Raw genomic sequence first — 57,671 nt, 5'->3', positions numbered from 1 at the left:
ACGGCGGCGACGATGCGCGGGAGCAGGCGGTCGTAGACGGAGGCGTCGGCGATGACCCGCTGCACGGAGATGCAGGACTGGCCGCCCTGGTAGTTCGAGAAGGTGGCGATGCGGGTGGCCGCCCAGTCGAGGTCTGCGTCGGAGGCGTAGTCACCGAGCACCACGGCCGCGCCGTTGCCGCCCAGTTCCAGCGTGCAGTGCTTGCGCGGCACCGAGTCCATGATCGCGTAGCCGACCTTCTCGGAACCGGTGAAGGAGATCACCGGCAGCCGCTCGTCCTGGACGAGGGCGGGCATACGGTCGTTGGAAACCGGGAGGATCGACCAGGAACCGGCGGGCAGCTCCGTCTCGGCGAGCAGGTCGCCGATGACCAGGCCGGAGAGCGGGGTCGCCGGAGCCGGCTTCAGGATGATCGGCGTGCCCGCCGCGATCGCCGGGGCGATCTTGTGGGCGCAGAGGTTCAGCGGGAAGTTGAACGGCGCGATACCGAGTACGACGCCCTTCGGGAAGCGGCGTGTGAGGGCGAGCCGGCCCTGACCGCCGAGGTCGGTGTCGAGGCGCTGCGCCTCACCGCCGTTGAAACGCCGGGCCTCCTCAGCGGCGAACCGGAACACGGACACCGCCCGGCCCACCTCGCCCCGGGCCCACTTGACCGGTTTGCCGTTCTCCGCGGAGATCAGCTGCGCGATGTCCTCCGTGCGCTCCACGAGACGCCGGCTGACGTGGTCCAGCGCGGCGGCGCGTACATGCGCGGGCGTCGCCGCGAACTCGTCCCGCACGGCATACGCAGCCGCCACAGCTTCCTCGACCTGCGCATCCGTCGGCACAGCCACCTTGCCGACCAGGCGCCCGTCCCACGGCGAGGTGACGTCGAACGTAGCCTCACCGGCAGCCTGGCGACCGGCGAGCCAGAAGGCACGGCTGGAAGTCATGTGAAGTCCCGGCCCTTCCACGTAGGGAGATGGTTCTTGGTGCTCGGCCTCCACGGTAGGGGCGGAAAGGGGCGGAGTCGTTTGTCCAGTGCGTAGTGGTCAGGGGGTGCGGCACACCGGATCGGCAGAGCCGCCTTGCCCCCAGCTGCGGGCATGCGTGCCGCCTGGGGCGATGGGGGTCCCCCCGGTCGAGCGAAGCCGAGAGTGGGGGAGGGCGGGCGCAGGCGGCGCCCCGCAAGCGCCGGGCCGCGCGACGCCCTCCGCCCAGCCACCGCGCCGGGCCGCGCGACCCACCCCCGCCCAGCCCCGACGCACGGCAACCGCACCAGCCCCGCCGCACCTACTCCGCCGACGTCGCCTTGAGCGCCAGCCACAGTTCCATCCGCGCATCCGGGTCATCCAGCGACCGCTCGATGATCTCCTCCACCCGCCGCATGCGATACCGCAGGGTATGCCGATGAACCCCCAGGTCGGCCGCCGCGGCGTCCCACTGGCCGTGCCGGGACAGCCAGGCCCGGAGCGAGGCGACCAGATCCCCCCGCCCGGTCGCGTCATGCGCGTACAGCGGCCGCAGCAACCCGTCCGCAAACGCCTTCACCGCATCGTCCGCGAGCAACGGCACCACGGACCCCGCCGCCAGCTGCTCGTGCTCGACGGCCACCCGCCCCCGCCGCCGCGCCACGGACAGCGCCTGCCCGGCCTGCTTGTAGGCGACCGCGGCGGCGATCGGCCCGACGGGCGCCGACAGGCCCACGACCAGTTCGTCCTCGTCGGGCAGCGGCTGCTCCGCCCCCGCGGCCCGCGCCGCCTCCAAGGCCGCCGCGAACTCCCCGCACGCGGCCACCGCGGCCCCGCCGTCCGCGGCCAGCGCCACCAGCCGCTCCCCCTCCGGCACCACCAGTACGGCCTCACCCGCCCGCGCGCCCGCCGACTCCATGACCTCGGCGAGCCCGGCCAGCGCCTCCCCGTGCGCGGCGGCCGGCTCGGCGACGATCACGCGGAAGGGCGCGTCGAGGAGACCGTCGTACAGGTCCCCGGCCACCGCGCGGGCATGGTCGGGCTCCCCCGCGAGCAGCATCCGCAGCACCGCCGCCCCGAGCCGCTGCTCGGCGGCGTGCAGGGCACGGGACCGCTCCGTCGTCAATGTCAGCAACGCGATGGCCGCATGGACGGCGTAGCGTTCGGCCGTCCCCAGCGCCGCCGCCGTCCCCACCGCGAGCGCCGCCCGTGGCCGCCGGCCGGTGCCCAGGGAGTGCAGTTCGACCCGGTCCTCGTGCTCCGGCCCGCCCACGACCGCGGAGGCCGGCGCGGGCCGCTCCCGCAGCCGTTCCACGTCCGCCGTCAGCCGCGCGGCCCGCCGTCCCGCCCACTCCGGCGCGGTGGCGACGACGGCGCCCGAGGCGTCGTAGAGCGCCGCCCATCCGTCGACCTGCGAGGCGAGCGCGCCAAGCAGCCCCTCGGGCCCGTCCGTCAGGGCCTGCCTGGTGAGTTCGCGTTGCGCCGCGAACCCTGCCGTCACCGCCCGGTACTGGTCGGCCGCGATCGCCGCCGAGACGGCCTTGCTGATGGCGAGAAACGGCGTACGGCGCGGCACCTCCAGCAGCGGCAGACCTTCTTCCGCCGCCGCGTCGACGAGAGCCTCGGGGGTCTCCTCGTAGCTGACCCCGACGGCGAAGCCGAGCCCGACGACGCCCGCCCCCACCAGCCGCTTCACATAACGCCGCATCGCCTCCGGGTCCTCCGCGTCCAGTTTCAGCGCGGTGATCAGCAGCAGCTCCCCGCCCTCCATGTACGGCACGGGATCGGCCAGCTCACTGACGTGCGCCCAGCGAACGGGCACGTCCAGCCGGTCCTCGCCCGCGCGCACGGTGAGCTTGAGCGCGGAGTGGTGGACGAGCGAGGCAAGCGTCGGGGGCATGGAGCCTTCAGGTCGGTGATGGTTCCGTGATCACTGTGATCCTTTGGCCGCCGCGTATGAACGGCCTATGCCGATTCTGCCTCACCGTACGGTCGCCGCACGCCCCCGTGTTCGGCTGTCAGCCCCGCAGGTCCACCAGCAGCGGCGGCGCATGCTCCCCCTGCACGGACGTCAGGGACAGCACCGCATGCCCCGGCGGCACCGCATGCGCCAGCTCGGACGCCGACCACCGCTCCCGCTCAACCTGCCGCACGGTCACCGCCCGCGCGGTCGGCGCCTTGCCGGTGATCACGCGCCGCAGCATGTGCAGGGCCTTCCCGGCCGGGGTCTCGGCGATGATCTGCCGGTCGGTCACATCCCGCGCCTCGGTCCACTCCTTGCCCCACACCTCGGCGAAGTCCTGCCCGTCCCACGGCGTCAGCCCGGACAGCGCCATCCGGCAGCCGGCGGCCCCGAGCAGCGGCCCGCGCAGCGGCCTCGGTACGTCGTCGAGGGTGCGCAGGGTCAGGACGACTCCGGCATGAGCGGACCGCAGCCGCTGAATCCCCCGTACGGCTTCCGGGGTGACGACACCCGAGGCGTCGTCCAGGATCAGACAGGCGAACAGCGAACGGTCCTCCCGCACCGCCACACTCGCCGAGAACTGCGCCAGCACCAGCCGCGCCAGCATCCGTGAGGCGTCCGCGTGCCCGCGCTCGGGCAGGTCGATCCGCACCCGCACCGGATGGTCGAGCGCCTTCAGCGAGAACGGCCGCGACTGACCCGACGTGTCGAAGAACCCCGCGAACGCCGGCCGGTCCAGCAACGCCACCCGGTCCGCGAGCACCCCGCCCACATCACCCGGGTGCCCCATCTGCCGTGCCCGCGCGTCCAGTTCACGCAGCATCGACTCCTGACCGGAGCCTGCGAGGCCCTGGCGCAGCGCGTCCAGCGGACCGGCCGCCCCGTCGAGCAGCTGCCGCAGCTCCGGCACGGAGGGGAAGCGCCCGTGGACCGCCCGGAACGGCCCGAGCAGCTGCGCGAGCACGGTCGTGGACCGGCGGCTGTCACTGCCCGGATGCGGATCGGCCAGATCCCCGACGAGCGCCTCGGCGAGCACGGCCGCGGCCTCATCGGGGTCCGTGGTCCCGCCGTACAGGTCCAGGTCGTACACGGATTCCGGATTCCCGATCCGTACGACGACGTCATACGCGTCGGCCGGGCCGAGCCCCGCGCCCGCCCCGCCGACCACGACGACCGCGGCCCGCCCGGCGAGCGCGTGCAGGCACAGCGACTCGGCCAGCGGACGGACGACACTGCCGGTCTTGCCGGAACCCGCCGGTCCGACGGCCAGCAGGGACGTGCCGAGCAGCTCGGGGCCGAGGCCGAGGCCGGTGCCCCGGTAGGCGTACGGGTTGCGCGCGTCGTCGGCCGTCGTACCGAGCCGTACCTGTCCGGTGAGGAGGTCGTGCCGGGCCAGCCGGGCCGGCAGATCGCGCGCCCCGGAAGGGTGCAGACAGGCGGCGGCGCCGTCCTTCAGTACGGCACCGGTGAAGGTCGCGAGGCTGTGCCGACCGCTGCGCACCCCCTGCCAGGCACGGGCGATCCGGGCGTGGTCCACGTCCCGCATCAGCCCGCCCCGAGCCTCGGCGGCGAGCCGCTCGGCGGCGTCGGCGGCACCGGCGGCGCGCACGGCGGGCCAGGCGGCGGGATCTTCTTCGGGGGCGGGCGGGCGTTCGTCCGCCCGGGAGGCCTGGCGCCAGGCGGGCGGGCCGTAGCGGCGCCAGATATCGCCCCAGCGGCCGAGCCGGCCGACGCCGACCATGATGATCAGCGCGATCACCAGGTAGTAGGCGTAGACGACCACGACGGCGGTGAAGCTGTGCGGTTCGACCCAGGACTCGGGGATCATCGCGTAGAGCGGCAGCAGCCACCAGCCGCCGAGATAGCCGTTCCACAGCAACGACCAGATCAGCCAGCCGACCAGGAACGCGATCAACGCCCCGCCGATCAGCTGCCGCCCCGGAATGACCTCCGGCTCCTCGTCCGGCCGCGGCCGATGCCCGAACCGCCACACTCCGGGCGCCGCCTCCGGACGGGGCGCCCGCAGCCACGCCAGGAACGCCGAGCCGTCCGGCCGTGGCGGCACGCCGGGTGCCTCCGTCGGCCGCGGCGGTACCGCGGGCATGGCCGGCGGTCCCGCTGGACGCGGCACAGGGTTCGCATGCGTACCCCGCGCGTCCTGCGTCCCGTCGCTGTCCATCGCGCTTGCCCCCTGAGCAGCCGTTCCGTCCACCATCAGCGAGTCAATCTAACGCCCCGGCAAGGGGAGTTCACCGCTGGCGCCCCGGCAGGCAGCGTTTGCCCGTCAAGGAGCGGCGTCCGGCGCGCGGAGCGGACCAAAGCGCTCCGGATATCGTCGTCCCTTCATATCGCACATGGTGGACGAAACGGGGACGCTCGGTACGTGGCCCGCAGGCGCCCGCCCGCTCGGCGTCGCTATGTCCACCGCGGACAACCGGAATCCCTGACGACGCCCACATGGAGCATGCCCACCCTCCGCCCCCGGTCCTAGCCTGCGAGAAAGAAGAGAACGCCAAGCGTCCGCACCACCCCAGGAGCCCCTCATGACCGCAATCCCGCAGGAGCGCCGCGTCGTCACCGCCATCCCCGGCCCGAAGTCGCAGGAACTGCAGGCCCGCCGTACCGCAGCGGTCGCGCAGGGCGTGGGTTCCGTACTGCCGGTGTTCACCGCGCGGGCGGGCGGCGGGATCATCGAGGACGTCGACGGCAACCGGCTGATCGACTTCGGGTCGGGCATCGCCGTGACGTCCGTCGGCGCGTCCGCCGAGGCCGTCGTACGCCGGGCGTCCGCGCAGCTCGCCGACTTCACCCACACCTGTTTCATGGTCACGCCATACGAGGGGTACGTCGAGGTCGCGGAGGCGCTGGCGGAGCTGACGCCGGGCGAGCACGCCAAGAAGTCGGCGCTGTTCAACTCCGGCGCGGAGGCCGTCGAGAACGCCGTCAAGATCGCCCGTGCGTACACCAAGCGCCAGGCCGTCGTCGTCTTCGACCACGGCTACCACGGCCGTACGAACCTCACGATGGCGCTGACCGCGAAGAACATGCCGTACAAGCACGGCTTCGGGCCGTTCGCACCCGAGGTGTACCGGGTTCCGGTGGCGTACGGCTACCGCTGGCCGACCGGCCCGGACAACGCGGGCCCGGAGGCCGCCGCGCAGGCCATCGACCAGATGTCCAAGCAGGTCGGCGCGGAGAACATCGCCGCGATCATCATCGAGCCGGTGCTCGGCGAGGGCGGTTTCATCGAGCCCGCGAAGGGCTTCCTGCCGGCCGTGCGGAAGTTCGCCGCCGACAACGGGATCGTCTTCGTCGCCGACGAGATCCAGTCCGGCTTCTGCCGTACCGGGCAGTGGTTCGCCTGCGAGGACGAGGGCATCGTTCCGGACCTGATCACGACCGCGAAGGGGATCGCCGGCGGTCTCCCGCTCGCCGCGGTGACCGGCCGCGCCGAGATCATGGACGCCGCGCACGCCGGTGGCCTGGGCGGCACCTACGGCGGCAACCCGGTCGCCTGCGCCGGTGCGCTCGGCTCGATCGAGACCATGAAGGAGCTCGACCTCAACGCCAGGGCGAAGGCGATCGAGGCGACGATGAAGCCCCGGCTGTCGGCGATGGCCGAGAAGTTCGACATCGTCGGCGACGTGCGCGGCCGTGGCGCCATGATCGCCATCGAGCTGGTCAAGGACCGCGCCACCAAGGAGCCGAACCCGGAGGCCACCGCCGCGCTCGCCAAGGCCTGCCACCAGGAAGGCCTGCTGGTCCTGACCTGTGGCACCTACGGCAATGTGCTGCGCTTCCTGCCCCCGCTCGTCATCGGCGAGGATCTGCTGATCGAGGGCCTCGACATCATCGAGCAGGCCTTCGCCCGGGTCTGAGCCCGGCCGTCAGAGCGTGTGAAGAAGGTGTGCGAGGTGGATGACGGGACGCGATTCCGTCTGTCGTACGCCCACCCCCTGCCGTAGGTTCTACCCAGATGAGAGATACACCCCGTCCACAGGGGACTGTGGGCGGCCACAGGCCGGGGCCTCCCCAGCTTCGACCTGGTCGTGCCCTCGCGCACACAACCGGGGCCTCTGGCTCCGGATCTCCTCACCGATCGGACAGTCGCCCGCCCCAAACCCCCCGGGGCGGCCGACCATCCGATCTGATCGGCCGCCCCGGAACCACCCCCCCTGTTCCGGGGCGGCCGGCCTCCTTCCTTCTCGGCCTTCCAGCCCTCCTTCTCCTTCTCGGCCTTCCGGCCCTCCTCTTCGCGCTGATCACCTGGCAGGTCGTCGTCGACGGCCCGTTGCTGCGCCTCGACGCGCGGGTCAGCCGGGCCCTCGTCCACCCGGACCGGTTCTCCGAACTCCTCGCCGACCTGGGCGGTGTCCCGGTCGCGGTGCCGGTGTTCACGGTCGCCGCCGCATACGCCGCCTGGCGTGCCCGCCGCAGTGGTACAGACCGCTGGTGGCTGCCGGCCACCGCGGCGGCCTTCGCGATGGCGCTCGTCCCGGTCCTGGTGGTCCCGCTGAAGGAACTGACGGACCGCCCGGGCACCCCGGCCGTGCCGCCCGCCACCGGCTACTACCCCTCCGGCCACACGGCCACCGCCGCCATCGCCTACGGCTGTGCGACCCTGCTTCTCCTCCCCTGGCTCCGCACGGCCCGGACCCGCCGCACCCTCGTCCTCGGCTGTGCCGCCGTCAACGCCGGCGTCGGCTTCGGCCTGGTCCGCCGCGGCTACCACTGGCCACTGGACGTGGTGGCCAGCTGGTGCCTCGGTACGGTGCTGCTGACGGCGTTCGTGCTGTGCGTGCGTCCGCGTGCCGGCCGAAACAGCGGCCGGACGGCCGCTGGAACCCGGAGTTCGGGTAGCGGTCCCAGTTGAGTTGAGGGGGGTTCCTGCCGTCCCGCGAGGGGCCGGACCCAAAGCCACCGTTGCGTAGTCCGCGTAGGCCGCACGGGCGGCCGACGAGAGAGCGGCGGGGAATCGGAGGATGGAGCGCCGCCAGCTTGGTCGAGACCGGTTCGGCAGCGCCCCGAAAGGGCGCGGGGGCTGTGTCGATGTGCGGCTCCGCCGCGTGGACGCGGCCAGCCACGACGGCGCCGCAGACAACCGGCGACCCATCACGGCCCCGCGGCGGAGCCGCACATCGACCCGGTCAGCGGAGCGCTCAGCGTTCCCCGCCCGCCAGACCCGCCGCGGCCTCGTGCATGGCCAGTTCGAGGAGTGCCGGGTCGGTGAGGGTGCCGGAGCCGTCCGGTGGGACCAGCCAGCGGACTCCGCCGGTGGCGCGTCCCGGGTACGGCACGACGATCCAGGTGCCCGCACCGGCCGTACGGATGCCGGTGCCGAGCCAGCGGGCGGCCGTACCCGGTGGCACGAAGAAGCCCATCCGGGCGTCGCCGAAGTCGGCCAGCACGGGCCCGGGCCGGTCGAGGATGCGGGTCAGTACGTCGAGGGTGGGGTAGCCGAGTCCGCCCGGCAGGATCAGGACGTCCCAGGCTTTGCCGGCCGGGAGCAGCGCGACCCCGAGGGGGTTGCGCTCCCACTCCCAGCGGCAGGCCTCGGGGTCCGGTGCGACGGACGCGAGCCACTCGACCGCCGTCTTCGCCCCTGTCATGACATGACCTCCCTGTCTTTCGTCGACGCGGATCGCGTCACGAGGGAGAGGGAGATCTCCCTGCGGCATTACGCGGGTTCGCTCAACCTGTTGGAGTGAACTGGGTCACATCCAACTGCGCCCGTGTGACCCTCAGCCTGATCCCGGGTCAGCTGTCGAAGCCGAGCCCCAGCCTGTCCATGGTCCTCAGCCACAGATTGCGCCGCCCGCCGTGCGCGTCGGCGCGGGCCAGCGACCACTTCGTGAGCGCGATCCCGGTCCAGGCGAAGGGCTCCGGCGGAAACGGCAGCGGCTTCTCGCGCACCATGTCCAGTTCCGTGCGCTCCGTCCGCTCCCCCGCCAGCAGGTCCAGCATCACCTCGGCACCGAAGCGGGTGGCGCCGACGCCCAGGCCCGTGAACCCGGCCGCGTACGCCACCTTCCCCCGGTGCGCGGTGCCGAAGAACGCCGAGAAGCGCGAGCAGGTGTCGATCGCGCCGCCCCACGCGTGGGTGAAGCGCACGCCCTCCAGCTGCGGGAAGCAGGTGAAGAAGTGCCCGGCGAGCTTGGCGTACGTCTCCGGGCGGTCGTCGTACTCGGCGCGCACCCGGCCGCCGTACGGGTAGACGGCGTCGTAGCCGCCCCAGAGGATGCGGTTGTCGGCGGAGAGCCGGAAGTAGTGGAACTGGTTCGCCGAGTCTGAGAGGCCCTGGCGGTTCTGCCAGCCGATGGAGGCGAGTTGGCCCGTGGTGAGCGGTTCGGTCATCAGCGCGTAGTCGTAGACCGGGACGGTGTACGCCCGTACCCGCTTGACCAGGCTGGGGAAGACGTTGGTGCCGAGCGCGACGCTGCGGGCGCGGATCGACCCGTAGGGGGTGCGTACGGCCATACCGGCGCCGTACGGCTTCAGGCTGAGCGCGGGGGTGTGCTCGTGGACGCGCACGCCGAGTTCGAGGCACGCGCGCTTCAGGCCCCAGGCGAGCTTGGCGGGGTTGAGCATGGCGACGCCTCGACGGTCGTGGAGGCCCGCCCGGAAGGTCGGTGAGTCGACCTGTTCCCGTACCGCTTCGGCGTCCAGGAACTCGACGCCGTCGGCGAGGCCCCGGCGCTCCGTCTCCTCGTACCAGTCGCGCAGTTCCCGCGCCTGGTACGTCTCGGTGGCGACGTCGATCTCGCCGGTGCGCTCGAAGTCGCAGTCGATGGAGTAGCGCGCGACCGCCGCCTCGATCTCGTCGAGGTTGCGGGCGCCCAGTCGCTGAAGCTTGTGGATCTCGTCCGGCCAGCGGGTGAGCCCGTTGGCCAGGCCGTGGGTGATCGAGGCGGCGCAGAAGCCGCCGTTACGGCCCGAGGCGGCCCAGCCCGCCTCGCGGCCCTCCACCAGCACCACATCCCGCTGCGGGTCGCGCTCCTTGGCGATCAGCGCGGTCCACAGTCCGCTGTAGCCACCGCCGACGACCAGCAGATCGCAGGTCTCGGGGCCGGTGAGGGCGGGTTCCGGGCGGGGCCTGCCGGGGTCGTCCAGCCAGTACGAGACCGGCTGGGCTTCAGAGAGTGCCTCTATCCCGTTACTGCCATGTGTTCCGTTACTGCCACGGCTCATGGCGCTTGGGGCCATGAATTTCAACTCCCCACAGAGGTTTTCTGGTTTCTTCTGGTTGTTTCCGGTTATGCCTTGTGCCTGTTGCGGCGATTGCTGACGACCATGGAGGCCAGCACGAGCAGGACGGCGACCAGGAACATGGCCGTACCGATGACATTGATCTGGACGGGTGTTCCGCGCTGTGCCGAGCCCCAGACGAACATGGGGAAGGTGACGGTCGAACCCGCGTTGAAATTGGTGATGATGAAATCGTCGAAGGAGAGCGCGAAGGCGAGCAGGGCGCCCGCGGCGATTCCCGGGGCCGCGATCGGCAGGGTGACCCGGATGAACGTCTGGAACGGTCCGGCGTACAGATCCTGCGCCGCCTGCTCCAGCCTCGGGTCCATCGACATCACGCGCGCCTTGACGGCCGTCACGACGAAGCTGAGGCAGAACATGATGTGCGCGATCAGGATCGTCCAGAATCCCAACTGCGCACCCAGGTTGAGGAACAGGGTGAGCAGCGAGGCCGCCATGACGACCTCGGGCATCGCCATCGGCAGGAAGATCAGCGAGTTGACCGCCCCCCGCGCGCGGAACCGGTAGCGGACCAGCGCGAAGGCGATCATCGTGCCGAGGACGGTGGCACCGAGCGTCGCCCAGAACGCGATCTGCAGGCTGACCGACAGCGAGCCGCACATGTCGGCGACACCGCACGGATCCTTCCAGGCGTCGGTGGAGAACTCCTGCCACTGGTAGTTGAAGCGCCCCTTCGGGTTGTTGAAGGAGAACACCGTGACGACGACGTTCGGCAGCAGCAGATATCCGAGGGTCACCAGTCCCGCGATGACGACGAAATGCCGCCTGAGCCAGTTGACGCTCGTACCGAATATGCGGCTCTGTCGCGTGTCCATTTAAACCAGATCCTCCGTTCCGGACCTGCGGATGTAGAAGGTGACCATGATGAGGATCGCGGCCATCAGGATGAAGGAGAGGGCCGCGGCCGTCGGGTAGTCGAGGATCCGCAGGAACTGGGACTGGATGACGTTGCCGACCATGCGGGTGTCGGTGGAGCCGAGCAGATCGGCGTTGACGTAGTCACCGGACGCCGGGATGAAGGTCAGCAGCGTGCCGGAGACGACGCCCGGCATCGACAGCGGGAAGGTGACCTTCCGGAAGGTCGTGACCGGCTTGGCGTACAGATCGCCCGCCGCCTCGTGCAGCCGTCCGTCGATGCGCTCCAGCGAGCTGTAGAGCGGCAGGATCATGAACGGCAGGAAGTTGTACGTCAGACCGCACACGACCGCCAGCGGAGTCGCCAGCACCCGGTCGCCCGAGGTCCAGCCGAGCCAGCTGGTGACGTCCAGGACGTGCAGCGTGTTGAGGGCGCCGACGACCGGGCCGCTGTCCGCGAGGATCGTCTTCCAGGCGAGCGTACGGATCAGGAAGCTGGTGAAGAACGGCGCGATCACCAGGATCATGATCAGGTTCCGCCAGCGGCCCGCACGGAACGCGATCAGGTAGGCCAGCGGGTAGCCGAGGATCAGACACAGGATCGTCGCGGCGCCGGCGTACAGCACCGAGCGCAGAAACTGCGGGTAGTAGTCGGACAGCGCGTCCCAGTAGGTCGCGAAGTGCCAGGTGACCTTGTAGCCCTCCTCCAGGGAGCCCGTCTGCACGGACGTGGAGGCCTGGTAGATCATCGGCATCGCGAAGAAGACCAGCAGCCAGAGGATGCCGGGCAGGAGCAGCCAGTACGGCGTCCAGCGACCGCGCCTCCGCGGGGGTTTCGCCTCCGGAGCCGGCGCGAGAGGCGGTGGCGCCTCGGTGAGGGCCGCCATCAGAGCGCCGCCTCTTCCTCGACGCCCGCGTCGATGGCCTGGGCGGCGTCGAGCCCGAAGGTGTGCGCCGGGCTCCAGTGCAGGACGACGCCGGCGCCGGGGACGAGCCGGGCGTCCCGGTCGATGTTCTGGGCGTAGACCTCGAACTCGGGGCAGACCGGGCTGTCGATGACGTACTGCGTGGAGACCCCGATGAACGACGTCGCCGCGATCGTGCCGGTGATGCGGTTGCGGGCCGTGGGGATCTCGCCCGCGTCGTCCGCGTGGGTGAGGGTGATCTTCTCGGGGCGCACGCCGACCAGCACCTTGCCGCCGGTCGTCGTGGGCGCGGAGCAGCGCGTCTCGGGCAGGACCAGCTTGCCGCCGGCGGCCCGGACGACGACCTCGCCGCCGGTCTTGTTGTCGACCTCGGCCTCTATCAGGTTGGAGGTGCCGAGGAAGTTGGCGACGAACGTCGTCCTGGGGTTCTCGTAGAGGTCGGTGGGCGAGCCGAGCTGTTCGACGCGGCCCGCGTTCATCACGGCGACGGTGTCGGCCATCGTCATGGCCTCCTCCTGGTCGTGCGTGACATGGATGAAGGTGATGCCGACCTCGGTCTGGATGCGCTTCAGCTCCAGCTGCATCTGGCGGCGCAGCTTGAGGTCGAGGGCGCCGAGGGGCTCGTCGAGCAGCAGCACCTTGGGGGTGTTGATCAGCGCGCGGGCGACCGCGACGCGCTGCTGCTGGCCGCCGGAGAGCTGATGCGGTCTCTTGCGCGCCTGCTCGCCCAGCTGCACCAGGTCGAGCATGTCCTCCACCTGCTTCTTCACCGACCTGATGCCGCGCCGGCGCAGGCCGAAGGCGACGTTCTCGAAGATGTCGAGGTGCGGGAAGAGGGCGTACGACTGGAAGACCGTGTTCACCGGCCGCTTGTACGGCGGCAGTTGCGTGACCTCCTGGTCGCCGAGGTGGACGGTGCCACTCGTCGGCTCCTCAAGCCCCGCGATCATGCGCAGAGTCGTGGTCTTGCCGCAGCCGGAAGCGCCGAGCAGGGCGAAGAAGGAGCCCTGCGGCACGGTCAGGTCGAGCGGGTGTACGGCGGTGAAGGAGCCGTAGGTCTTGCTGATCCCCGAGAGGCGGACGTCGCCGCTGCTGTCGTTCGTCATCGTCGTCACGCCCCTGTCAGCTTCGCGAACTTCTCTTCATAGGCCGTCTCTTCCTTCGAGCTCAGCGAGCGGAAGGCATGGGACTTCGCGGCCATTTCCCGGTCCGGGATGATCAGCGGGTTGTCCGCCGCGCTCTCGTCGATCTTCGCGAGGTAGGGCTTCACACCGTCCACGGGGCAGACGTAGTTGATGTAGGCGGCCAGTTCGGCGGCCGGCTCCGGCTCGTAGTAGTAGTCCATGAGCCGTTCGGCGTTCGTCTTGTGACGCGCCTTGTTGGGGATCAGCATGTTGTCGGTCGACGTCATGTAGCCGCTGTCCGGGATGACGAAGTCGACGTCCGGGCTGTCCGCCTTGAGCTGGACGACGTCGCCCGCCCACGCGATACAGGCCGCGAAGTCGCCGCTGGTGATGTCGGACGTGTAGTCGTTGCCGGTGAAGCGCCGGATCTGGCCCTGGTCCACGGCCTTCTGGAGACGGGCGATCGCCGCGTCGTAGTCGTCGTCCGTGAACTTCGCCGGGTCCTTGCCCATGTCCAGCAGCGTCATCCCGATGCTGTCGCGCATCTCGGTGAGGAAGCCTATGCGGCCCTTGAGCCTGGGGTTGTCGAGCATGTCGGAGACCGACGTGACCTCGATGCCGTCGAGCGCCTTCTTGTTGTACGCGATGACGGTCGAGATGCCCTGCCAGGGGTACGAGTAGGCCCGCCCGGGATCCCAGTCCGGGCTGCGGAACTGGGAGGACAGATTGGCGTACGCGTGCGGCAGGTTGGCCGGGTCCAGTTTCTGGACCCACCCCAGCCGGATGAGGCGCCCGGCCAGCCAGTCGGTGAGGACGATGAGGTCGCGGCCGGTGTCCTGGCCGGCGGCGAGCTGCGGCTGGATCTTGCCGAAGAACTCGTTATTGTCGTTGATGTCCTCGGTGTACTTGACCTTGATACCGGTCCGCTTGGTGAACGCGTCGAGCGTGGGGTGGTGCTTCTCGCTCTCGTCGATGTCGATGTACTCGGTCCAGTTGGAGAAGTTGACCTCCTTCTCGTCCTTGGAGTGGTCCTCGGCGGAGGTGCCGCCCTCCGTCTTGCCGGCCGCGGGGATCCCGCAGGCGCTCAGCGCCCCGAGGCCGCCGGCCGCGAGCGCGCCGCCCGCGGAGGCGCGCAGCAGCGAACGACGGTTGAGGGCGGCCCTGCCGCTGCGGAGGCTGCGCCGCATGGCGGACAGCTGGACCGGAGTCAGCGGTTCGGGCTCGTACTGCTCCATGCGCTTGGTGCCCTTTCGGGATGGGCGGCCGCGGGTCGGGCGGCCTGTCTGCTAGCGGTCCCCGAAGATCGTGCGGTGCCAGTCCTTCCTGGGCACCGCCGTGTTGTCGAACATGACGTGCTTGATCTGGGTGTACTCGTCGAAGGAGTAGGTTGACATGTCCTTACCGAAACCGGAGGCCTTGTAGCCGCCGTGCGGCATCTCGCTGATGATCGGGATGTGGTCGTTGACCCACACGCAGCCGGCCTTGATCTCACGGGTCGCGCGGTTCGCCCGGTAGACGTCCCTGCTCCACGCGGACGCGGCCAGCCCGTACGGGGTGTCGTTGGCCAGCCGGATGCCCTCGTCGTCGCTGTCGAAGGGGAGGACGACGAGGACCGGGCCGAAGATCTCGGACTGGACGATCTCGCTGTCCTGCGCGGCGTCCGCGACCAGGGTGGGGCGATAGTACGCGCCGTTCTTGAGATCGCCCTGTGGTGCCTCACCGCCGGTGACCACGCGCGCGTAGGCACGCGCCCGGTCGACGAAACCGGCGACGCGGTCGCGCTGGACGTGCGAGATGAGGGGCCCGAGGTCGGTACCGGGGGCGAAGGGGTCGCCGAGCCGGACCGTCTCCATCAGGGCGGCGGTGCGCTGGACGAACTCCTCGTAGAGCGGCCGTTGTACGTACGCGCGCGTGGCGGCCGTGCAGTCCTGGCCGGTGTTGATGAGGGCGCCCGCGACAGCGCCGTTGACGGCCGCCTCCAGATCGGCGTCGTCGAAGACGACGAAGGGGGCCTTGCCGCCCAGCTCCAGGTGGATGCGCTTGACGGTGGCCGTGGCGATCTCGGCGACGCGCTTGCCGACCGCGGTGGAGCCGGTGAAGGAGGTCATGGCGACGCCGGGATGGCCGACGAGATGCTCGCCGGCTTCCTTGCCCGTCCCGGTGACGATGTTGATGACACCGTCCGGGACGCCGGCCTCGGTGGCGGCCTCGGCGAAGAGGAGGGAGGTCAGCGGGGTGAGTTCGGCGGGCTTCAGGACGATGGTGTTGCCCGCGGCGATCGCCGGGAGGACCTTCCAGGCGGTCTGGAGGGGGTAGTTCCAGGGCGCGACGGAGCCGACGACGCCGATGGGTTCGCGGCGGACGTACGACGTGTGGTCGCCGGAGTACTCCCCCGCCGACTGCCCCTGGAGATGCCGGGCGGCCCCCGCGAAGAACGCGGTGTTGTCGATGGTTCCCGGCACGTCGAACTCGCGGGTCAGCTTCAGCGGCTTGCCGCACTGGAGGGACTCGGCGCGGGCGATGTCCTCGGCGCGGTCGGCGAGCACGGCGGCGAAGCGGTGCAGTGCGTCGGAACGCTCGCCGGGGGTGGTCGCGGCCCAGCCCGGGAAGGCCTGGCGCGCGGCGGCCACGGCCGCGTCGACGTCCTCGGTGCCGGCCAGCTCGTACCGGTAGACGTCCTCGCCGGTGGCCGGGTCGACGACCGCGTGCGTACGACCTGAGGTGCCCTGCGTCAGACGGCCCGCGATGTACTGCGCACCGGCCGCGAGGCGCTCCTGTGCGGGGAATCGGTCCTGTGCTGCGGATCCGTGCGCGGTGCCCGGGTTGTGCATGTCGTCGCTCTCCTCCGCCGTCGCCACTGGTGATCAGGTGTGGGTGGCGTAGCTTCAGCTCGATTTGAGCGCCGATCCTGACAGAGCTATGGGCATCCAACAAGTGATTTCGTTGTTGCCTTTTGGTTACGCGACGGAATCTGTCGACCAGGTGTCGAGTCGGCCTGAGAAAGGGGGGACGGATTGTCAGTGGTGCCTGCCAGACTCGCATGCATGGGGAAGATCGATTCGCGGGAGGCCCTGGTCAGGGAGGTCCGCGCCGGGGCGAGAGTGAAGTACCTGCACTTCTGGGGACACCGCGCGCGGGCGGACGGCCGCGTCGGTGCGAGCTGTCTGAGCCAATGGTGGCCGTCGCCGTTCGCAGTGGACGGCGTGACCTACCCGACCGCCGAGCACTGGATGATGGCAGGCAAGGCACGGCTGTTCGGGGACGCGGAGGCAGAGCGCCGGGTGCTGGCCGCGAGCCATCCCGCCGAGGCCAAGAAGGCCGGCCGTCTCGTACGCGGCTTCGACGAGGCGACATGGGAGCGCGAGCGGTTCGAGCTCGTGCGTACCGGCAGCGTGCACAAGTTCACCGCCCATCCCGAACTGCGCGACTTCCTGCTGGGCACAGGCCATCGGGTGCTGGTGGAGGCGAGCCCGGTGGACCGGGTGTGGGGGATCGGGCTGGCGGCGGATGACGAGGCCGCGATGGATCCGGAGCGCTGGCGGGGGTTGAATCTGCTGGGGTTCGCGTTGATGGGGGCGCGGGATGAGTTGGGGGTGGGGACGGGGGGTTAGGTGCGGGCCTCTGATGGCGAGGGGCGCGGGAGGAGTTGGAGGTGGGGACGGGGGGTTAGGTGCGGGCCTCTGATGGCGGGGGGTGGGGTGGGGGTGAGGCGACGCGGGGCCGAATGGCCGGGGTAGCGCCCGGAGGCGAGGCGCGGGGGCCGAACGACCGGAATGAGCGACCAGAGGCAAACCGCGAAGGCCGACCGCCGAAGCCACCGCCCAGACGCAAACCGCGAAGGCCGAATGGCCGGGGTGTCGCGCCGGGCGGTGCTGGGGAGCGTTGGGCGGTGGCGGGGGTATCGGGGCCAGGGCTGGGCCATGTCCCCGGGCGGTCAGGTGGGCTGATCCGTCTCGGTCAGAGCGCGATCAGCAGCACGATGATGCCGAAGCCCAGGGCGATGCCGACCGCGCCGCAGATGATGCCGCCGAGGGCCTGGCCCGGGTTGGTGGACTCGCCCCTGCGGGCCCTTGCGCGGCCGAGCGCGCCGAAGATCACTGCGAGGATGCCGAGGACGATGGCCAGTGGCCAGAGACAGAAGAAGACGGCCGCGATGATGCCGAGCACCAGGCTGGCCGTACCCATCCCGTTGGCCGGCGTGGGCTGCATACCCGGCCAGCCGTAGTAGCCCGCGCCGGGCGGAGGCGGGTATCCGGGACCGGTGGGGTGACCGTGACCCGCCGGGTAGCCCGGACCGGCAGGGTGACCGTGACCGGCCTGGTAGCCCGGCCCCGCCGGGTAGCCCGGTCCCACCGGGTAGCCGTACGGGATCTGGCCGGGGCCGTCGGGGGCTATGGGTGGCGGTGGGACGGGCTCGCCGTGAGCGTAGGGGGCGGCTGGTGCGGACGGTGCCGACGGCGCGGGCGGGGCGAAGAGGTTGGCTGAGCCGTCGGCCGGGGGTGTGGGGGCCGGGGGCGCGAAGGGGTTCGCCCACGGCTGGGGCGACTGGGAGGAGTGGAGCGAATGAGGCGAATGGGGCGGCTGACGTTGCGCCTCTCTGGTGCCCGGCGCCACGGGGTTCGCCCACTCCTGGTTGCCGTCCGACGCGGTGGGGGCCGTGTCCGTCGGGGGGACCGATGCGACCGTCTGCTGATCACGGACGGAGGGGCCGGACACCGGAGCCCACGGGTTCGGCTCGGGCCGCGCGTCGGCAGGGCCGTTCACCGGCTCCCCACCGCCACCCGCACTCGCCGCCCCCGCCGGGTCCGCCTTCCCCACGTCGACCGCGGACTCCGCGCCCTCGGCCAGCGGCACCTCCGCCGCGTCGTCCGCTGCCGCGGAGTCGCCCGTTTCGCCGGGCGGCGTCGGCCAGTGTGCTGCGGTGTCACGCGCCTCCGGCGTCTGCGCGTCGTCGGACATGCGCGGGGTCCCCTCTGTCGTGCGTGCCGTCATGCTACGGCCCGTGCCGCGGCCGCGGGGGTCCGGCCTACGATGACCCCCGAGTCATCGATCAGCCGATCACCCGCGTCCCGCCGGACCCCGGCCGGGGACGCCGTTCCCGGGGAGGAACCTTGACCCAGCACATCGCCGCAGGCGCCCCGCGCGACCTGCACGACCTGCATGCCTTCATCGCCGGACTGCCCAAGGCCGAACTGCATGTGCATCACGTCGGCTCCGCCTCCCCCCGGATCGTCGCGGAACTGGCCGCCCGCCACCCCGACTCCAAGGTCCCCACGGATCCCGAAGCCCTGGTCGACTACTTCACGTTCACGGACTTCGCCCACTTCATCCAGGTGTACCTGTCCGTCGTCGACCTGATCCGCACGCCGGAGGACGTACGTCTGCTGACGTACGAGGTGGCCCGTGACATGGCCCGGCAGCAGGTGCGCTACGCGGAGCTGACCATCACGCCGTACTCCTCGGTCCGGCGGGGCATCGACGAGGGCGCCTTCATGGACGCCATCGAGGACGCCCGCAAGGCGGCCGAGGCCGACTTCGGGACCGTACTGCGCTGGTGCTTCGACATCCCCGGCGAGGCGGGCCTGGAAGCGGCCGAGGAGACGACGCGGCTGGCCACCGACGACCGGCTGCGCCCCGAGGGGCTGGTGTCGTTCGGGCTCGGCGGGCCCGAAATCGGCGTGCCGAGGCCGCAGTTCAAGCCGTTCTTCGACCGCGCGCTGGCCGCCGGGCTGCGGTCGGTGCCGCACGCCGGTGAGACGACCGGTCCGGAGACGGTGTGGGACGCCCTGGGCGAGCTGCGTGCCGAGCGCATCGGGCACGGCACCAGTTCCGCGCAGGACCCGAAGCTGCTCGCGCACCTCGCCGAGCACCGCATCGCGCTGGAGGTGTGCCCGACCTCCAACATCGCCACCCGCGCGGTCCGCACCCTCGACGAGCACCCCATAAAGGAGTTCGTGCGGTCGGGGGTCCTGGTCACCGTCAACTCCGACGACCCGCCGATGTTCGGCACCGACCTCAACAACGAGTACGCGGTGGCCGCCCGGCTCCTCGAACTCGACGAGCACGGTCTCGCCGGCCTGGCGAAGAACGCGGTCGAGGCGTCCTTCCTGGACGAGCCCGGCAAGGCCCGTATCAGGGACGAGATCGACGCCTACACCTCGGCCTGGCTCGCCGCCCCCTGACCGCCGTATCGAGAAGCCCGTCACAATGAGTCCCATGCAGAACGTGACCGCCGTGGCCCACCGCGGCGACCCCTACCGGCTCCGCGAGAACACGCTCGGCTCGCTGCGTTCCGCGCTCAGACAGGGCGCGGACGCGGTCGAGATCGACGTACGGCTCACCCGGGACGGCGTGCCCGTGCTGCTGCACGACGCCACGCTCAAACGCCTGTGGGAGCACGACCGGCCGCTGGAATCGCTGTCGGCGGCCGAGGTGCGCGGGCTCACGGACGGCGGGGTGCCGACGCTGGCCGAGGCCCTGTCCGCCGGCGACGGCCACCGCATCATGCTCGACCTGCCGGGCGAGCCGAGTGCGAAGGCGGTCCGCCGGGTCGTCGGCGTCGTACGGGAGTCGGGGGCCGCCGACCGCGTGTACTACTGCGCCGGCGCCGCCGCCATGCTCGCCGTGCGCGCCGCCGACCCGGCCGCCGAGATCGCGCTGACCTGGACGACGCTGGCGCCGGCCCGGCCCGTGCTGCTGGACGCGGTACGGCCGCGGTGGCTCAACTACCGCTTCCCGCTGGTGGACCGCGACCTCGCCGCCCGCCTCCACGCGGACGGCTATCTGGTCTCCGTCTGGACGCCCGACACCCGCCGCTCCATGCGCCGGCTCCTGGACATCGGCGTCGACTCGATCACGACGAACCGCATCGACGCGCTGTGCGCCGTGCGCGGATCCAGGGGCAGCAACGGATCCGGGAGCACCAGTAGATCCAGGAGCGCTACACCCGCGAGCGCTGGGCAACCATCGCCGGGTCGGCCGGGGTCGCCCGCGTGACGTACTGGGGTACGGGGGCGGTGTCCTCGCCGTTGTCGCGGACCAGGCCGTAGCGGATGACGCCCCGGTCGGGGCCGTTCCGGATGTCCTCGGTCACCATGTCCCAGCTGGACGGGGAGATGGTCAGGCCGTAGGAGGCGCCGCGCTCGTTGAGGTTGAGGGTGACGGTTCCGTCGACGTAGAAGAACTCGTTCTGCCACATCTGCTGGGTGCCGTCCGGCAGGACGGTGTAGCCGGTCTCCGGGCTTCCCATGCCCGTGGCCGTGCCGTCGGTGCTGCCGTCCAAGGGGTCGTCCATACGCCGGCCGCCGCCCGACGCCACATGGAAGAGCTTGCCCTCAAGGCCGGTCCAGGTCGGCATGGCCAGCCCGCCGGACCGGTCGTGCGGGGCGATCTGCCAGCGCACCAGCACATAGCCCTGGCCGCTGAGCGTCACGCTCTCCCCGCGGTGCTGCAGCACGGCCTTCGACCCGCCACTGCTGGTGATCCCGGACTCGGGGCGGCGCGGCAGCCCGCCCGGCGGCGTGCTGCGGTCGGGAGCCGTGTCGACGGCGTCGACGACCGTGCCGTACACGTCGGCGTCCTGCGTCTTCGTCGGGGACGGCGACGGCGCGGGCGCGGCGGAAGCGGTGGGGGACGGCGGGCGTGCCGTGCTCGCCGCGGTCGGCGCCGCCGCGCGCGGGGGCGGGCCGTCCGGGGGCTGGGTGACGACGTACGCGCCCCCTGCCACGATGGTCGCGCCGGCCGTCATGGCGACGGCGGGCTTGGCCAGCGCGCCCAGCACCTTCGCGGACCAGCCGACGGAGGTGGCCGCCACGGCCGTCTTGCCGCCGAAGGCCAGCGACAGGGTGAAGCCGACCGGGAGCGGCACGAGCGCGATCCCGACGAGGAGCCGCTCGGCCGGTACGACCGACTCGCGGGCGCCTGAGCAGTAGCCGCAGCCGCGGATGTGCCGGGCCAGCCGCTTGCGCCAGACGGAGTCGGGGCGGCCCTCCCAGCGGGCGGTCAGCTCGCGCAGTCCGGGGCAGGCGCCGTCGAGGGCGCGCACGATGCCGCGCGCTGTCTCCAGGCGTTCCTTCAGCCGCTGGACGCGCACGGCGGCATGCTGGCGGCTGATGCCGACGGCCGAGGCCAGCTCGCGCCGGGTCAGTTCGCCCGCGACCTCCAGCCACCACAGCGACAGCAACTGCCGGTCCTCGTCGTCGAGCCAGCGCACCGCCTCCGCGACCTCGCGCCGCTGGCCCTCCAACTGGAGCCGCAGGACCGTGAGTTCGGCGAAGTCGGCGGACTCGTGCGCGGCGGACTCGTCCAGCGGGTCGGGCTGCCTGCGGCGTGCCCGGTCCCGTATCTGCCGCATGGCGATCGCCACCAGCCAGGACCGGAAGCTGTCCGGATCGCGCAGCGAGCCGAGGTTGCCGACGGCACGCAGCATCGTCTCCTGTACGACGTCGTCGACGTCGGCGTGACCGTTCAGGGCGCGGCCGACGATGTTGTAGACCAGCGGCAGCCAGCCCGCGACCAGCTCGTCCAGCGCCTGCCGGTCACCGGCCTGCGCGGCCGCGATGGTCGATCGCCACTGCCGCCCTTCCACCCTCGTCCTCTCACCTGTCATCGCGTGTCCGTACGCACCTTCTCAGCCCCGACCGTGTGGCTTGCCATGAGGAAGATCACAGATACGGAGACGGGGTGAAGGCGGCGTCGATAACAGTTTTTCGGCGCCGGAGCCGGTCCCGTAGGGGCGATCCCCGACAACTCCACTGCCGGGGAGGAGAGTTGCTCGGGGTCGCACCAGGGTGGGTGCCCACCTCGGTGACGATCCCGGAGACCGTCGTACCGCCGGAGGATCAGCGCAAACACCCCGCCTCCCCAGGAGCAGCCCATGCGCACAGCCGTCCTCGCCGCCTCCCTCGCCGTCGCCCTGACCGCGGGCCCGCTGGCCGCCCCGGTGCCGGCCGCGCCCCCGCCGGCCGCCGCGCGCACCACGACGGGCCCGGACGCGGAGGCGCTGACCGCCGCGCTCGCCGGGATTCCGGACGCGGACACGACGGCCGCCCTGGTCCGGGTCGGCGGCACGGACGGCAGCTGGCGCGGCAGCGCGGGCGTGCATGATCTGGAGAGCGGCCGGGAGGCGGACCCTGACGCCCGCTTCCGGGCCGGTTCGACGACGAAGGTGGTGACGGCGGCCGTCGTCCTGCAGCTCGCGGCGGAGGGCAGGGTCGACCTGAACCGGCCGGTGCAGCACTATCTGCCGACCCTGCTGACCAGTCGCTTCGAGCCCATCACCGTACGGCAGTTACTGAACCACACCAGCGGTATCCAGCCGGGTGAGGGCTTCGCGGACCCGTACGCGCACCGCTTCGACACGCTGCCGCCGCGGCAGGTGGTGGCGTCGGCGGTGGCGAAGGGACCGGAGTTCCGCCCCGGTGAGCGGCAGCATTACCTCAACATCAACTACACGGTGCTCGGCCTGCTGATCGAGAAGGTGACCGGACAGTCGTACGCCTCCGAGGCCACCCGGCGTGTGCTGCGCCCCGCCGGAATGCGGGACACGTACTTCCCCGGCACCGATCCCCGCATCCTCGGCCCGCACAACCGCGGCTACCAGGCGATGGAGCAGCCGGACGGGACGACCCGGCTGGTCGACGTCACCGAGTGGAACCAGGCGGACCGCTGGGCGGCCGGCGACATGATCTCCACGACCGCCGATCTGGAGCGGTTGCTCGACAGGCTCTTCCGGGGCCGGATCGTGCCCCGGCCGCAGCTGCGGGAGATGTTCACGGTGCCGCGCGTCGAGGGCGCGGTGATGAGCGCGGGGCTCCAGCGGTTCCCGTACGAGGGCAGGGTCTACTGGATCAAGAGCGGCGCCCGGTACGGCTACAGCACGGCGATCGCCGCGACACGTGACCTGAGCCGGACCCTCGTCTACTCGGTCAACGACACGAACGCCAAGGACGAGTCGATGAACCCGGCCGCGGAGCGGATCGTACGGGCGGCCCTGAATTGACGTCCTCTGCTCATGGTGAGGCCCGCCACTTGTGCAACTAGTTGCACAATCGAGGGACCGTCCTCTACAACAGTCGAATGAGCCGTTACCCGCACTTGCTGACCCCCCTCGACCTGGGCTTCACCACCCTCCCCAACCGCGTGCTCATGGGCTCCATGCACATCGGACTTGAGGAGGCGGAGCGCGGTTTCGAGCGGATGGCCGCCTTCTACGCCGCCCGCGCCCGGGGCGGGGTCGGGCTGATCGTCACCGGGGGCATCGCGCCCAACGACGAGGGGCGGCCGTACGAGGGCGGCGCGAAGCTGACCAGCGACGCCGAGGCGGAGCGGCACACGGTCGTCACCGGGGCCGTGCACCGCGAGGGCGGGCGGATCGCGATGCAGATCCTGCACTTCGGCCGGTACGCGTACCACCGGGATCTGGTCGCCCCGAGTCCGCTCCAGGCACCCATCAGCCCCTTCCCGCCGCGTGAGCTGAGCGACGAGGACGTGGAGCGGACGATCGACGACTACGCGCGGGCGGCCCGTCTCGCCCGGCAGGCCGGGTACGACGGGGTCGAGATCATGGGCTCCGAGGGCTATCTGATCAATGAGTTCATCGCGGCGCAGACCAACCACCGCACCGACCGCTGGGGCGGCACGTACGAGAACCGCATGCGCTTCCCCGTGGAGATCGTGCGGCGGGTGCGGGAGGCGGTCGGCGCGGACTTCATCGTCGTCTACCGGCTGTCGATGCTGGATCTGGTGCCGGGCGGCTCGACGCTCGACGAGGTGGCCGCGCTCGCCCGGGCGGTCGAGGCGGCCGGAGCGACGATCATCAACACCGGTATCGGCTGGCACGAGGCCCGTATCCCCACCATCGCCACCTCCGTGCCGCGCGGCGCCTACACCTGGGTCACCAAGCGGCTCATGGGCGAGGTCTCGATCCCCCTCGTCACCACCAACCGCATCAACACCCCTGAACTGGCTGAGGAGTTGCTCGCCGACGGCTGCGCCGACATGGTGTCGGTGGCCCGGCCGATGCTCGCCGACCCCGAGTTCGTCGCCAAGGCCGCGGCCGGCCGTCCCGAGGCGATCAACACCTGCATCGGCTGCAACCAGGCCTGCCTCGACCACACCTTCAGCGGGCAGATCACCTCCTGCCTGGTCAACCCGCGCGCCTGCCACGAGACCGAGCTGGTGCTCTCCCCGGCCCGGCTGCGCAAACGGGTCGCCGTCGTCGGCGCGGGCCCGGCCGGACTCGCCTGTGCCGTGAGCGCCGCCGAACGCGGCCACGAGGTGACGCTGTACGACGCCGCGAGCGAGGTCGGCGGCCAGCTCAACGTGGCCCGCAAGGTCCCCGGCAAGCAGGAGTTCGACGAGACGCTGCGCTACTTCCGCCACCAACTCGACGCGCACGGTGTCGACGTACGCCTGGGCACCCGGGTCGCCGCGGACGATCTGTCCGGCTACGACGAGGTCGTCGTCGCCACCGGCGTCACCCCGCGCACCCCGGACATCCCCGGCGTCGACCACCCGAGCGTCGTGGGCTACCTCGACGTCCTGCGCGACGGCGCTCCCGTCGGCGACCGCGTCGCGATCCTCGGCGCCGGCGGCATCGGCTTCGACGTCGCCGAATACCTCACCGACTGCGGCGACAAGGCGAGCGAGGACCCGGCGACGTACTTCCGCCACTGGGGCGTCGACATGACGTACGAACGCCCCGGCGGTCTCACCGCGCCCGAGCGCCCCGCCCCACCCCGCACGGTGCATCTGCTGCAGCGCAAGACGTCCAAGGTCGGCGCGGGCCTCGGCAGGACCACCGGCTGGATCCACCGCGCCGAACTCAAGCACCGCGGCGTCCGCATGGTCCCGGGCGTGCGCTACGACCGGATCGACGACGCCGGACTGCATGTGACCGTCGGCGACAGCAGCACGGTCCTTGAGGTCGACACGATCGTGCTGTGCACCGGGCAGCAGCCGACGCGGGAGCTGTACGACGCCCTGGTCGCCGCCGGGCGCAGCGCGCACCTCATCGGGGGTGCCGACGTGGCCGCCGAGCTGGACGCCAAGCGGGCCATCAAGCAGGGGACGGAGCTGGCGGCGACGCTGTAGACGTCGTACGGCCGTCCCTAGGATGTGGTCATGTCCCTGCCCCACGCGATCCTGACCGCCCTGCTGGAGAAGCCCTCCTCGGGGCTGGAGCTGACCCGGCGGTTCGACCGGTCGATCGGCTACTTCTGGTCGGCGACGCATCAGCAGATCTATCGCGAGCTGGGGAGACTGGAGGCCGAGGGCCACATCCGCGCGCTGGCGCCGGCGCAGCCGGCCCGGGGGCAGAAGAAGAGCTACGAGGTCCTGCCCGCCGGCCGCGCCGAACTCGCCCGCTGGACGGCCGCCGCCCAGGACCCCAAGCCGCACCGCGACGCCCTGCTGCTGCGGCTGCGCGCCGCGGCCGTGGTCGGCACGGCGGGACTCCAGGCCGACCTGGGCCGCCATCTGGAGCTGCACCGGCGGCAGTTGGCCGAGTACGAGGAGATCGAACGACGTGATTTCCCGCCCGGCCGGGACACCGCCGAGGACCGCCTGCGGCACCTGGTGCTGCGTGCCGGGATCGACCTGGAGACCTTCTGGACCCAGTGGCTGACCCAGGCACTCGCAGAGGTGGCGGCGATGCCGTCCGAGTAGCGGCCCGGCGGGGATCAGGGCGAAGTCCTGGCCGCTCCCCTACTTCGGTTTTACAAGAGCCGCGGTAGGCTTAGGAACGAAACAGTTTCGTTCCTATCGGTCGGCGGAACCCGCCCAGCAGGAAGAAGACAGGCATGGTCTCCGTACTCGTGGTCAACGACCAGTCCCTGCAGCGACTCGCCCTGCGGATGCTCCTGGCCGCCCAGCCCGATCTGAAGGTCGTAGGGGAAGCGGCGAGCGGAGCCGAGGCGGTCGGCCTGAGCGCCGCGCTCCGTCCCGACGTCGTCCTGGTGGACAGCCGTCTGTCCCAGGCGGACGGCATCGAGACTGTCCGGCGCATCGCCCGACCGCAACGCCTCCCCCGGCACCTCGAATCGGTGCCCGCGGACCCGCACACCCCTCGCGTCCTGGTGCTCACCCCCGCCGACCGGGACGGATACGCCTACGCCGCCTTGCGCGCCGGCGCCCGCGGATTCCTCCTCGACGACGCCGCCCCCGACGAGCTCGTCTCGGCCGTCCGCATCGTGGCCGCCGGTGACGCCGTCATCACCCCGGGCCTGACCCGCGCGCTCATCGACGCCGTGCGCCAACAGCACACCACCCGCCCCCTCTTCCCCACCTCCGGGCTCGACTCACTCACCGGACGCGAACGCGATGTCCTCGTCGCCGTCGCCTCCGGCTGGTCCAACACCGAGATCGCCGAGTGGCTGTCCATCGCTCCGACCACCGTCAAGACCCACGTCAGCAACATCCTCGCCAAGATCGGCGCTCACGCCCGCACCCAGGCGGTCGCCTTCGCCTACGAGTCCGGCCTGGTACGCCCGGCCGCCTGACGCGTCATCCGCGGCTGCCCGCCTCGACGGGCCGCGGAACCGGAATCCCGGCGGGGGTCTGCGGCTCGTGGAGCCGAGCCAGGAGGATCCGGAAGGTGGCTCCCCGGCCGGGAGCGGAGTCGACCTCGACGCGGCCCGCGTGTGCGCTGACGAGCGAGCGGACGATGGCGAGGCCGAGGCCGGCACCGCCGGTGGTGCGGGCGCGGGAGGTGTCGGCGCGGTAGAAGCGCTCGAAGATACGGCTGCTCTGGTCCGGGGTGAGACCGGGCCCCTGATCGGCGACCTCCAGAACGGCGTGGTCGCCGATCGTGCCCACGCCGATGCGGATGGGCGTGCCGGGTGGGGTGTGGGTCACGGCGTTTCCGACCAGGTTGGTGACGACCTGACGCAGGCGGGCCTCGTCGGCGAGCGCCGGCGCGGAGGCGGGCGGGCCCTCGCCGGCCGGCCCGGTGAGGGTGACGGGCCGGGCCGGATCCAGGGCGCGTACGTCGTGCAGGGCGTCCGCGGCGAGGGTGCGCAGGTCGCTCGGGGCGAGGTCGATGCCGGGCACGGTCAGGTCGCCCGTTGCCTTCAGCGAGTGTTCGTCGAGGCGGGCCAGCAGCAGCATGTCCTCGACGAGCCGGGTGAGGCGTTCGGACTCGCGGGCGATCCGGCTCATCGTGGCGTCGATGTCCTCGCGGTCGGCGAGGGCGCCCATGTGGTGCAGATCGGTCAGGCCCTTGATGCCGGCGAGCGGAGTACGCAGCTCGTGGCTGGCGTCGGCGACGAACCTGCTCATCCGCGCCTCGGACTCGGCGCGGGCGCCGAAGGCGATCTCCAGTTGACCGAGCATGCCGTTCAGTGCGGCAGCCAGGCGGCCCAACTCCGTGTGCGGTCCCGCCAGTTCGGGGACCCGGCGAGACAGGTCACCGCCCGCGATCTCGGCGGCGGTCTGCTCGATACGGGACAGCGGGCGCAGGCCGGACCGGACCGCGAACCAGCCGGCCACGGCGAGGAACGCCAGCAGGCCCAGCCCGGTGCGCTGGTAGTTCCACCACATGCGGCCCACCGTGTCGTCCACCTCCGTCATGGGCGTGGACACGATCACGCTGCCGGAGACCGGCACCGTCGCCGCGCCCTCCAGCAGACGGGCGCGGTCGGTCCTGGGCACGGCCATCACCCGCCAGCGCCCGTCACCCTCGGTGCTGTCGACGGTGAACGGCCGTCCCTCCCGGGCGGCCACCGCGTCCGTGTCCAGCCGGGGAAGGGCCGGGCCCCGCCCGTCGCTCGTCCGGTTCTCCTCGCCGACCGAGTCGATACTGCTCTCGACCGTGCCGTCCTGGGAGACATACGTGATGACGCGGTTGCCCAGGACGTCGGCACCGAAGCCGGTGAGGCCGGCCGCCGGCTGCTGTCCGGCTCCGTTCTCGGCCACCGAGGGCGGCAGCAGGGAGAACACCTGGGCGGTGCTGCGGAGCTGGGCGTCCACCCGGTCTTCCATATAGCTGCGCAGGGAGTTGCCGGTGACCAGGCTGAACACGGTGAACCCGGCCGCCAGCAGGGCGACGGCGAGCAGCAGTACCCGGCTGCGCAGGGACGCCCGCGCCCACACGGCGCGGACACGACGGGGCGGGGTCATGACTTGGGTCCGCGCAGCACGTAGCCGACCCCGTGCACAGTGTGGATGAGCTTCGGGCCGCCGTTGTCGATCTTGCGGCGCAGATAGCTGATGTAGGTGTCGACGATGCCGGTGTCGCCGTTGAAGTCGTAGTCCCACACACGCCGGAGGATCTGCGCCTTCGAGACCGTGCGGCCCGCGTTGGTCATCAGGTACTGCAGCAGCCGGAACTCGGTGGGTGACAGCCGTATCGGCTCGCCCGCCCGGGTCGCCTGGACGCCGTCCGGGTCGAGTTCCAGGTCGGCCACGCGCAACAGCGCGGTCGGGTCACCGCTGGTGCGGCGCAGCACGGCACGGATACGGGCGATCAGTTCCTGGAGATCGAACGGCTTGGTCACATAGTCGTCGCCGCCCAGGACCAGGCCCTCGATCTTGTCCTGGGTCCCGTCACGGGCGGTGAGGAACATCACCGGGATGTGCCCGGTTCGGGACGCCGCGACCGGGCGGTGCTGCTCGCGCAGTCGGCGGATCACCTCGAAGCCGTCCAGGTCGGGCAGCATCACGTCCAGCAGGACCAGATCCGGCGAGACCTCCCGCGCGCGGTCCAGGGCGTCCTTGCCCGTCCCGGCCGCGGCGACGGTGAACCCGGCGTGCCGCAGGGCCGCGCAGAGCAGTTCCCGGACAGTGGGCTCGTCGTCCACGACCAGCAGGTTCACGCCGGCCGCGGCCGCGGGGCCGGGATCGCTTCCGACGCCGGTGCCGGGCAGGGCAGAGCGCTCAACAGGTGTCAAGGGGACCTCCAGGCGACCGGGAACACACTCCCGGCCCCGCCGGGTATGGGGACACGGCGGACGGCGCACGGCGCACGGCCCGTGGCAGCCAGGATCCTGCCGGGCAGGATACGAAAGGAGCCTGTGTGCACCACGTAAAGCCCAGCCTCGCCGCACCTCACGGTCCCCAGACTCCACATCCGCCGCGCCCCATCATCACCAGCTCACACCCGCCGCGCCCCATCATCACCAGCTCACACCCGCCGGGCCCCACCATCACCAGACTCCAGATCCGCCGAGCCCCACCATCACCGGACTCCAACATCACCGCGCCCGACTTCACCGCGCCCGACCGACCGTCACTCGCCCGACCATCACTCGCCCGACCGTGACTCGCCGCCCATCACTGCGCCGCCCTGTCGCCGCGTCCCAGCGTCACCAGGCTCCACCACCGCCGCGCTCCAGGCCCGCGGTCACCGCGCCACGTGGCCAGCAGGCTTCCGGCGAAGCCGGCCAGAGCTCCGACGATCAGCCCGAAGAAGAGGGTCGACAGCAGGTTGCCGCTCAGCGCGGCCTGCATTCCCCCCATCGTGCTGCCGAACATGCCGACGCCGAAGTCTCCGGACGCCCCCACCAGCCAGGTCGCCACGCCCAGGAAGACGGCCGTGACGATACCGAACCGTTCGGCCATGCCGAGGTGCCCGGCCAGCGGACCCCGGTAGGGGAGCATCGGGACCTTCTGGGCGGACTGCGTGGCCCGTGCCGCCCGGTAGGCGGGGATGAGCAGGATCAGCCCGGTCACCGTGATGGCCAAGAGCCACACCAGCAATCCACCCGCCGACAGGGCGCTCAGATGCTCGGTGCGGTCGGTCATGTCGCCGCCCATCATGCCGCCCATGCCGCCCATGCCGCCCGAACCGCCCATGAGACCGGCCAACGGGTTGCTACTGCTGCTGTCGGTCGTCACCGGGTGCATCTCGGCCGTCCACGAGGACCCGATGCCCAGAGTCAGGAGCACCACCAGGACGTTGGGGGCGACCAGCAGGGCGCCACCCGCCACCGAGCCGACCCGGCCACCGACCGCCACCCCGACGAACACGAGGGCCGCGAGCGGTACGGCAGCCATGACGAGAACCATACGGACGACGGCCGAGAGGCTCGGCCCCCAGGTGCTGCGCAGCCGGTCCAGCGTCCCGCCCAGCGGCAGCCGTACCTTGCGGCTGATCAGGCATCCGACGCCGAGCGCGGCCGCCACCCACAGCACCGCGCCGAAGCCCGCCGCTACCGCACTCACCTGGTAGGGCGCCGCCGACATCTCGCCCATGCCGCCGCCGCCCATGAGCTCGCCCAGGCCACCGGCCGCGCCGGACTCCTCGCCGCCCGCCCCTGACATCGCCCCCTCGGGCAGTGTGATCGTTCCGTGTGCGAACCCAGCCACGATCATGAGGAGGAACATCGCCGCGGCTCCGGCTCCGGCCGCCCGCGCGGCCAGGTCACTGCCGGTGAGCCGCCGCTGCTGCCCCTGCCGCAGCCGCCGGGAGAACACGATCCACAGAACGACGGCGCCGACCAGCGTGACGCCGAGCGGCACCGCGTCGGCCGCACCGCTCATCGACGGCGCCATGCCACCGCCACCGCCGAACAGCGCTCCCAGACCGCCCATCCCCCCGGAGTCCCCGGCGTCGGCCGCGCCCGCGTTCGCCGAGGCGCCGACGGCCATCGCCGTCAGCGTCATCGTCAACGACCACAGCGATCCGAGGGACCCCGCGTCGAGCAGGAGCAGCGCCACCGCGGAGACAACCACCATGGCGGCCACCGCGTACAGCACGGCCAGCGCGCCTTCCAGGGCGTTGTGCCACGGGCCGATCAACTGCAGCGGCGCGGTGCGATGTTGGTGCCGAGGATTGGCCCCGGGCCGCTGATTCGCCCCAGGCCTCTGATTGGCCCCGGGCCGCTGAGTCACACCGGACCGAGGACTCGTACCGGCCCGAGGGTTCGCTCCGGCCCGGGGATTCGCTCCGGATCGCGGACCGGAACCGGACCTGTTCTGGAGTCGGGGCGTGCTGGCAGCCATACAGGAACACTCCGCTTCGCTCGCGGGGGAGCACCCGGCGCCGAACGGGGGGATGAGCACGGCGCCGGGTACCACGGGACTCGGACACACTGTCGGTCGCGAGTACGACGTTCCCGAGAGGTTCTGGGAGGTTTCTGAGAGTCGGTGCGGGGGCGACGCACGTCAGAGGGCGGGCGGGACGGGAATACGGGCCGGCTTCTCAGAAAGTTCCCAGAACGGCATCCGCACGCCCGGCAACCCCGCGACCGCGTGGACGGCGTTTCCCACCGTCAGGTCCACGCAACGTGAGGGGCGCGGGGAACTGCGCGACAAGCCCCCACGCGCCCGCAGCCGGAAATACGGCCTACCGACCAGCTACCCGTCCAGCGACGTCATCACATGCTTGATCCGCGTGTAGTCGTCGAACCCGTACGCCGAAAGGTCCTTGCCGTACCCCGACTTCTTGAACCCGCCGTGCGGCATCTCCGCGACCAGCGGAATGTGGGTGTTGATCCACACGCATCCGAAGTCGAGCGCCTTGGACAGCCGCATCGCTCGCGCGTGGTCCTTGGTCCACACCGACGACGCGAGGGCGTACTCGACACCGTTCGCCCACTCGACGGCCTGCGCCTCGTCGCTGAAGGACTGAACGGTGATGACCGGCCCGAAGACCTCCTTCTGGATGATCTCGTCGTCCTGCTTGACGCCGGAAACGACGGTCGGCGCGAAGAAATACCCCTGGTCGCCGACCCGCTTGCCCCCGGCCTCCACGCGCGCGTGCGCGGGCAGCCGCTCGATGAACCCACTCACCTGCTTCAGCTGGTTCGGGTTGTTGAGCGGCCCGAACAGCACGTCCTCATCGTCCGGCCGGCCCGTCTTCGTGTCGGCCGCGGCCTTCGCCAGCGCCGCGACGAACTCGTCGTGGATCGCCTCGTGGACGAGGACGCGGCAGGCGGCCGTACAGTCCTGCCCGGCGTTGAAGAAGCCCGCGACAGAGATGTCCTCGACGGCCTTGGCGATGTCGGTGTCCTCGAACACGACGACCGGCGCCTTGCCGCCCAGCTCCAGGTGGACCCGCTTGACGTCCTTCGACGCGGACTCGGCGACCTGCGCACCCGCCCGCACGGAGCCGGTGATGGAGGCCATCGCCGGGACGGGGTGCTCGACCATCATGCGGCCGGTCTCACGGTCGCCGGTGATGACGTTGAAGACGCCCTTGGGCAGGATCGAGCCGAGGATCTCGGCGATCAGGACCGTCGACGCCGGGGTCGTGTCGGACGGCTTCAGCACCACCGTGTTACCCGCCGCGATCGCCGGCGCGAACTTCCACACGGCCATCATCATCGGGTAGTTCCACGGCGCGACCTGCGCGCAGACGCCGACCGGCTCACGGCGGACGATCGAGGTCATCCCCTCCATGTACTCACCGGCGGAGCGGCCCTCCAGCATCCGCGCCGCACCGGCGAAGAACCGGATCTGGTCCACCATCGGCGGGATCTCCTCGGACCGGGTGAGCCCGACCGGCTTGCCGGTGTTCTCCACCTCGGCCGCGATCAGGTCCTCGGCGCGCTCCTCGAACGCGTCCGCGATCTTCAGGAGGGCCTTCTGCCGCTCGGCGGGTGTGGTGTCGCGCCAGCCGGGGAAGGCCGCCGCGGCGGCCGCCATCGCGGCGTCGACATCCGCCTGCCCGGACAGCGGCGCGGTCGCGTACGCCTCGCCCGTCACGGGGTTGACCACCTCGGTGGTCCGTCCGTCGGCGGCGTCCCGGAACTCACCGGCGATGTAATTCCGTAGGGTGCGCAGCCCACGCAGCTCCTTGCTCACTGCCGGCCTCCTGGGTCGGGTCGAACTGTCCATTGGCTGAGACACCCACCCTAATCCGCACGCCGACGTTTTCAACACCCCCGATCCCGCCATTGCTGCGAAATCCGCAAGTCTCAGCCGCACAAACAACGAATTTCATCACATCAACCTTGCGGAAGTGTCGAGACGTCGTGCACAGTGAGGCCGTGGCCAGTCGAAGCGCAGATCAGCGGAACGGCAGTCCCCAGCTGGACGCCGTCTCCCTCGCCATCATCGAGCAGCTCCAGGAGGACGGCCGCCGGCCGTACGCCGCGATCGGCAAGGCCGTCGGCCTCTCCGAGGCGGCCGTGCGTCAGCGCGTCCAGAAGCTGCTCGACCAGGGCGTGATGCAGATCGTCGCCGTCACGGACCCGCTCACCGTGGGCTTCCGCAGGCAGGCGATGGTCGGCATCCATGTCGAGGGCGACGTGGAGTCCGTGGCCGACGCGCTGACCGCCATGTCCGAATGCGAGTACGTGGTGATGACCGCAGGCTCCTTCGACCTGATGGTGGAGATCGTCTGCGAGGACGACGACCACCTCCTGGACGTCATCAACCGACGCATCCGGGCCGTCCCAGGAGTGCGCTCCACCGAGAGCTTCGTCTATCTGAAGCTCAAGAAGCAGACCTACATGTGGGGAACCCGATGACCGTGAGGACCCGATGACCGTGAGCACCAAGGACCTCAGCCAGACCGCGTACGACCACCTGTGGATGCACTTCACCCGCATGTCCTCGTACGAGAAGTCCCCCGTCCCCACCATCGTCCGGGGCGAGGGCACCTACATCTACGACGACAAGGGCAAGCGGTACCTCGACGGTCTCGCCGGCCTGTTCGTGGTCCAGGCGGGCCACGGCCGCGTGGAGCTGGCGGAGACCGCCTTCAAGCAGGCCCAGGAGCTGGCGTTCTTCCCGGTGTGGTCCTACGCCCACCCGAAGGCCGTCGAACTGGCCGAGCGCCTCGCGCACCACGCCCCCGGCGACCTGAACAAGGTCTTCTTCACCACCGGCGGCGGCGAGGCGGTCGAGACGGCCTGGAAGCTGGCCAAGCAGTACTTCAAGCTGGTCGGCAAGCCCGCCAAGCACAAGGTGATCTCCCGCGCGGTCGCGTACCACGGCACCCCGCAGGGCGCGCTGTCCATCACGGGCCTGCCCGGCCTGAAGGCCCCCTTCGAGCCGCTGGTCCCGGGCGCGCACAAGGTCCCCAACACGAACATCTACCGCGCCCCTCTCTTCGGCGACGACCCGGAGGCCTTCGGCCGCTGGGCCGCCGACCAGATCGAGCAGCAGATCCTCTTCGAGGGCCCGGACACGGTCGCGGCGGTCTTCCTGGAGCCGGTGCAGAACGCGGGCGGCTGCTTCCCGCCCCCGCCCGGCTACTTCCAGCGCGTGCGCGAGATATGCGACCAGTACGACGTCCTGCTGGTCTCGGACGAGGTCATCTGCGCCTTCGGCCGGCTGGGCACGATGTTCGCCTGCGACAAGTTCGACTACGTCCCGGACATGATCACCTGCGCCAAGGGCATGACCTCGGGCTACTCCCCCATCGGCGCCTGCATCGTCTCCGACCGGCTGGCCGAGCCGTTCTACCAGGGCGACAACACCTTCCTGCACGGCTACACCTTCGGCGGCCACCCGGTGTCGGCCGCGGTGGGCCTCGCCAACCTCGACCTCTTCGAGCGCGAGGGCCTCCACCAGCACGTGCTCGACCACGAGGGCGCCTTCCGCGCGACCCTGGAGAAGCTGTACGACCTGCCGATCGTCGGCGATGTCCGCGGCAACGGCTTCTTCTACGGCATCGAGCTCGTCAAGGACAAGGCCACCAAGGAGTCCTTCGACGCCGAGGAGACCGAGCGGATCCTGTACGGCTTCCTCTCCAAGGCGCTCTACGACAACGGCCTGTACTGCCGTGCCGACGACCGCGGCGACCCGGTCGTCCAGCTCGCCCCGCCGCTGATCTCCGACCAGAACACGTTCGACGAGATCGAGCAGATCCTGCGCGCGACGCTGACGGAGGCGTGGACGAAGCTCTGACCCCCGGCGCTTCCGCGGCCCGGGTGCACCCATGCGAGTGAGAAGGGTGCACCCGGGCCGCGTGCTGTCCGGCGTCGCTGCCCCGGATCCCTAGCGTGCCTTGTAGCTGGCCGGCCCTGCCTTCGTTCCCCCGCCTGGGGGATCGGCACCGGGAAATACGGATCGGAACGAGGTGTACGCCCATGGTGGCCCCGCCGGACAACGACGTGCTCTGGGCACGCGCCCTGCACTTCCAGCACGCCGACGGCTCGCCCGCGCTCGGCGGCGTCTCCCTGCACGTCCAGGAGGGCGAGATCGTCGCGGTCAGCGGCCCGCGCGGCAGCGGCAAGACGACGCTGCTGAGATGTCTGTCCGGCTTGCTACGACCGCTGCGCGGCGAGGTCTGGTTCAACAGCGTGCCCGTGCACACCATGGGACCGCTCGCCCGCGAACGGCTGCGCCGCGACCGCTTCGCCTGGATCGACCCGGCCCCGCTCCTCGTCCCCGAACTCAACGCCTGGGAGAACGCCGCCCTGCCGCTGATGCTCCGCGGCACCAGCCGACGCCGCGCCAAGGTGGCCGCGATGGAGTGGCTGGAGCGCCTCGACATCGGCGACCGCGCCCGTAAGCGACCGCACGAACTGGTCCAGGCGGAACGCCAGCGCGTCTCGATCGCCAGGGCCCTGGCCCCGACCCCCACGGTCCTGTTCGCGGACGAACCCTCGGCCCCGCTGCACCGCGCCGACCGCGGCCACGTGCTGCGCACGCTCACCACGGCGGCCCGCTCGCACGGCATCACAGTGATCCTGGCGACGCACGACGCGGAAACGGCGGCGGTCGCCGACCGCACGGTCTCCCTCCTGGACGGCCGACGCGTGACCACGGTGCATCTGCCCCCGGTCACCGAGTCGGAAGGCCGGGCGGCGTGCTCGCTCTCCGTCTGACCCGCGTCGCCCAGCCCGCCGTACAGCTGCGCCGCCTCGCGGTGGCCGCGGCCTCGGCCGCGACGGGCTTCCTGCTTCTCTCCGCCCTGGGCCACGCGATGTCCCACCAGGACCCTGCCGCGTCGACCCTCCGTCTGACCTGGTGCACGGCCCCGCTCGCCACCACGGTCTACTTCGCCGTGGCGGTGGCCCGCACGGACCCGGGGACCAAACCCCGCCCCGGCCTGTCGGCCATCGGCCTGGGCCCCGGCCGTCTCATGGTCGTCTCCGCCCTCACGACAGCCCTCGCCACCACCGTCGGCTCCCTCCTCGCCCTCCTGGTCTTCCTCCACCTGCGCGGTGACCTCACACGCCTGCCCCCCGGCGGCGCGGCAACGGACTACCTGGCAGCCGGCCAGCCACTCCCCCTCCCGGCGACCCTCACCCTGCTCGCCCTGGTCCCGGCCACCGCCTCCCTCTCCACAGCCCTGGCACTCCGCCCGAAGGACTCACCCAGGCCCTCCTCACACGGCACCCCCCGGAAATACGGCCGCTTCGGCGCATACGGGCTCGCCGGCGCCCGGGAAACCTTCGGAGCGTACGGCCGCTTCGGCACCCACCTGACCCAAAAGCCCACAGCAACCCGCAACCCCAAAAACCCCCACCAAACCACACCCAACCACCAATCCCCAGCCCCCCACCAAGCCACAGACGACCGCCAAGCCACAGAAACCCACCAAGCCACAAACGGCCACCAATCTCCCGACACCCGCCAGGCCGCGGAGGGCCACCAGACCACCGACCCCCGCCAAGCCGCAGACAGCCGTCAAGCTGCGGGCAGTCGTGCCGCCGGGGCGGCACGGGTGGGCGCAGGCGGCACCCCGCCAACGCCGGGCTGCGCAACGGACCCCCCAGCAGCAACCCCGGACGCCGCACCAGCCAACGCCACCGAACAGGAACCCGGCCCCGCCGCCCCCCACCTCGAACCCCCGGCCCCCCGCGAAGCGCCCCGCGGCCTCCCCTGGGGCATCACCGTCCTCGCCGCAGGCCTCACCGTAGAGGCCTACGCCAGCCGCACCGCAGACCCCACATCCCCCGGCTTCCTCGCAGGCTGGGCGCTCGCCGCCCTCGGCCTCGCCCTCGCCGCCCCAGGCCTCACGCACCTCTGCGGCCGTCTCCTGCAGTCCGCCCACCCCGGCGCCCTGCGCCTCCTCGCGGGCCGCGTCCTCATGGAGGAATCCGCCCGCATCGGCCGCCCGCTGGGCATCGTCTGCGCGGTGGCCTCAGCGGCGTACACGACCGCCCTCGTCCACGACACCGAGGTCCGGCCCCTCGGCTCACTCACCACCCTCGGCGCCCTGGTGGTCGTCGGCTGCACCGCGGCCACCCTTCTCACCGCCGCCGTGGAGGCGAAGCAGGCCCGCGCCGACACCACCGCCGCCCTCCTGCGTCTCGGCGCCCCCGCCGCCATGCTGCGCAGCGCCGCCGCCCTCCGCGCCGGCGCCCTGCTGGCCCTGTTCGGCCCGCTCACCCTGATCGTCGCCGAGCTGGCGGCGCTGCCGATGACCGCCCGCTGAGCCCCGTACGGGAAGACGTACGAAAAAAGTCTCCGCACGGCGATGAGTTCCGCGCAGACTCCGGGTCTACCCCACGCAACGACACGGACTCGATGGGAGAGACCACCATGTACCAGCAGATGATCTTCGTGAACCTGCCCGTGAACGACCTGGACGCGTCGAAGAAGTTCTTCACGGAGCTGGGCTACTCGATCAACGCGCAGTTCAGCGACGAGAACGCGTCCTCCATCGTGATCAGCGACACGATTGTGGCGATGCTGCTCAGCAAGCCGTTCTACGCGACGTTCACCCAGAAGGAGATCGCGGACGCCACCAAGACCAGCGAGGTGCTGATCGCGCTGAGCGCGGAGAGCCGCGAAAAGGTCGACGAGCTGGTCGAGAAGGCTCTCGCGGCCGGCGGCACCGAGCCCCGCGAGGCCCAGGACCAGGGGTTCATGTACGGCCGCGCCTTCGACGACCTCGACGGCCACACCTGGGAGGTCGTCTGGATGGACCCGGCCGCGGTGACAGGCTGAGCCCCGGCCGACCGGTCCGCCGGGGCGCGGCAACGCCCCATCAGGGCACACCGCGGAGCACCTAGCATAGGCGGGTGCACTCGACACCCGCCCAGCCGTTCGACGGCTCCCACGACCGTGAGATCGAGTCCCTCGCCGAGTTCGACGAGGTGGTCGCAGCGGTCGGCTCGCTGGCCCATCACCGTGTCCAGGCCGTCGATCTGACGGACCGTACGGACGTCCTGACGACCGTGGACGCCACGGGCGCCGTCTTCCTCGGCTGCCCGATGGGCCCCGGGGCCGCCGCCCAGGTGCGTGCCTCGGGGGCCCTGGTCTTCCCGCCGGTCCCCGGCCTCCCCTTCGACCCGTACCGCGGCTTCGTCCACTCGCCCACCGAGCTGTTCGCCTCGCTCGACAAGGGTTACGAGGCGACACCGGACGCCCTGTCGTACGCCTGGTTCCAGCGGACCAAGTCGGACGGCGACATATTCGCCTCCATGCTGCGCGCCATCCACGACGACGCGATGTCGGACGCCCTCGACGAACTCCTCGTCGGCGCCCGGGTGGTCGGCGTGATGGGCGGGCACGCGATGGCACGCGGCACCGAGGAGTACGCCGGTGCCGCCCGGCTCGGCCGCGAGCTGGCCCGTGCCGGATTCACCGTGGCCACAGGGGGCGGGCCGGGCGCCATGGAGGCGGCGAACCTGGGCGCGTACGCGGCCCCGTACGGCGACGACATGCTCACCGAGGCGCTCCAACTCCTCGCGAAGGCCCCGAAGTTCGTCCCGTCCATCACCGACTGGGCGCGCGCGGCCTTCGAGGTCCGTGAGCGCTGGCCGGAGGGCGGCCCTTCGGTGGGCATCCCGACCTGGTTCTACGGCCATGAGCCGCCGAACGCGTTCGCCGCGCACATCGCCAAGTACTTCGCCAACGCCACCCGCGAGGACGGCCTGCTGGCCCGCTCCACCGCGGGTGTCGTCTTCCTGCCGGGCGCCGCCGGGACCGTACAGGAGATCTTCGACAACGCGACGCCGAACTACTACGAGTCGCGGGGCGAGCCCACGCCCATGGTGCTGGTGAACCGCGCGCACTGGACGGAGCGGCTGCCGACCTGGCCGCTGCTCCAGGCGCTGGCGAGGGACCGGTCGATGGAGGCCCGCATTGCCCTGGTTGACCGAATCGAGGACGCTCCGGCGGCCTTGAAACGTTTCGGCGGTTAATAAGAGGGCAAAGCCAAGGGTCATGTCGGGCCTATGCGTTGACACTGCTTATGCGGCGCTTATAAATCTGTGAGCCTCTTGGGAATGTTGGTTTCACATCAACACCCCTTCAGCCCCCCGCATTTGCACATCACATGAAGGACAAACGTGGCAGTCCTGCCCCTATCCCGCCGTACCGTCGTACGCTCCGTACGCATCCTCGGTGTCGCCTCCGCCTCGGCCGCGCTCGCGCTCGGTGCCGCGGGCAGCGCCCTCGCCTGCAACATCAACGAGTTCTCGGCCGCCGCCGAGTGCGACGGTGGCAAGGGCGTCATCACCGTCACCGACGTGGACCCCACCGGTGTTCCGGCCACCGTCACCGTGTACCTCCAGAACAACGGCGCCGACCTGAAGAAGGTCGGCGAGCAGGTGGTCGAGGGCTCACGCGAGGGTGTGACCATCACCTTCGAGGAGAACTGGAAGCCGGACGCCGAATACCGCATCCACGTCAAGGCCACGCCCTATGTGGACGAGGACATCGAGCCCAACCTCGTCACCCCGGCCACGGCCTGCAAGAAGGACGAGAACCCGACCCCTCCGGCCACGGCGACACCGTCGGAGGCACCCTCCACCCCGGCCGAGTCCGACACGCCCGCCACCCCGGCTCCGTCGGCCTCCGAGAGCGACGGCGCCCCGCCCGCGGACACCCCGAGCAGCGCGCCGTCCCCCGCGGCCGCGGCCGGTGAGTCCAACCTCGCCGAGACCGGCGCCAGCTCCAACACCGGCATCATCGCCGGCATCGCGGCAGCGCTGGTCGCCCTGGGCGGCGCCGCCGTCTACTTCGGCTTCCGCCGCCGCGGCACGGACAGCGACCGCTAGACGTCCCACGGAACGCCTGTCGTGGCCCGGCCCGGAACCCCGGGCCGGGCCACACGCCGTAGCTGCGGGCAGTTGTGCCGCATGGGCGGCACGGGTGGGCGCAGCGGCACCCCGCCGGCGCGGGCCAGCCGACCCACCCAGCCCCAACCCCAGCGCCGGCACACACAGCACCGCGCCGCGATCAGCCGAGCACGACGATTTCCGCCGCGTCGAACTCCACCCCGACCACGTCCCCGACCTCCGGCGCCTCCCGCAGCGCGCACGCCGCTTCGAGGCGGGGCGCGTCCGCCGGCTGGAGGTGTACGGCGACATGGGTGCCCTTGAAGGCGCGGGCGGCGACCGTGCAGCGCAGGCCCGCGTCACCGGAGACCAGCCGCACACCGGCGGGACGTACGAGCAGCGTTCGTGTCCCCTGCGCGGCGCTCTCCCCCACCGGCAGCTTCCCCCACGGCGTGTCGGCGGCCTCCCCGGCGATCGTCCCCTCGACCACGTTGTCGAAGCCGAGGAAGCGCGCCACGAACTCGTCCACCGGCCGCTGCCAGACCTCCAGCGGCGTTCCGGCCTGGGCGACGCCCCCGTCCCGCATCACCACGACCCGGTCGGCGAGCGCGAAGGCCTCGCCCTGGTCGTGGGTGACGGCGAGCACGGTGGTGCCCAACCGGCCGAAGAGTTCCCGGAGTTCGACCACGAGCCGCTCCCGCAGCGAACGGTCCAGCTGCCCGAGCGGCTCGTCCAGCATCAGCAGCCGCGGCCGCGGCGCGAGCGCACGGGCCAGTGCCACCCGCTGCTGCTCACCCCCGGAGAGCCCGGCCACCGCCCGGCCCGCGGCGCCCGGCAGACCGACGAGGTCCAGCAACTCCCGTACGCGCTCGGCCTGTTGCCCCTTGGACGCCCCGTGCATCCGCAACCCGAAGGCCACGTTTCCGCCCACGTCCCGCTGCGGGAACAGCTGATGGTCCTGGAACATCAGCCCGACGCCCCGCTTGTGCGCGGGCACCCCCGACTGATCGCGTCCGTCGAGCAACACCCGCCCGGAGTCGAGGGGTTGCAGTCCCGCCACCGCCCGCAGCAGCGTCGACTTGCCGCTGCCGCTGGGCCCGAGCACGCACACGATCTCGTGCTCGGCGACTCCCAGGCCGACCGCGTCGAGCACGGCCCGCCCGCCGAACCGTACGGTCGCGTCTTCGATGCCCAGCAGCATCAGAACTCCCCCGTCCGATCGGTCCGCAGCCGCTCCAGCACCAGCAGCGACACCGCGCACACCACCATCAGGATCGTCGAAAGGGCCATTGCCTGGCCGTAGTTGAGTTCCCCGGCCCGCCCGAGCAGCCTGGCCACCGCGACCGGCAGCGTCGGGTTGTCGGGCCGTGCGATGAACACGGTCGCCCCGAACTCGCCCAGCGACACCGCGAACGCGAACCCGGCCGCGATCAGCAACGCCCGCCGCACCATCGGCAGATCGACCTCGCGCCACACCCGCCACGGCGACGCCCCGAGCACGGCCGCCGCCTCCCGCAAGCGCCCGTCCACCGCCCGCAGCACGGGCAGCATGGTCCGTACGACGAACGGGACACCGACCAGCGCCTGCGCGAGCGGCACCAGGATCCAGGAGGCCCGCAGATCGAGCGGCGGCTCGTCCAGCGCGATCAGAAACCCGAAACCGACCGTCACCGCCGACACCCCGAGCGGCAGCATCAGCAGCGCGTCGAACCCGCGCACGAACCGGCCCGCGTCCCGCCGGGTGAGCGCGGCGGCGGCGAGACCGCCGATCACGACGGCGATGACGGTGGCGACGACGGCGTACCGCAGCGAATTGCCGATCGCCTCGATCGGCGCCACCAGGAAGACGCCCCCGTCGGACGACATCAGCGCCCGGTAGTAGCCGAAGTCCGGCGCGTCGAACGATCGTTGCACCAGCACGGCCAGCGGCAGCAGCAGGAGTACGGCGACGGAGGCGAGGACGCCCGCCAGCAGCGCCCACTCGCCCCTGCCGCGCGGTCGCCGCGCCGTCACCGACGCGTCCACCAGCCGCAGCGCGGTCTCCCGCCGCCGTACGGTCCAGGCGTGCAGCGCGAGGACCGCGCCGACCGCCATGAACTGAATGATCGTCAGCACCGCGGCGGTGGACAGGTCGAAGATCTCGGACGTCTGCCGGTAGATCTCCACTTCGAGCGTCGAGAAGCCCGGTCCGCCGAGGATCTGCACCACGCCGAAGGAGGTGAAGGTGAAGAGGAACACCATGAGCGCGGCGGCGGCCACAGCGGGGGCGAGGGCCGGGAGGGTGACGGCCCGCCAGGCGGTGAAGCGCGACGCCCCGAGCATCCGCGCGGCCTCTTCCTGCCGCGGGTCGAGCTGACCCCAGAGCCCGCCGACCGTCCGTACGACGACCGCGTAGTTGAAGAAGACGTGCGCCAGCAGGATCGCCCATACGGTCGTGTCCAGCCGTACGCCCCACAGCTCGTCCAGCAGCCCACCGCGGCCCACCAGCGCCAGGAACGCCGTACCTACGACGACCGTGGGCAGCACGAAGGGGACGGTGACGATCGCCCGCAGGACCTGCTTGCCCGGGAAGTCGAGGCGGGCGAAGACGTATGCGCCGGGGAGCGCTACGAGCAGGGTGAGCGCGGTGGAGGCGAGGGCCTGCCAGGTCGTGAACCACAGGACGTGACGGATGTCCGACCGCGCCACCACGTCCCAGATCCGGGCGAGTTGCCAGGCCCCGTCGACATGGAGCCCGCGCGCGAGGATCGCGGCGACGGGGTAGGCGAAGAACACCGCGAAGAACGTGACGGGCACGGCGATGAGCCCGAGCCGCACGGCCGTGCCGCCCGTGCGTCCCTTGCGGCGGGGCGCTTCGGCGACTTGCCCTGCTCCCGCTGCTCCCGCTGCTCCCGCTACGTCCGCTACGTCCGCTACTTCAGTACGAGCGAGGTCCATGACTTGACCCAGTCGTCACGGTTGTCGGCGATCTTCGCCGGGTCCATGGTCTCGGGGTCCTCGGCCTGCGGACCGTACTTCGTGAACTCCTCGGGCACCTGGGCGCCTTCACGCACCGGGTAGACGAACATGTTCAGCGGCATGTCGTCCTGGAACGTCGTCGTCAGCATGAAGTCGAGCAGCGCCTTGCCGCCCTCGGTGTTCCGCGCGTTGCTCAGCAGCCCCGCGTACTCGACCTGCCGGAAGCAGGTGCCGGTCGCGACGCCGGTCGGCGCGGAGGCCGGCTTCGGGTCGGCGTAGATGACCTCGGCGGGCGGCGAGGAGGCGTACGAGACGACGAGCGGCCGGTCGGCCTTGGCCTGCTTGCCGCCGGCGGAACCGGAAAACTCCTCGTTGTACGCCTGCTCCCAGCCGTCGACGACCTTGACGCCGTTGGCCTTCAGCTTCTCCCAGTAGTCCTGCCAGCCTCCCCCACTCTCGGCTTCGCTCGAGCGGGAGGTGCCCCCATCGCCGTACTCGGCGGCGGTCCCGAGGAGAAAGCCCAGACCCGGTGAGGAGGTGGACGCGTTCTCGGTGACGAGGAGGTTCTTGTACTCGGGCTTGATCAGGTCGTCGAAGGAGGTGGGCGGGGCCAGCTTGTGCTCGCTGAAGTACGCCTTGTCGTAGTTGACGCAGATGTCGCCGGTGTCGATCGGCGTGACACGGTGCTTGTCCTGGTCGACCCGGTACTCGGGGAGGATCAGGTCGGAGCCCTTCGGCTCGTAGGACTGGAAGAGGTCGTTTTCGAGGGCCCGCGAGAGCAGGGTGTTGTCGACGCCGAAGAAGACGTCGCCCTGCGGGTTGTCCTTGGTCAGGATCGCCTTGTTGACGGCCTGCCCGGCGTCGCCGTCCTCCAGCACCTTGACCTTGTACCCGGACTCCTTCTCGAACGCGGCGATGACGCTCTTCGAGACGGCCCAGGAGTCGTGGCTGACGAGCGTGACGGTCTTGGAGTCACCGCCGGCGGAGTCGGAGGACGATCCGCACGCGGACAACGTGACGAGGCCCAGACCGACGGCCACGGCTATGTACTTGTTCGTGGTTCTCATGAGTGAAGACCGAACTTCCTACCCAGAATGACCTGGGCGAGGTTCAGAGGGTCTGCGGCCCGCCAGAACTATGGCTGCCGCACTCTCAGCGCTGTGGCGCTCCCCTGTCGGAAAATGAGTCGGATATTCAGTTGTTCGGAGATTCAGGGTACTGACGTCGATCATTCAGTTGTACTGACGGCACTGTACCGACGCCGATCAGACTACCTCTCGGTGGCCGCGAGCTGACCACACGCTCCGTCGATCTCCTGGCCCCGGGTGTCCCGGATCGTCACCGGCACACCATGCGCGGCGATGGCCTCGACGAACGCCTTCTCGTCCGCCGGCCGGGAGGCGGTCCACTTCGAGCCCGGCGTCGGGTTCAGCGGGATCAGGTTCACATGCACCGGCCTGCCCTTGAGCAGCCGCCCGAGCCGGTCACCGCGCCAGGCCTGGTCGTTGATGTCCCGGATCAGCGCGTACTCGATGGACAGCCGGCGCCCGGACCTGGCCGCGTACTCCCACCCGGCGTCGAGCACCTCGCGGACCTTCCAGCGGGTGTTGACCGGTACGAGGGTGTCGCGCAGCTCGTCGTCCGGCGCATGCAGCGAGATGGCGAGCCGGCACTTGAAGCCCTCGTCGGCGAAGCGGTGGATGGCCGGGACGAGACCGACGGTGGAGACGGTGATGCCGCGCTGCGAGAGCCCGAGCCCGTCCGGCCCGGGGTCGGTGAGCGCACGAACGGCACCCACGACGCGCCTGTAGTTGGCGAGCGGCTCACCCATGCCCATGAAGACGATGTTGGACAGCCGCGCCGGGCCCCCGGGAATCTCTCCGTCCCTGAGCGCCCGCATCCCGTCCACGATCTGGTGGACGATCTCGGCGGTGGACAGATTCCGGTCGAGCCCCGCCTGCCCGGTGGCGCAGAACGGGCAGTTCATACCGCAGCCCGCCTGCGAGCTGATGCACATCGTCACCCGGTCCGGATACCGCATGAGCACCGACTCCACCAGCGTCCCGTCGAACAGCCGCCACAGCGTCTTGCGCGTGGTGTCCTGGTCCGTGGACAGATGCCGTACGACCGTCATCAGCTCCGGAAGCAGCGCCTCCTGCAGCTTGCCGCGCACCGCGGCCGGGATGTCGGTCCACTCGGCCGGGTCGTGCGCATACCGCGCGAAGTAGTGCTGCGAGAGCTGTTTGGCGCGAAACGGCTTCTCCCCGATCGCGGCAACGGCCTCCTTGCGCTCGGCGGGCGACAGATCGGCAAGATGCCGCGGCGGCTTCTTGGCTCCGCGGGGGGCGACGAACGTGAGTTCTCCGGGCTTGGGCATGATTTCTCAAGTGTCGCAGATCGTTTGGGCGCCCCCGGACGGGCTATGGGGCGGGGTTTTCCAGGCGATCCTTGAGGTGCTGCTCGTTGCGCGGGAGTTCCTTGCGGACCTGCGGGCGGATCACGAGGGGCACGAGAAGCTTCCCGATGCCGTGCCCCTCGAAGTCGACTTCCAGGGTCACGCGGGAGCGGCGGCCCTCGTCGAGCGGGTCGATCTCACCGTGGACATGGCCCCTGACGGGCCCGTCGATGCCGTGCAGGCCCCAGACGCGCGGCGGCTCGTACTCAGTGACCTCCATGGTCATCGGAATGTCGCGGCGGCCCACGTGCCGGGTGACCCTCAGATGGGAACCGACACCCAGCGGGCCCTCACCGAGCTGCTCCGCGGCGACCGCGCTCTCCTGCCATTCCGGCAGGTGGGAGGCGTCGCTGAGGTATGCGTAGACGTCTTCGGGACTGCGGTCGACGATGATCGTTTCTCGGAAGCCTGACATGGTGCCCCCTTCCAGGGCGGCCCCTTCGAGGGTTCCGGAGTGACCCTCTTTGAGGGCTTACTACCGAATCGTCCCACCGAGCGGACCGGCACGCCAGGACAAGAACGAGAGGGAGCCCCCGCCCCGGTTCCTGACGCTGTTGGCGTCCGGATTCCTGGGCGAGGGCTCCGCGAAACTCCCGTGCCGTCAGCCGGACCCGACGAACAGCACCATCAGCAGCCACACGACCGGAGCGGTCGGCAGCAGAGAGTCCAGCCGGTCCATGATGCCCCCGTGTCCGGGAAGCAGCGTGCCCATGTCCTTGATGCCCAGGTCCCGCTTGATCATGGACTCGCCCAGATCGCCCAGCGTGGCGCTGCAGGCGACCGCGAGGCCCAGCAGCAGGCCCTGCCACCAGGTGCCGCCGTCGATCAAGTACTCCATGCACAGCGCGCCCGCCACCATCGCGAACGCGACCGCGCCGAGCAGTCCCTCGCGGGTCTTGCCGGGGCTGATGCGCGGGGCGAGCTTGTGGCTGCCGAAGCGCCAGCCGACGGCGTACGCGCCCGTGTCACTGACGACGGCCAGCAGCAGGAACGTGAGGACCCGCCGCGCACCGTCGTCCGCGGTGAGTATCAGCGCGACGAACGTGGCGAGGAACGGGATGTAGAAGGCTGCGAAGACGCCGGCCGTGACGTCCCTGAGATAGCCCTCGGGCGGTTCCGTCATCCGCCACACCAGCACCGCCAGCGCGGTGAGCGCCATCGCCACCCAGGCGCCCTCGGCACCGCGGACGTACCCGGTGACGACCATCGCCGCACCGCCGACCGCGAGCGGCACGAGCGGCGCCTTGATGCCCTTGCGCTCCTGCAGCCGGGACGTCAGCTCCCAGAGGCCCACCACGACGGCGACCGCTATCACACCGACGAACACGGCCTTGACGACGAACAGCGACGCGATGATCACCGCTCCGAGCCCGACCCCGACCCCTATGGCCGCACCCAGGTCCCGGCCCGCGCTCTTCTTCTGCGGTGCGGGCGCCGGCTGCGGGGCGTCGGGCATGGGCTCCGGATTCTGCTGCGCCGTTCCGTAGGACGTCCCGTCGGGGGTCCCATAGGGCGACGTCTGCGGCGTGTCGTCGCGGAACAAGGAGCCGCCCAGCCGAGCGGCCCCCCGGTCCTCATCCTGGTCCCCGCCATAGGCGGGTACGTCGGGCACGATGGGCATGGGGCGAGTCTGATGCGCGTGGTGCGCATCGTACGCGGGACCCGCCGGGGCAGCCCCCTCGGCAGGTCCGCGGTCGGACGGCACCCAGTACCCGCCTTGTGGTGGTGCCCCCCAGGAAGAGTCGTTCATCAGACCTCGAGCAGCTCCGCTTCCTTGTGCTTGAGAAGCTCATCCACCTGGGCGACGTATTTGTGGGTGGTGTCGTCGAGTTCCTTCTCCGCACGGCGGCCCTCGTCCTCGCCGACGTCGCCGTCCTTGATCGCCTTGTCGACGGCGTCCTTGGCCTTGCGGCGGACGGAGCGGATGGACACCCGCGCGTCCTCGGCCTTGCCCTTGGCGACCTTGATGTAGTCGCGACGGCGCTCCTCGGTGAGCTCCGGGAACACCACCCGGATGATGTTGCCGTCGTTGCTCGGGTTGACGCCCAGATCGGAGTCGCGGATCGCCTGCTCGATGTTGCGCAGCGCGCTCTTGTCGAACGGGGTCACCACCGCCATACGCGGCTCCGGCACGGAGAACGAAGCCAGCTGGTTGATCGGCGTCGGCGCTCCGTAGTAGTCGGCCACGATCTTGTTGAACATCGCCGGGTGCGCACGGCCGGTGCGGATCGCGGCGAAGTCCTCCTTGGCGACCACGACGGCCTTCTCCATCTTCTCCTCGGCCTCGAGGAGGGTCTCTTCGATCACCACTTGCTCCTGCGTGTCTTGAGTAGGCCCGGCTGCGGTTCCTTGCGGGGGGGGCGGCGGCCGGCTGCGTCGCGTCTTCTTTCTGCACGGTTCCCGACCGGCAGAACATTGTCCATCCCCCGGTCAGGGTCATCAGCCCTGGCTGCCTTGGTCACCCACAAGCGTGCCGATCTTCTCACCCTTGACGGCGCGCGCGATATTGCCCTCTGTCAGAAGCTCGAAGACGAGGATCGGCAGCTTGTTGTCGCGGCACAGGGTGATGGCGGTCATGTCGGCGACCTTCAGGTCGCGGGTGATGACCTCGCCGTAGCCGAGTGAGTCGAAGCGCACGGCGTCCGGGTTGGTCTTCGGGTCGGAGTCGTAGACCCCGTCCACGCCGTTCTTACCCATCAGCAGCGCCTCGGCATCGATCTCCAGGGCGCGCTGGGCGGCGGTGGTGTCGGTGGAGAAGTACGGCATGCCCATACCGGCGCCGAAGATGACCACGCGGCCCTTCTCCAGATGCCGTACGGCCCGCAGCGGGATGTACGGCTCGGCGACCTGCCCCATGGTGATGGCGGTCTGCACCCGGCTGTCGATGCCCTCCTTCTCCAGGAAGTCCTGGAGGGCGAGGCAGTTCATCACCGTGCCGAGCATGCCCATGTAGTCGGAGCGGGCCCGGTCCATGCCGCGCTGCTGCAGTTCGGCGCCGCGGAAGAAGTTGCCGCCGCCGAGGACGACGGCGATCTGCGCGCCGTCACGGACGACGGCCGCGATCTCACGCGCGATCTTGTGCACCACGTCGGGGTCGACGCCCAGGCCCCCGCCGCCGGAGAAGGCCTCTCCGGACAGCTTCAGCAGAAACCGGCCGCGTACTTTGCCGTCGTCGCTCTTCAGGGGCTTGGTGGTCATGGAGATTTCGCCTCTTAACGTGTCGCACATACGAAGAAGGCCATTGCCGATGGGGTGTGTGCTCCCATGTGCGGCAATGGCCTCCTCGTCAGATCTGCTGTCGTCCGCCACGCACGCGTGCGCGACGTCGTACGCGGACGACTGCTGTCGACCCTATCGGGGTCGCGCGTCGATCGCGGTACGGACTCAGATGCCGACCTTGATGCGCGTGAAGCGCTTCAGGGTGACACCGGCCTCGTCCAGGACCTTCTGGACGGACTTCTTGTTGTCGAGCGCGTACGGCTGACCCAGCAGCGTGGCGTCCTTGAAGAAGCCGTTCAGGCGCCCCTCGACGATCTTCGGCAGGGCGGCCTCGGGCTTGCCCTCGGCGCGGGTGGTCTCCTCGGCGACGCGGCGCTCGGACTCGACGACCTCGGCCGGGACGTCCTCCTTGGAGAGGTACTTCGGCGCGAAGGCGGCGATGTGCTGGGCGATGCCCTTGGCCACGTCGGCATTCGGCTTGTCGAACTCGACGAGGACACCGATCTGCGGCGGCAGGTCGGGCATCGTGCGGTGCATGTACGCCGTCACGAAGCCGTCGGCGAACTGCGCGAAGCGGTCCAGGACGATCTTCTCGCCCAGATTGGCGTTGGCCTCGTCGACGAACGCCTGAACCGTCTTGCCGGGCTCGATCTCGGAGGCGAGCAGCGCCTCCAGGTCGGCCGGGGAGGTCTTGGCGATGTGCTCGGCGATGGCGCCCGCGGCGGCCTGGAACTTGTCACCCTTGGCGACGAAGTCCGTCTCGCACTTCAGCTCGACGAGGACACCGGAGCTGTTGTCGTCGGCGAGGACGGAGACGACGGCGCCGTTCTCGGCGGAGCGGCCCTCGCGCTTGGCGACGCCCTTCTGGCCCTTGATACGGAGCGCCTCGACGGCCTTCTCGACGTTGCCCTCGGCCTCGTCCAGCGCCTTCTTGCAGTCCATCATGCCGGCGCCGGTGAGCTCACGGAGCTTCTTGACGTCGGCGGCGGTGTAGTTCGCCATGAGTCTGTGAATCTTTCTCGAAGTCTGGAAGATCGAAGATCTGCGCGGTCTGCGACCTACATGTAGATGTAGTTCTCCGACCCGCCGCTGACCTACGGGTGAACGGCGGGAGCGGACTTCACCGCGCCGGAGGCGCTGTTGGATGCGGTACCGCTCCCGCCGTCACGACGGACGCTGACGGGTCAGGCCTGCTCGCCCTCGGCGGCCGGAGCCTCCGCGGCGGGCGCCTCAGCCTCGGCGGCCGGAGCCTCGGCAGCGGGCGCCTCGGCTGCGGGGGCCTCCGCGGCCGGAGCGGCAGCCTCCTCGGCCTTCTTCTCACCCTCAAGCAGGTCGCGCTCCCACTCGGCGAGCGGCTCGCCCGCGGCCTTCTCGCCCTTGCCCTCCGTCGCCACGCCGGAACGGGCGATGAGGCCCTCGGCGACGGCGTCGGCGATCACACGGGTGAGCAGGGTGACGGAGCGGATCGCGTCGTCGTTGCCCGGGATCTTGTAGTCGACCTCGTCGGGGTCACAGTTGGTGTCGAGGATGGCGACGACCGGAATGTTGAGCTTCCGGGCCTCGCCGACCGCGATGTGCTCCTTCTTGGTGTCCACGATCCAGACGGCGCTGGGCACCTTCTGCATCTCGCGGATACCGCCGAGGGTCTTCTCCAGCTTGGCCTTCTCGCGCGAGAGGACCAGCAGCTCCTTCTTGGTCAGACCGGAGGACGCGACGTCCTCGAAGTCGATCTGCTCAAGCTCCTTCAGGCGCTGCAGACGCTTGTACACGGTCGAGAAGTTGGTGAGCATGCCGCCCAGCCAGCGCTGGTTGACGTAGGGCATGCCGACGCGGGTGGCCTGCTCGGCGATGGCCTCCTGCGCCTGCTTCTTCGTGCCGACGAACATGACCGTGCCGCCGTGGGCGACGGTCTCCTTGACGAACTCGTAGGCGCGGTCGATGTACGACAGCGACTGGAGCAGGTCGATGATGTAGATGCCGTTGCGCTCGGTGAAGATGAAGCGCTTCATCTTCGGGTTCCAGCGACGGGTCTGGTGACCGAAGTGGACGCCGCTCTCCAGCAGCTCCCGCATCGTGACGACGGCCATGGCCGTTCTCCTTGAGTTTCTCGGTTGTGCCGCGGGTGCCGGATCAGCACCCGCGCCTGACGCCCACATGCGCCGTGCCGCAAGGACCGAGGAGCGCTGACCGGGACCGTCTCCGGTCGCCGTGTCGGGGCGTGCGAAGTCGACCCGGTGACCCGGATCGCCAGAAGAAGTGTACGGGACCCACGAGGTACCGGGTGACGCCGCTGTCCACAACCCGGGGGTAATCCACAGGTCCCGGCCATGATCGGCCGCAGCGCGGGACCGTTCTCCCATGTCACATGAGCAAGCGAAACGATGGGCGGTCACGTGGGCGGGGCTGCTCCTGGCCCTCCCCCTCGCGGTCCTGGCGCGAGTCGCCTGGGCCGGCACCCCGGCACACGTACGCGCGGCTCCCCCGGAACCCGACCGCACCGCTGCGGCCGTCGCCCGTGTCTGGCCCGTGGGCGTACGCCCCTCGGTGGTACGGGGCTGGGAGCCTCCGGCGACGGCGTACGGCCGGGGCCACCGGGGCGTGGACCTGACGGCCGCCCCCGGAACACCCGTACGGGCGGTGGCGCCGGGCCGGGTGTCCTTCGCGGGCCGGGTGGCAGGGAAGGGGGTCGTCTCGGTGGAACTGGCAGGAACGGGCGCCCCACCCCTGCGAACGACCTACGAACCGGTGAGCCCTTCGGTGAAGAAGGGTGACGAGGTGGAGGCGGGCGAGGCACTGGGCACGGTGGAACCGGCCGGCTCACACTGCACGACACCGTGCCTGCACTGGGGCCTGCTCAGGGCCAGAACATACCTGGACCCGCTGTCGCTCCTGCCCCCGCGGCTTCTGCACAGGGGCCCATCGAGACTGCTACCGGTCCTGGACGTGCCACTGCCCTAGTTCCAGCGCAAGCCGCGGGCACCCCGGATCAGCACCGGGCCGCGCACCCCACCCCGAAAGCAACCACGCCTCAGCCCCGCACACCCCGCAACGCCATAGCCACAGCCGCATCCGTAATCGCCGAAGGGTCCTCCGCGGCCCCCAGCTCAATCCGCCGCACCGCCGCGTCCACCACCCCCTGCAGCAACATCGCGGCAAGCCGAGGCTCCGCGTGCCCCATCTCCCCCAACGCCTCGACGATCATCGCGACCAGTCCCCCATGCGCGGCCCGGATCTTCTCCCGGGCCCCGGCGTCCAGCTCACTCGCCGAGATCGCGACCACGGCCCGATGCCGCCGGTCCCCGACCAGCGCCAGTTGCCGCCGCACATACGCCTCGATCTTGTCCTCAGGCGTACCGGCCCGCTCCATGGCCGCCGACACCTCCGCCGCCCAGACGGGGAAGTCGACCTCGCACAGCTCCTCCACCACGGCGGCCCGTGACCGGAAGTATTCGTACACGGACGACCGGGCAAGCCCCGTCCGCTCGGCGAGGGCCGGAAAGGTCAGCGCATCCGTCCCGCCCTCGGACAGCAAAGACCGAGCCGCGTCCAGCAGGGCGGCTCGCTGCATCGACCGGTGCTCGGCCACAGAGGCCGCTCGAATCCTTGGCACGTCAAACACTGTACGGACGCACCGCCCGGGAGGGGAGCCACTCCCGCCCGCTCCCCCGCTCAGCGGCCGAAACTCGCCAGCTTCGCCCGCAGCTGGAGCACGGACTTGGTGTGGATCTGACTGACCCGGCTCTCGGTCACCCCCAGCACGTTCCCGATCTCGGCAAGCGTGAGGCCCTCGTAGTAGTAGAGCGTGACCACCGTCTTCTCCCGCTCGGGCAAGGTGTTGATCGCCCGCGCCAGGAACCGCCTCAGCTCCCGGTCCTCGGCCACCTCCACGGGATTGTCCGCGGCGGTGTCCTCCAGCGTGTCCATGAGGCTCAGCCGGTCGCCCCCCTCGCCCCCCACATGCAGCAGCTCCTCCAGCGCCACCACGTTGGCCAGCGACAACTGGCTGAAGACCGCGTGGAGATCGTCCACCGCGATCCCCATCTCGGCGGCCACCTCCCCCTCCGACGGCGTCCGCCTCAGCCGCGCCTCCAGCGTCGCGTACGCCCGCTCCACATTGCGCGCCTTCTGCCGCACCGACCGCGGAATCCAGTCCAGCGCCCGCAGTTCGTCGATCATCGCGCCCCGGATCCGGGTGATCGCATACGTCTCGAACTTGATCTCCCGCTCGATGTCGAACTTCTCGATCGCGTCGATCAGCCCGAACACCCCGGACGAGACGAAGTCCGCCTGCTCGACATTGGGCGGGAGCCCCACGCTCACCCGGCCGGCGACGTACTTCACGAGCGGCGAGTAGTGCAGGATCAGCTGCTCGCGCAGCCGCTCGTCCCCTGTCGCCTTGTACGACCGCCACAACTCGTCGAGCGTCGAGGGAGCGGGCGGCCGCACGCTGCCACCGTCACGGGCGGCTGGGGGGATCGCCGCCCGGTCGGACCCGGAGGTGTGCTGGGGCATTCGTTGCCTTGTGCCGTTCTGCCGTGAAGCGGGGTGCCTGGGTGAGCTGTCGGTCTGATGTGGAGTTGCCGGTCTGCGCCCGGATCCTCGTGAGCGTAGCGTGACTGACGTGTCGCAGTGCGCGAACGGTGAGGCGGAAGGCGTGCGCAGATACGTTCCGCTGAACGCACCGCCGGGTCACGGTGATCGCTCTGCGTGATCACCGGCGGGCGCCAACTGTGGGAAATCCCAAGGGTGTCGGGTTTCCCCCGGACGGCCGAACACGCTCGGTCAACACCGGCGCGAACCATCGCGGATGGAGATCATTGCCTGGCGTGTCAACTTCCAGCCGTCGCCGTGTCGTTCGACGTAACCAAGTGCTCGGAGTTCGTACAGTCTCGCGATGGTGTCGTCCTCCGTCGTCTGCGCGCCGCGCGCGATCTCGCCGGCAGCCGCGGCACGGCGGGCGGGCAGTGCGGCCAGCACCCGGCGAGCGCCCGGCTCCAGCAGGTCCCGCGGCAGCACGGGGCCTCGCCGGTCCGGGGCCAGCTCGCCCATGTCGCCGACCAGCTCCACGACCTCCGCGGCGTCGGTGACCAGCACGGCATCTCCGCGCAGCAGTTCGTGCACCCCTGCGGAGAGCCCGCTGGTGGCCGGCCCGGGTACGCCCATCGTGAACCGCCCCAACCGCCCCGCCGCCCGTGCCGTGACCAGCGAGCCGCTCCGATGGGCGGCCTCGACGACCACGGTGCCCCGGGTGAGCGCGGCGATCACCCTGTTCCGCAGGACGAATCTGCTCGGCGTCGGATGATCACCTGGCGGCAACTCGCCGGTCACCAGCCCCTGTTCGGCGATCCTGGTGATCAACTCGGTGTGCCCCCGCGGGTACGGCCGGTCGACGCCGCAGGCGAGGACGGCGACGGTGGCCCCACCGGCGCCGAGGGCACCGCGGTGTGCGGCGCCGTCCACTCCGTAGGCCCCGCCGGACACGACGACCCACCCGCGCTCGGCCAGCCCGGCGGCGAGCGTGACGGCCATGTGCGCGCCGTACTCCGTGCAGGCCCGCGCGCCCACCACGGCGACCGACCTCAGCGCCCATATCCGCAGGCTCGGCCGCCCACGCACCCACAGCCCCAGCGGCCGGGCGTCTCCCAGATCATCCAGCTGCCCGGGCCACTCGGCATCCCCCGGAGCCACGAACCGCACCCCGGCGTCCCGCGCGACGGCGAGATCGCGCCGGGGCTCAGCCACCGCGGCCCTGGCCCGCAGCCCGGCCCACCGCGTCTCACTCACGCCGGGCAGCCGCTCCCCACCGCCTCTCAGCCGTCGGGCCACCTCCTCGACGCCGAACGCCCGCACCCACCGCCCACCGACCTCGTCGCCGGGCTCGATGACACGGGTGAGAAAGAGACGGGCGAGGAGGTCGGCCGCCGGGTCGTCGTCCCGGTTCACGTCATGGCCCCGATGGCCATGGGCACACCGCGGGGCACCCCTGTGCGCAGTTGCAGGGCCAGGGCGACGTCGGTCGCGTCGGGCCGGTCATGGCCGACGAGGTCGGCGACGGTCCAGGCGACGCGCAGCACACGGTCGAGTCCGCGAGCGGTGAGCACGCCGCGTTCGAGGTTCCGTTCCGCTTCGTCCATGGCGCCGCGAACGGCATACCACCGGCTGCGCAGCTCACGTCCGGGGACTTCACTGTTGGTACGCCATGGAGTACCGGCCAGGCGGGTCGCCGCCCGCGCCCTGGCGTTGCGCACCCGGTCGGCGACCGTCGCGGTGGACTCGCCCCGGGCGCCGCGCTCGGTCAGCTGCGCCCTGGTGACACGGTCCACCTCCACGCGGAGATCGACCCGGTCCAGCAGCGGGCCGGACAGTCTGGCCTGGTAGCGGCGGACCGACGACGGCGGGCAGTCGCAGAAGTCGTCCTTCACGGAGAAGCGCCCGCACGGACAGGGGTTGGCGGCGAGCACCATCTGGAACTTCGCCGGGAAGCGCACGACGCCGGCGCTGCGCGCGATCACGACCTGCCCCGCTTCCAGCGGCTGCCGCAGGGCGTCCAGGGCATGACTGCTGAACTCCGGCGTCTCGTCCAGGAACAGCACGCCCCGGTGGGACAGCGACACCGCACCGGGCCGGGCGGTGGCGGCGCCGCCACCGACGAGCGCCTGCATCGTCGCCGAGTGGTGCGGGGCGCAATAGGGGGCGATGTCGATCAGTGGTTTGCCCGGCGGCAGCAGACCCGCCACCGAGTGCACCGCCGTGACCTCCAGCGACTCCTGTCGGCTGAGCCGGGGCAGGATGGCCGGCAGCCGCTCGGCGAGCATGGTCTTCCCGGCGCCGGGCGGCCCCTCAAGGAACAGGTGATGGCCGCCCGCCGCGGCGACCTCCACCGCGGTGCGCGCCGAGATCTGGCCGACGACATCGGCGAGGTCATGGCCGTGGTCGGACTGCGCGGTGCCCATGCCGTGCATGCCCGTGGCCGCACCGGTTCCGGGTACGCGTAGGCCGGCCAGGAGCGGGTCGGGGCGGCCTTGGTCGTCGTGTTCCTCCTCCGGCACGGGTTCGTCGGCGAGCACAGCGATCAGCTGGCGCAGGCTGCGTACGCCCAGTACGGACACGCCGGGCACCAAGGAGGCCTCGGCGGCGGCGCACTCGGGCACGACCACCTGCTCATAGCCCGCGTCGGCCGCGGCCAGCACGGCGGGCAGGATGCCCCGGACCGGCCGCACCCTTCCGTCCAGCCCCAGCTCCCCGATCATGACGATATCGGCGGGCACGCGCGGGTCGATCCGTTCGGCGGCGCCGAGAACGGCACATGCGACGGCCAGATCGAAGCCGCTGCCCGCCTTGGGCACCGACGCCGGGCTGAGCCCCACCGTCAGCTTCTTGGCGGGCCACTCGGCCCCGGAATTCACCACCGCGGCCCGAACCCGGTCCCGGCTCTCCGTCAGGCTCTTGTCCGGCAGACCCACCAGCGTGAACGCGGCGACACCCGGTTCGAGGTCGGCCTGGACCTCGACGACGACGCCCTCGACGCCGACCAGGGCCACCGAGCACGTACGAGCGAATGCCATCAGGCCACCCCCCGTGCGTGCTCGACGACGGCGGCACCGCGGCGGGGCAGGACGACACCGACGAGGTCGATGCGGACGCCGCCCGGTGGAGCTCCTCCGTGGGCGTGGATCCAGCGCTCGGCGAGGCCGCGCAGACGCTCCGCCTTCTCCGGGGTCACTGCGGCCATCGGATGCTCGAAAAGACCCGCCCTGCGGGTCTTGACCTCGCAGACGACCAGGACGTCCCCGTCCCGGGCCACGATGTCGATCTCCCCGGACCGTCCGCAGCGCCAGTTGCGCTCCAGGACCGTCATCCCGGCCTCGGCCAGCCGCCGCGCGGCCAGTTCCTCGCCGTACTTCCCGAGTGCGCTGCGTGCCAGATGTGTGTTCATGTCGGCACCACCTCCGGCGCCAACGGTCACGCATCCGACCCCACGAAGTGGATCTTGGTGTGCTACTCGACGGTTGTGGACAACTCCGTCACCCCTGCGGGGGACGCTCACCCACTCGGCAGCTCCAGGTCGCTCTTGTTCAGCTCCTCAATGTTCACGTCCTTGAACGTAAGCACCCGGACCTGCTTCACGAACCGAGCCGGCCGGTACATGTCCCAGACCCAGGCATCCGCCATGGATACCTCGAAGAACACCTCACCCTGGACCGAGTGCACCTGCATCTCGTAGTCGTTGGTCAGGTAGAAGCGCCGCTCGGTCTCGATCACGTATTTGAACAGACCGACGACATCGCGGTACTCCCGGTAGAGCTTCAGCTCCATCTCGGTCTCGTACTTTTCGAGGTCCTCGGCGCTCATGGCATGTTCCCCTTCAGCCGTGCGATCCCACCATTGTGCGCCAGTCCCGTGAGCCCCTAGGCGATTTCCGTGTCGAGGATCTCGGGCCTGGCCGGGGGACCTTCGTCGAGCAGCCTGCGCAGCAGCCCGGCGAGTCTGGTCGGATACACCGTCTCATGCGCCCGGGTCAGTTCCTCACACGTCCACCAACGTGCTCCTGCGACACTGCGCCGCTCCAGCTCGGTGAGGCCCGCGGCCCGGGTCGCGGTCTGCGCCGTACGAGCCAGGTAGTACCACTCGTCCTGGTCCCAGCGGCGGCCGGCGAACGGGAAGGAGCACTTCCGCCGCCACAGCACCGGACCGAGCTCGACCTCGGTGATCCCGGTCTCCTCCGCGAGTTCCCTGAGAGCGGCCTGCTCACGGGTCTCGTCGCCTTCCAGACCGCCCCCGGGCGTGAACCACCAGTCGTCGGCCGGATCGTCCGGCTCGTGACCGTGCAGCAGCAGGATGCGGTCCTGCGGGTCGAGGAGGACGACCCGGGCCACCTTGCGCAGTCCGCCTTCGTACGAGTCCGCGCCGACGTCGGCCGCCTCAGCGGCCACCGGCGGGTCCCGGGCTGCTCGGACGGTTGCGGGAGCCGAGCCGCTTGGCGATCGGGCCGTACGCGCCGCCGACGAGGACGAGGACGCCACCGGCGAGCACCAGCGCGACCATCGTACGCAGTGGGCCGGGAGCGGACAGGGCGCCCAGCGTCTCGAAACCGGAGGGGCGCTGCAGC

Annotated in this window: 51 protein-coding genes (2 of these 51 running past the window's edge); 17 read left to right on the top strand and 34 right to left on the bottom strand. The window is 70.9% G+C overall.

The features are described 5' to 3' along the window. From GFH49_RS21640 to GFH49_RS21630, 3 genes are all read right to left on the bottom strand, one after another. Positions 1–932 carry the 5' portion of an aldehyde dehydrogenase family protein gene (locus tag GFH49_RS21640; protein ID WP_155057750.1) on the bottom strand. It extends 514 nt beyond the left edge of the window, so the window shows 932 of its 1,446 coding nt (coding positions 1–932); it begins with the start codon at positions 930–932; the stop codon falls past the left edge of the window. A gap of 340 nt (positions 933–1,272) precedes the next feature. Next, positions 1,273–2,850, bottom strand: coding sequence for a PucR family transcriptional regulator (locus tag GFH49_RS21635; protein WP_155057749.1), 1,578 nt, complete (start codon positions 2,848–2,850; stop codon positions 1,273–1,275). Positions 2,851–2,968: 118 nt separating this feature from the next. Further along, positions 2,969–5,092, bottom strand: a complete 2,124-nt coding sequence (locus GFH49_RS21630) for an ATP-binding protein (protein WP_155057748.1) — start codon at positions 5,090–5,092, stop codon at positions 2,969–2,971. A 364-nt stretch (positions 5,093–5,456) separates the two neighbouring features. On the opposite strand from GFH49_RS21630, the gene gabT reads away from it, so the two are divergent. Next, complete coding sequence (gene gabT / locus GFH49_RS21625) at positions 5,457–6,791, top strand: 4-aminobutyrate--2-oxoglutarate transaminase (RefSeq protein WP_155057747.1); 1,335 nt, start codon at positions 5,457–5,459, stop codon at positions 6,789–6,791. A gap of 128 nt (positions 6,792–6,919) precedes the next feature. Then, positions 6,920–7,786 (top strand): phosphatase PAP2 family protein, encoded by an 867-nt coding sequence (locus GFH49_RS21620; RefSeq protein WP_230396411.1) that lies wholly within the window; start codon positions 6,920–6,922, stop codon positions 7,784–7,786. 286 nt (positions 7,787–8,072) lie between these two features. On the opposite strand, the gene GFH49_RS21615 is transcribed toward GFH49_RS21620, so the two are convergent. The 7 genes from GFH49_RS21615 to GFH49_RS21585 form a co-directional block, all read right to left on the bottom strand. Beyond that, entirely contained in the window at positions 8,073–8,522 is a 450-nt protein-coding gene (locus GFH49_RS21615; RefSeq protein WP_155057745.1) for a hypothetical protein, read from the bottom strand. Positions 8,523–8,670: 148 nt separating this feature from the next. After that, the gene (locus GFH49_RS21610) at positions 8,671–10,116 is read right to left on the bottom strand and encodes an NAD(P)/FAD-dependent oxidoreductase (RefSeq protein WP_155057744.1); all 1,446 of its coding nucleotides are present in this window, start codon (positions 10,114–10,116) and stop codon (positions 8,671–8,673) included. A gap of 50 nt (positions 10,117–10,166) precedes the next feature. Next, positions 10,167–10,994, bottom strand: a complete 828-nt coding sequence (locus GFH49_RS21605) for an ABC transporter permease (protein ID WP_155057743.1) — start codon at positions 10,992–10,994, stop codon at positions 10,167–10,169. Beyond that, complete coding sequence (locus GFH49_RS21600) at positions 10,995–11,921, bottom strand: ABC transporter permease (protein ID WP_155057742.1); 927 nt, start codon at positions 11,919–11,921, stop codon at positions 10,995–10,997. Continuing rightward, on the bottom strand, positions 11,921–13,066 hold the full coding sequence (locus tag GFH49_RS21595; RefSeq protein ID WP_408055934.1) for an ABC transporter ATP-binding protein: 1,146 nt from the start codon (positions 13,064–13,066) through the stop codon (positions 11,921–11,923). Before GFH49_RS21595 ends, GFH49_RS21600 begins: the two co-directional genes overlap by 1 nt. Before the next feature lie 5 nt (positions 13,067–13,071). Further along, positions 13,072–14,319 (bottom strand): polyamine ABC transporter substrate-binding protein, encoded by a 1,248-nt coding sequence (locus tag GFH49_RS21590; RefSeq protein WP_155057740.1) that lies wholly within the window; start codon positions 14,317–14,319, stop codon positions 13,072–13,074. Between the two features lie 51 nt (positions 14,320–14,370). Further along, positions 14,371–15,915 (bottom strand): gamma-aminobutyraldehyde dehydrogenase, encoded by a 1,545-nt coding sequence (locus tag GFH49_RS21585; RefSeq protein ID WP_155057739.1) that lies wholly within the window; start codon positions 15,913–15,915, stop codon positions 14,371–14,373. A gap of 213 nt (positions 15,916–16,128) precedes the next feature. On the opposite strand from GFH49_RS21585, the gene ybiA reads away from it, so the two are divergent. Beyond that, positions 16,129–16,695, top strand: a complete 567-nt coding sequence (ybiA, locus tag GFH49_RS21580; protein WP_155057738.1) for a riboflavin biosynthesis intermediates N-glycosidase — start codon at positions 16,129–16,131, stop codon at positions 16,693–16,695. Between the two features lie 346 nt (positions 16,696–17,041). On the opposite strand, the gene GFH49_RS39440 is transcribed toward ybiA, so the two are convergent. Continuing rightward, entirely contained in the window at positions 17,042–18,043 is a 1,002-nt protein-coding gene (locus GFH49_RS39440) for a DUF4190 domain-containing protein (RefSeq protein WP_196218074.1), read from the bottom strand. 23 nt (positions 18,044–18,066) lie between these two features. Between GFH49_RS39440 and GFH49_RS21570 the strand changes: the two genes are divergently transcribed. Then, entirely contained in the window at positions 18,067–19,266 is a 1,200-nt protein-coding gene (locus tag GFH49_RS21570) for an adenosine deaminase (protein ID WP_408055933.1), read from the top strand. A 34-nt stretch (positions 19,267–19,300) separates the two neighbouring features. Next, complete coding sequence (locus GFH49_RS21565; protein ID WP_155057737.1) at positions 19,301–20,080, top strand: glycerophosphodiester phosphodiesterase; 780 nt, start codon at positions 19,301–19,303, stop codon at positions 20,078–20,080. On the opposite strand, the gene GFH49_RS21560 is transcribed toward GFH49_RS21565, so the two are convergent. Further along, positions 20,025–21,692, bottom strand: coding sequence for an RNA polymerase sigma factor (locus GFH49_RS21560; protein WP_155057736.1), 1,668 nt, complete (start codon positions 21,690–21,692; stop codon positions 20,025–20,027). The two genes, GFH49_RS21565 and GFH49_RS21560, sit on opposite strands and share 56 nt — an antisense overlap. Positions 21,693–21,959: 267 nt before the next feature. Here GFH49_RS21560 and GFH49_RS21555 point away from each other — a divergent pair, with 267 nt between their 5' ends. The 4 genes from GFH49_RS21555 (at position 21,960) to GFH49_RS21540 (ending at position 26,583) form a co-directional block, all read left to right on the top strand. After that, positions 21,960–23,084: a serine hydrolase domain-containing protein gene (locus tag GFH49_RS21555; RefSeq protein WP_155057735.1), complete on the top strand. Its 1,125-nt coding sequence runs from the start codon at positions 21,960–21,962 to the stop codon at positions 23,082–23,084. 77 nt (positions 23,085–23,161) lie between these two features. Next, the gene (locus GFH49_RS21550; RefSeq protein WP_155057734.1) at positions 23,162–25,177 is read left to right on the top strand and encodes an NADPH-dependent 2,4-dienoyl-CoA reductase; all 2,016 of its coding nucleotides are present in this window, start codon (positions 23,162–23,164) and stop codon (positions 25,175–25,177) included. A gap of 30 nt (positions 25,178–25,207) precedes the next feature. Next, a complete protein-coding gene (locus tag GFH49_RS21545) occupies positions 25,208–25,750 on the top strand; it encodes a PadR family transcriptional regulator (protein WP_155057733.1) in 543 nt (180 codons plus the stop codon). A 134-nt stretch (positions 25,751–25,884) separates the two neighbouring features. Then, positions 25,885–26,583, top strand: a complete 699-nt coding sequence (locus GFH49_RS21540) for a LuxR C-terminal-related transcriptional regulator (RefSeq protein ID WP_155057732.1) — start codon at positions 25,885–25,887, stop codon at positions 26,581–26,583. Positions 26,584–26,587: 4 nt separating this feature from the next. Here GFH49_RS21540 and GFH49_RS21535 read toward each other — a convergent pair whose 3' ends face one another. The 4 genes from GFH49_RS21535 to GFH49_RS21520 form a co-directional block, all read right to left on the bottom strand. After that, positions 26,588–28,201: a sensor histidine kinase gene (locus tag GFH49_RS21535; protein ID WP_155057731.1), complete on the bottom strand. Its 1,614-nt coding sequence runs from the start codon at positions 28,199–28,201 to the stop codon at positions 26,588–26,590. Then, positions 28,198–28,947 carry a response regulator transcription factor gene (locus GFH49_RS21530; RefSeq protein ID WP_155057795.1) on the bottom strand — a complete coding sequence of 250 codons (750 nt, stop codon included), beginning with the start codon at positions 28,945–28,947 and terminating at the stop codon, positions 28,198–28,200. The genes GFH49_RS21535 and GFH49_RS21530 overlap by 4 nt, the downstream gene beginning before the upstream one ends. A 406-nt stretch (positions 28,948–29,353) precedes the next feature. Next, positions 29,354–30,820, bottom strand: a complete 1,467-nt coding sequence (locus GFH49_RS21525; RefSeq protein ID WP_230396409.1) for a streptophobe family protein — start codon at positions 30,818–30,820, stop codon at positions 29,354–29,356. Between the two features lie 558 nt (positions 30,821–31,378). Further along, on the bottom strand, positions 31,379–32,860 hold the full coding sequence (locus GFH49_RS21520) for a gamma-aminobutyraldehyde dehydrogenase (RefSeq protein WP_155057730.1): 1,482 nt from the start codon (positions 32,858–32,860) through the stop codon (positions 31,379–31,381). A gap of 137 nt (positions 32,861–32,997) precedes the next feature. On the opposite strand from GFH49_RS21520, the gene GFH49_RS21515 reads away from it, so the two are divergent. The 7 genes from GFH49_RS21515 to GFH49_RS21485 all read left to right on the top strand — a co-directional run bounded on the left by GFH49_RS21515 (position 32,998) and on the right by GFH49_RS21485 (position 39,930). Then, positions 32,998–33,495, top strand: coding sequence for an Lrp/AsnC family transcriptional regulator (locus GFH49_RS21515; RefSeq protein WP_155057793.1), 498 nt, complete (start codon positions 32,998–33,000; stop codon positions 33,493–33,495). Positions 33,496–33,508: 13 nt separating this feature from the next. Then, positions 33,509–34,879, top strand: coding sequence for an aspartate aminotransferase family protein (locus GFH49_RS21510; RefSeq protein WP_155057729.1), 1,371 nt, complete (start codon positions 33,509–33,511; stop codon positions 34,877–34,879). 182 nt (positions 34,880–35,061) lie between these two features. After that, positions 35,062–35,802 carry an ABC transporter ATP-binding protein gene (locus GFH49_RS21505; protein ID WP_155057728.1) on the top strand — a complete coding sequence of 247 codons (741 nt, stop codon included), beginning with the start codon at positions 35,062–35,064 and terminating at the stop codon, positions 35,800–35,802. After that, on the top strand, positions 35,784–37,358 hold the full coding sequence (locus GFH49_RS21500) for a hypothetical protein (RefSeq protein WP_155057727.1): 1,575 nt from the start codon (positions 35,784–35,786) through the stop codon (positions 37,356–37,358). Before GFH49_RS21505 ends, GFH49_RS21500 begins: the two co-directional genes overlap by 19 nt. A 107-nt stretch (positions 37,359–37,465) precedes the next feature. Next, positions 37,466–37,873, top strand: coding sequence for a VOC family protein (locus GFH49_RS21495; RefSeq protein WP_155057792.1), 408 nt, complete (start codon positions 37,466–37,468; stop codon positions 37,871–37,873). Positions 37,874–37,947: 74 nt separating this feature from the next. Further along, a complete protein-coding gene (locus GFH49_RS21490; RefSeq protein ID WP_155057726.1) occupies positions 37,948–39,072 on the top strand; it encodes an LOG family protein in 1,125 nt (374 codons plus the stop codon). 147 nt (positions 39,073–39,219) lie between these two features. Next, positions 39,220–39,930, top strand: coding sequence for an LAETG motif-containing sortase-dependent surface protein (locus tag GFH49_RS21485; protein WP_155057725.1), 711 nt, complete (start codon positions 39,220–39,222; stop codon positions 39,928–39,930). Between the two features lie 181 nt (positions 39,931–40,111). Here GFH49_RS21485 and GFH49_RS21480 read toward each other — a convergent pair whose 3' ends face one another. From GFH49_RS21480 to rpsB, 10 genes are all read right to left on the bottom strand, one after another. Beyond that, positions 40,112–41,131: an ABC transporter ATP-binding protein gene (locus GFH49_RS21480; protein WP_155057724.1), complete on the bottom strand. Its 1,020-nt coding sequence runs from the start codon at positions 41,129–41,131 to the stop codon at positions 40,112–40,114. After that, positions 41,131–42,867: an ABC transporter permease gene (locus GFH49_RS21475; protein WP_230396407.1), complete on the bottom strand. Its 1,737-nt coding sequence runs from the start codon at positions 42,865–42,867 to the stop codon at positions 41,131–41,133. The genes GFH49_RS21480 and GFH49_RS21475 overlap by 1 nt, the downstream gene beginning before the upstream one ends. Continuing rightward, positions 42,843–43,955, bottom strand: a complete 1,113-nt coding sequence (locus GFH49_RS21470; RefSeq protein ID WP_155057722.1) for a thiamine ABC transporter substrate-binding protein — start codon at positions 43,953–43,955, stop codon at positions 42,843–42,845. The genes GFH49_RS21475 and GFH49_RS21470 overlap by 25 nt, the downstream gene beginning before the upstream one ends. A 203-nt stretch (positions 43,956–44,158) precedes the next feature. Further along, positions 44,159–45,265, bottom strand: coding sequence for a dual-specificity RNA methyltransferase RlmN (gene rlmN / locus GFH49_RS21465; protein ID WP_155057721.1), 1,107 nt, complete (start codon positions 45,263–45,265; stop codon positions 44,159–44,161). Between the two features lie 43 nt (positions 45,266–45,308). Further along, complete coding sequence (locus GFH49_RS21460) at positions 45,309–45,758, bottom strand: SRPBCC family protein (protein WP_155057720.1); 450 nt, start codon at positions 45,756–45,758, stop codon at positions 45,309–45,311. A 186-nt stretch (positions 45,759–45,944) separates the two neighbouring features. Then, entirely contained in the window at positions 45,945–47,093 is a 1,149-nt protein-coding gene (locus GFH49_RS21455; RefSeq protein ID WP_155057719.1) for a phosphatidate cytidylyltransferase, read from the bottom strand. Then, entirely contained in the window at positions 47,093–47,650 is a 558-nt protein-coding gene (frr, locus tag GFH49_RS21450) for a ribosome recycling factor (protein ID WP_155057718.1), read from the bottom strand. Before frr ends, GFH49_RS21455 begins: the two co-directional genes overlap by 1 nt. A 132-nt stretch (positions 47,651–47,782) precedes the next feature. Further along, positions 47,783–48,541: a UMP kinase gene (gene pyrH, locus GFH49_RS21445; RefSeq protein WP_155057717.1), complete on the bottom strand. Its 759-nt coding sequence runs from the start codon at positions 48,539–48,541 to the stop codon at positions 47,783–47,785. 186 nt (positions 48,542–48,727) lie between these two features. Continuing rightward, complete coding sequence (gene tsf / locus GFH49_RS21440) at positions 48,728–49,564, bottom strand: translation elongation factor Ts (protein ID WP_155057716.1); 837 nt, start codon at positions 49,562–49,564, stop codon at positions 48,728–48,730. Between the two features lie 182 nt (positions 49,565–49,746). Continuing rightward, positions 49,747–50,649, bottom strand: coding sequence for a 30S ribosomal protein S2 (gene rpsB / locus GFH49_RS21435; RefSeq protein ID WP_155057715.1), 903 nt, complete (start codon positions 50,647–50,649; stop codon positions 49,747–49,749). A 271-nt stretch (positions 50,650–50,920) separates the two neighbouring features. Here rpsB and GFH49_RS21430 point away from each other — a divergent pair, with 271 nt between their 5' ends. Then, the gene (locus tag GFH49_RS21430; protein ID WP_155057714.1) at positions 50,921–51,520 is read left to right on the top strand and encodes a murein hydrolase activator EnvC family protein; all 600 of its coding nucleotides are present in this window, start codon (positions 50,921–50,923) and stop codon (positions 51,518–51,520) included. Between the two features lie 70 nt (positions 51,521–51,590). Here the strand turns inward: GFH49_RS21430 and GFH49_RS21425 are convergent, their stop codons facing one another. From GFH49_RS21425 to lepB, 8 genes are all read right to left on the bottom strand, one after another. Further along, the gene (locus GFH49_RS21425; protein ID WP_155057791.1) at positions 51,591–52,148 is read right to left on the bottom strand and encodes a TetR/AcrR family transcriptional regulator; all 558 of its coding nucleotides are present in this window, start codon (positions 52,146–52,148) and stop codon (positions 51,591–51,593) included. A gap of 83 nt (positions 52,149–52,231) precedes the next feature. After that, on the bottom strand, positions 52,232–53,074 hold the full coding sequence (gene whiG, locus GFH49_RS21420) for an RNA polymerase sigma factor WhiG (protein ID WP_155057713.1): 843 nt from the start codon (positions 53,072–53,074) through the stop codon (positions 52,232–52,234). Between the two features lie 270 nt (positions 53,075–53,344). Then, on the bottom strand, positions 53,345–54,505 hold the full coding sequence (gene dprA / locus GFH49_RS21415; RefSeq protein ID WP_155057712.1) for a DNA-processing protein DprA: 1,161 nt from the start codon (positions 54,503–54,505) through the stop codon (positions 53,345–53,347). Continuing rightward, positions 54,502–56,127 carry a YifB family Mg chelatase-like AAA ATPase gene (locus GFH49_RS21410; protein WP_155057711.1) on the bottom strand — a complete coding sequence of 542 codons (1,626 nt, stop codon included), beginning with the start codon at positions 56,125–56,127 and terminating at the stop codon, positions 54,502–54,504. Before GFH49_RS21410 ends, dprA begins: the two co-directional genes overlap by 4 nt. After that, positions 56,127–56,498, bottom strand: a complete 372-nt coding sequence (locus GFH49_RS21405; protein WP_155057710.1) for a YraN family protein — start codon at positions 56,496–56,498, stop codon at positions 56,127–56,129. Before GFH49_RS21405 ends, GFH49_RS21410 begins: the two co-directional genes overlap by 1 nt. 107 nt (positions 56,499–56,605) lie before the next feature. Then, complete coding sequence (locus tag GFH49_RS21400) at positions 56,606–56,914, bottom strand: DUF2469 domain-containing protein (RefSeq protein ID WP_003993268.1); 309 nt, start codon at positions 56,912–56,914, stop codon at positions 56,606–56,608. 56 nt (positions 56,915–56,970) lie between these two features. Further along, positions 56,971–57,495: an NUDIX hydrolase gene (locus tag GFH49_RS21395; protein ID WP_155057709.1), complete on the bottom strand. Its 525-nt coding sequence runs from the start codon at positions 57,493–57,495 to the stop codon at positions 56,971–56,973. Continuing rightward, positions 57,485–57,671 carry the 3' portion of a signal peptidase I gene (gene lepB, locus GFH49_RS21390; protein ID WP_155057708.1) on the bottom strand. Its footprint extends 593 nt past the window's final position, so the window shows 187 of its 780 coding nt (coding positions 594–780); its start codon lies off the right edge, out of view; it ends in the stop codon at positions 57,485–57,487. The genes GFH49_RS21395 and lepB overlap by 11 nt, the downstream gene beginning before the upstream one ends.

The sequence above is a fragment of the Streptomyces blattellae genome (assembly GCF_009709555.1).
Lineage (GTDB): Bacteria > Actinomycetota > Actinomycetes > Streptomycetales > Streptomycetaceae > Streptomyces > Streptomyces blattellae.
The sequence above is the reverse complement of the archived record's forward strand: the minus strand, read 5'-3'. Positions and strand labels throughout refer to the sequence as shown.

Coding starts and splice junctions, on each gene's coding strand:
- GFH49_RS21635 (WP_155057749.1), bottom strand. CDS start 2,850: ATGCCCCCGACGCTTGCCTCGCTCGTCCACCACTCCGCGCTCAAGCTC.
- GFH49_RS21630 (WP_155057748.1), bottom strand. CDS start 5,092: ATGGACAGCGACGGGACGCAGGACGCGCGGGGTACGCATGCGAACCCT.
- gabT (WP_155057747.1), top strand. CDS start 5,457: ATGACCGCAATCCCGCAGGAGCGCCGCGTCGTCACCGCCATCCCCGGC.
- GFH49_RS21615 (WP_155057745.1), bottom strand. CDS start 8,522: ATGACAGGGGCGAAGACGGCGGTCGAGTGGCTCGCGTCCGTCGCACCG.
- GFH49_RS21610 (WP_155057744.1), bottom strand. CDS start 10,116: ATGGCCCCAAGCGCCATGAGCCGTGGCAGTAACGGAACACATGGCAGT.
- GFH49_RS21605 (WP_155057743.1), bottom strand. CDS start 10,994: ATGGACACGCGACAGAGCCGCATATTCGGTACGAGCGTCAACTGGCTC.
- GFH49_RS21600 (WP_155057742.1), bottom strand. CDS start 11,921: ATGGCGGCCCTCACCGAGGCGCCACCGCCTCTCGCGCCGGCTCCGGAG.
- GFH49_RS21595 (WP_408055934.1), bottom strand. CDS start 13,066: ATGACGAACGACAGCAGCGGCGACGTCCGCCTCTCGGGGATCAGCAAG.
- GFH49_RS21590 (WP_155057740.1), bottom strand. CDS start 14,319: ATGGAGCAGTACGAGCCCGAACCGCTGACTCCGGTCCAGCTGTCCGCC.
- GFH49_RS21585 (WP_155057739.1), bottom strand. CDS start 15,915: ATGCACAACCCGGGCACCGCGCACGGATCCGCAGCACAGGACCGATTC.
- ybiA (WP_155057738.1), top strand. CDS start 16,129: ATGGGGAAGATCGATTCGCGGGAGGCCCTGGTCAGGGAGGTCCGCGCC.
- GFH49_RS39440 (WP_196218074.1), bottom strand. CDS start 18,043: ATGTCCGACGACGCGCAGACGCCGGAGGCGCGTGACACCGCAGCACAC.
- GFH49_RS21565 (WP_155057737.1), top strand. CDS start 19,301: ATGCAGAACGTGACCGCCGTGGCCCACCGCGGCGACCCCTACCGGCTC.
- GFH49_RS21560 (WP_155057736.1), bottom strand. CDS start 21,692: ATGACAGGTGAGAGGACGAGGGTGGAAGGGCGGCAGTGGCGATCGACC.
- GFH49_RS21555 (WP_155057735.1), top strand. CDS start 21,960: ATGCGCACAGCCGTCCTCGCCGCCTCCCTCGCCGTCGCCCTGACCGCG.
- GFH49_RS21550 (WP_155057734.1), top strand. CDS start 23,162: ATGAGCCGTTACCCGCACTTGCTGACCCCCCTCGACCTGGGCTTCACC.
- GFH49_RS21545 (WP_155057733.1), top strand. CDS start 25,208: ATGTCCCTGCCCCACGCGATCCTGACCGCCCTGCTGGAGAAGCCCTCC.
- GFH49_RS21540 (WP_155057732.1), top strand. CDS start 25,885: ATGGTCTCCGTACTCGTGGTCAACGACCAGTCCCTGCAGCGACTCGCC.
- GFH49_RS21535 (WP_155057731.1), bottom strand. CDS start 28,201: ATGACCCCGCCCCGTCGTGTCCGCGCCGTGTGGGCGCGGGCGTCCCTG.
- GFH49_RS21520 (WP_155057730.1), bottom strand. CDS start 32,860: ATGGACAGTTCGACCCGACCCAGGAGGCCGGCAGTGAGCAAGGAGCTG.
- GFH49_RS21510 (WP_155057729.1), top strand. CDS start 33,509: ATGACCGTGAGCACCAAGGACCTCAGCCAGACCGCGTACGACCACCTG.
- GFH49_RS21505 (WP_155057728.1), top strand. CDS start 35,062: ATGGTGGCCCCGCCGGACAACGACGTGCTCTGGGCACGCGCCCTGCAC.
- GFH49_RS21495 (WP_155057792.1), top strand. CDS start 37,466: ATGTACCAGCAGATGATCTTCGTGAACCTGCCCGTGAACGACCTGGAC.
- GFH49_RS21480 (WP_155057724.1), bottom strand. CDS start 41,131: ATGCTGCTGGGCATCGAAGACGCGACCGTACGGTTCGGCGGGCGGGCC.
- GFH49_RS21475 (WP_230396407.1), bottom strand. CDS start 42,867: ATGGACCTCGCTCGTACTGAAGTAGCGGACGTAGCGGACGTAGCGGGA.
- GFH49_RS21470 (WP_155057722.1), bottom strand. CDS start 43,955: ATGAGAACCACGAACAAGTACATAGCCGTGGCCGTCGGTCTGGGCCTC.
- rlmN (WP_155057721.1), bottom strand. CDS start 45,265: ATGCCCAAGCCCGGAGAACTCACGTTCGTCGCCCCCCGCGGAGCCAAG.
- GFH49_RS21460 (WP_155057720.1), bottom strand. CDS start 45,758: ATGTCAGGCTTCCGAGAAACGATCATCGTCGACCGCAGTCCCGAAGAC.
- GFH49_RS21455 (WP_155057719.1), bottom strand. CDS start 47,093: ATGAACGACTCTTCCTGGGGGGCACCACCACAAGGCGGGTACTGGGTG.
- pyrH (WP_155057717.1), bottom strand. CDS start 48,541: ATGACCACCAAGCCCCTGAAGAGCGACGACGGCAAAGTACGCGGCCGG.
- tsf (WP_155057716.1), bottom strand. CDS start 49,564: ATGGCGAACTACACCGCCGCCGACGTCAAGAAGCTCCGTGAGCTCACC.
- rpsB (WP_155057715.1), bottom strand. CDS start 50,649: ATGGCCGTCGTCACGATGCGGGAGCTGCTGGAGAGCGGCGTCCACTTC.
- GFH49_RS21430 (WP_155057714.1), top strand. CDS start 50,921: ATGTCACATGAGCAAGCGAAACGATGGGCGGTCACGTGGGCGGGGCTG.
- whiG (WP_155057713.1), bottom strand. CDS start 53,074: ATGCCCCAGCACACCTCCGGGTCCGACCGGGCGGCGATCCCCCCAGCC.
- GFH49_RS21410 (WP_155057711.1), bottom strand. CDS start 56,127: ATGGCATTCGCTCGTACGTGCTCGGTGGCCCTGGTCGGCGTCGAGGGC.
- GFH49_RS21405 (WP_155057710.1), bottom strand. CDS start 56,498: ATGAACACACATCTGGCACGCAGCGCACTCGGGAAGTACGGCGAGGAA.
- GFH49_RS21400 (WP_003993268.1), bottom strand. CDS start 56,914: ATGAGCGCCGAGGACCTCGAAAAGTACGAGACCGAGATGGAGCTGAAG.